General features: G+C 70.2%; 45 protein-coding genes, 2 tRNA genes and 1 other RNA gene (1 of these 48 only partly in view). 31 read left to right on the plus strand and 17 right to left on the minus strand.

The features are described from left to right. Positions 1-60, plus strand: partial view of a DUF3039 domain-containing protein gene (locus ASD93_RS14990; protein ID WP_056124777.1) — the end only. Its footprint begins 204 nt before the window's first position; only the last 60 of its 264 coding nucleotides appear in the window; the start codon falls outside the window, past its left edge; the stop codon is at positions 58-60. Positions 61-63: 3 nt separating this feature from the next. Here the strand turns inward: ASD93_RS14990 and ASD93_RS14995 are convergent, their stop codons facing one another. After that, positions 64-1,395, minus strand: coding sequence for a nicotinate phosphoribosyltransferase (locus tag ASD93_RS14995; RefSeq protein WP_056124780.1), 1,332 nt, complete (start codon positions 1,393-1,395; stop codon positions 64-66). 58 nt (positions 1,396-1,453) lie between these two features. Here ASD93_RS14995 and murI point away from each other — a divergent pair, with 58 nt between their 5' ends. From murI to ASD93_RS15015, 4 genes are all read left to right on the plus strand, one after another. After that, positions 1,454-2,317 carry a glutamate racemase gene (gene murI, locus ASD93_RS15000; RefSeq protein WP_056124783.1) on the plus strand — a complete coding sequence of 288 codons (864 nt, stop codon included), beginning with the start codon at positions 1,454-1,456 and terminating at the stop codon, positions 2,315-2,317. Beyond that, entirely contained in the window at positions 2,314-3,066 is a 753-nt protein-coding gene (gene rph / locus ASD93_RS15005; RefSeq protein ID WP_056124786.1) for a ribonuclease PH, read from the plus strand. Before murI ends, rph begins: the two co-directional genes overlap by 4 nt. An 8-nt stretch (positions 3,067-3,074) precedes the next feature. Beyond that, positions 3,075-3,677, plus strand: coding sequence for an RdgB/HAM1 family non-canonical purine NTP pyrophosphatase (rdgB, locus tag ASD93_RS15010; protein ID WP_056124900.1), 603 nt, complete (start codon positions 3,075-3,077; stop codon positions 3,675-3,677). A gap of 104 nt (positions 3,678-3,781) precedes the next feature. After that, positions 3,782-4,696: a cation diffusion facilitator family transporter gene (locus tag ASD93_RS15015; RefSeq protein ID WP_056124787.1), complete on the plus strand. Its 915-nt coding sequence runs from the start codon at positions 3,782-3,784 to the stop codon at positions 4,694-4,696. A gap of 6 nt (positions 4,697-4,702) precedes the next feature. On the opposite strand, the gene ASD93_RS15020 is transcribed toward ASD93_RS15015, so the two are convergent. After that, positions 4,703-7,276 (minus strand): ATP-dependent DNA ligase, encoded by a 2,574-nt coding sequence (locus ASD93_RS15020; protein WP_056124790.1) that lies wholly within the window; start codon positions 7,274-7,276, stop codon positions 4,703-4,705. A 46-nt stretch (positions 7,277-7,322) separates the two neighbouring features. On the opposite strand from ASD93_RS15020, the gene ASD93_RS15025 reads away from it, so the two are divergent. Next, the gene (locus ASD93_RS15025) at positions 7,323-8,264 is read left to right on the plus strand and encodes a Ku protein (RefSeq protein WP_056124793.1); all 942 of its coding nucleotides are present in this window, start codon (positions 7,323-7,325) and stop codon (positions 8,262-8,264) included. 25 nt (positions 8,265-8,289) lie between these two features. On the opposite strand, the gene ASD93_RS15030 is transcribed toward ASD93_RS15025, so the two are convergent. The 3 genes from ASD93_RS15030 to ASD93_RS15040 form a co-directional block, all read right to left on the minus strand. After that, the gene (locus tag ASD93_RS15030) at positions 8,290-9,063 is read right to left on the minus strand and encodes a DedA family protein (RefSeq protein WP_056124902.1); all 774 of its coding nucleotides are present in this window, start codon (positions 9,061-9,063) and stop codon (positions 8,290-8,292) included. Between the two features lie 55 nt (positions 9,064-9,118). Beyond that, positions 9,119-9,200 (minus strand) — tRNA-Leu (locus tag ASD93_RS15035). Positions 9,201-9,272: 72 nt separating this feature from the next. After that, a complete protein-coding gene (locus tag ASD93_RS15040; RefSeq protein WP_235566979.1) occupies positions 9,273-9,485 on the minus strand; it encodes a PLDc N-terminal domain-containing protein in 213 nt (70 codons plus the stop codon). A 224-nt stretch (positions 9,486-9,709) separates the two neighbouring features. On the opposite strand from ASD93_RS15040, the gene alr reads away from it, so the two are divergent. The 9 genes from alr (at position 9,710) to ASD93_RS15085 (ending at position 16,341) form a co-directional block, all read left to right on the plus strand. Then, complete coding sequence (gene alr / locus ASD93_RS15045; protein ID WP_082569414.1) at positions 9,710-10,840, plus strand: alanine racemase; 1,131 nt, start codon at positions 9,710-9,712, stop codon at positions 10,838-10,840. Then, positions 10,828-11,817: an ATP-grasp domain-containing protein gene (locus ASD93_RS15050; RefSeq protein ID WP_056124803.1), complete on the plus strand. Its 990-nt coding sequence runs from the start codon at positions 10,828-10,830 to the stop codon at positions 11,815-11,817. Before alr ends, ASD93_RS15050 begins: the two co-directional genes overlap by 13 nt. Before the next feature lie 74 nt (positions 11,818-11,891). Then, on the plus strand, positions 11,892-13,034 hold the full coding sequence (locus ASD93_RS15055) for a CpaF family protein (RefSeq protein WP_056124807.1): 1,143 nt from the start codon (positions 11,892-11,894) through the stop codon (positions 13,032-13,034). Beyond that, positions 13,031-13,888, plus strand: coding sequence for a type II secretion system F family protein (locus ASD93_RS15060; RefSeq protein ID WP_056124810.1), 858 nt, complete (start codon positions 13,031-13,033; stop codon positions 13,886-13,888). The genes ASD93_RS15055 and ASD93_RS15060 overlap by 4 nt, the downstream gene beginning before the upstream one ends. Beyond that, a complete protein-coding gene (locus tag ASD93_RS15065; protein WP_235566980.1) occupies positions 13,876-14,817 on the plus strand; it encodes a type II secretion system F family protein in 942 nt (313 codons plus the stop codon). Before ASD93_RS15060 ends, ASD93_RS15065 begins: the two co-directional genes overlap by 13 nt. 21 nt (positions 14,818-14,838) lie before the next feature. Next, positions 14,839-15,042: a hypothetical protein gene (locus tag ASD93_RS15070; RefSeq protein ID WP_056124815.1), complete on the plus strand. Its 204-nt coding sequence runs from the start codon at positions 14,839-14,841 to the stop codon at positions 15,040-15,042. A 39-nt stretch (positions 15,043-15,081) separates the two neighbouring features. Further along, positions 15,082-15,456, plus strand: a complete 375-nt coding sequence (locus ASD93_RS15075; RefSeq protein WP_235566981.1) for a TadE/TadG family type IV pilus assembly protein — start codon at positions 15,082-15,084, stop codon at positions 15,454-15,456. Further along, positions 15,431-15,919 carry a hypothetical protein gene (locus ASD93_RS15080; RefSeq protein ID WP_056124818.1) on the plus strand — a complete coding sequence of 163 codons (489 nt, stop codon included), beginning with the start codon at positions 15,431-15,433 and terminating at the stop codon, positions 15,917-15,919. Before ASD93_RS15075 ends, ASD93_RS15080 begins: the two co-directional genes overlap by 26 nt. Further along, positions 15,916-16,341, plus strand: coding sequence for a pilus assembly protein TadG-related protein (locus ASD93_RS15085; RefSeq protein WP_056124821.1), 426 nt, complete (start codon positions 15,916-15,918; stop codon positions 16,339-16,341). Before ASD93_RS15080 ends, ASD93_RS15085 begins: the two co-directional genes overlap by 4 nt. Positions 16,342-16,400: 59 nt before the next feature. Here ASD93_RS15085 and ASD93_RS15090 read toward each other — a convergent pair whose 3' ends face one another. Beyond that, entirely contained in the window at positions 16,401-20,228 is a 3,828-nt protein-coding gene (locus ASD93_RS15090) for a S8 family serine peptidase (protein ID WP_056124824.1), read from the minus strand. A 107-nt stretch (positions 20,229-20,335) separates the two neighbouring features. On the opposite strand from ASD93_RS15090, the gene ASD93_RS15095 reads away from it, so the two are divergent. After that, positions 20,336-21,295, plus strand: a complete 960-nt coding sequence (locus tag ASD93_RS15095) for a TrmB family transcriptional regulator (protein WP_056124827.1) — start codon at positions 20,336-20,338, stop codon at positions 21,293-21,295. A gap of 21 nt (positions 21,296-21,316) precedes the next feature. Here ASD93_RS15095 and ASD93_RS15100 read toward each other — a convergent pair whose 3' ends face one another. Then, positions 21,317-21,643, minus strand: a complete 327-nt coding sequence (locus tag ASD93_RS15100) for a hypothetical protein (protein WP_056124830.1) — start codon at positions 21,641-21,643, stop codon at positions 21,317-21,319. Further along, positions 21,640-22,953 (minus strand): MFS transporter, encoded by a 1,314-nt coding sequence (locus ASD93_RS15105; protein ID WP_082569415.1) that lies wholly within the window; start codon positions 22,951-22,953, stop codon positions 21,640-21,642. The genes ASD93_RS15100 and ASD93_RS15105 overlap by 4 nt, the downstream gene beginning before the upstream one ends. A 20-nt stretch (positions 22,954-22,973) precedes the next feature. Here ASD93_RS15105 and prfB point away from each other — a divergent pair, with 20 nt between their 5' ends. Continuing rightward, complete coding sequence (prfB, locus tag ASD93_RS15110; protein ID WP_056124832.1) at positions 22,974-24,083, plus strand: peptide chain release factor 2; 1,110 nt, start codon at positions 22,974-22,976, stop codon at positions 24,081-24,083. Between the two features lie 84 nt (positions 24,084-24,167). Here prfB and ASD93_RS15115 read toward each other — a convergent pair whose 3' ends face one another. Continuing rightward, a complete protein-coding gene (locus ASD93_RS15115; RefSeq protein WP_235566982.1) occupies positions 24,168-25,544 on the minus strand; it encodes an HNH endonuclease signature motif containing protein in 1,377 nt (458 codons plus the stop codon). A 166-nt stretch (positions 25,545-25,710) separates the two neighbouring features. Between ASD93_RS15115 and ftsE the strand changes: the two genes are divergently transcribed. The 3 genes from ftsE to smpB all read left to right on the plus strand — a co-directional run bounded on the left by ftsE (position 25,711) and on the right by smpB (position 28,409). Further along, entirely contained in the window at positions 25,711-26,916 is a 1,206-nt protein-coding gene (gene ftsE / locus ASD93_RS15120; protein ID WP_056124836.1) for a cell division ATP-binding protein FtsE, read from the plus strand. Continuing rightward, positions 26,913-27,827, plus strand: coding sequence for a permease-like cell division protein FtsX (ftsX, locus tag ASD93_RS15125; RefSeq protein ID WP_056124839.1), 915 nt, complete (start codon positions 26,913-26,915; stop codon positions 27,825-27,827). Before ftsE ends, ftsX begins: the two co-directional genes overlap by 4 nt. 105 nt (positions 27,828-27,932) lie before the next feature. After that, complete coding sequence (smpB, locus tag ASD93_RS15130; protein WP_056124917.1) at positions 27,933-28,409, plus strand: SsrA-binding protein SmpB; 477 nt, start codon at positions 27,933-27,935, stop codon at positions 28,407-28,409. Positions 28,410-28,442: 33 nt separating this feature from the next. Here the strand turns inward: smpB and ASD93_RS15135 are convergent, their stop codons facing one another. Continuing rightward, positions 28,443-29,117, minus strand: a complete 675-nt coding sequence (locus ASD93_RS15135; RefSeq protein WP_056124842.1) for an SIMPL domain-containing protein — start codon at positions 29,115-29,117, stop codon at positions 28,443-28,445. A 49-nt stretch (positions 29,118-29,166) separates the two neighbouring features. Here ASD93_RS15135 and ASD93_RS15140 point away from each other — a divergent pair, with 49 nt between their 5' ends. From ASD93_RS15140 to ASD93_RS15150, 4 genes are all read left to right on the plus strand, one after another. After that, positions 29,167-29,646, plus strand: a complete 480-nt coding sequence (locus ASD93_RS15140) for a nitroreductase/quinone reductase family protein (RefSeq protein WP_056124845.1) — start codon at positions 29,167-29,169, stop codon at positions 29,644-29,646. A 126-nt stretch (positions 29,647-29,772) separates the two neighbouring features. Continuing rightward, positions 29,773-30,141, plus strand: a transfer-messenger RNA (tmRNA) gene (gene ssrA, locus ASD93_RS15810). Positions 30,142-30,312: 171 nt separating this feature from the next. Then, a complete protein-coding gene (locus ASD93_RS15145) occupies positions 30,313-30,516 on the plus strand; it encodes a hypothetical protein (protein WP_056124848.1) in 204 nt (67 codons plus the stop codon). A 23-nt stretch (positions 30,517-30,539) separates the two neighbouring features. Next, positions 30,540-30,911, plus strand: a complete 372-nt coding sequence (locus tag ASD93_RS15150; protein WP_157536992.1) for a type II toxin-antitoxin system death-on-curing family toxin — start codon at positions 30,540-30,542, stop codon at positions 30,909-30,911. A 17-nt stretch (positions 30,912-30,928) separates the two neighbouring features. Here ASD93_RS15150 and ASD93_RS15155 read toward each other — a convergent pair whose 3' ends face one another. Further along, complete coding sequence (locus tag ASD93_RS15155; protein ID WP_235566983.1) at positions 30,929-31,156, minus strand: hypothetical protein; 228 nt, start codon at positions 31,154-31,156, stop codon at positions 30,929-30,931. Continuing rightward, entirely contained in the window at positions 31,150-32,631 is a 1,482-nt protein-coding gene (locus ASD93_RS15160) for an SDR family oxidoreductase (RefSeq protein ID WP_056124855.1), read from the minus strand. The genes ASD93_RS15155 and ASD93_RS15160 overlap by 7 nt, the downstream gene beginning before the upstream one ends. A gap of 49 nt (positions 32,632-32,680) precedes the next feature. Here ASD93_RS15160 and ASD93_RS15165 point away from each other — a divergent pair, with 49 nt between their 5' ends. Further along, positions 32,681-33,094 (plus strand): NUDIX hydrolase, encoded by a 414-nt coding sequence (locus ASD93_RS15165; RefSeq protein ID WP_056124857.1) that lies wholly within the window; start codon positions 32,681-32,683, stop codon positions 33,092-33,094. A gap of 71 nt (positions 33,095-33,165) precedes the next feature. Further along, positions 33,166-33,393, plus strand: a complete 228-nt coding sequence (locus ASD93_RS15170) for an RNA-binding S4 domain-containing protein (protein ID WP_056124860.1) — start codon at positions 33,166-33,168, stop codon at positions 33,391-33,393. A gap of 32 nt (positions 33,394-33,425) precedes the next feature. Here ASD93_RS15170 and ASD93_RS15175 read toward each other — a convergent pair whose 3' ends face one another. From ASD93_RS15175 to ASD93_RS15185, 3 genes are read right to left on the minus strand one after another with little or no spacing between them, the layout of a single operon-like run. Further along, positions 33,426-34,766 carry a flavin monoamine oxidase family protein gene (locus tag ASD93_RS15175; RefSeq protein WP_056124862.1) on the minus strand — a complete coding sequence of 447 codons (1,341 nt, stop codon included), beginning with the start codon at positions 34,764-34,766 and terminating at the stop codon, positions 33,426-33,428. A 58-nt stretch (positions 34,767-34,824) separates the two neighbouring features. Next, the gene (locus ASD93_RS15180; RefSeq protein ID WP_056124865.1) at positions 34,825-35,670 is read right to left on the minus strand and encodes a helix-turn-helix transcriptional regulator; all 846 of its coding nucleotides are present in this window, start codon (positions 35,668-35,670) and stop codon (positions 34,825-34,827) included. Between the two features lie 59 nt (positions 35,671-35,729). Then, the gene (locus tag ASD93_RS15185) at positions 35,730-36,668 is read right to left on the minus strand and encodes an SDR family oxidoreductase (RefSeq protein ID WP_056124868.1); all 939 of its coding nucleotides are present in this window, start codon (positions 36,666-36,668) and stop codon (positions 35,730-35,732) included. 210 nt (positions 36,669-36,878) lie between these two features. Here ASD93_RS15185 and ASD93_RS15190 point away from each other — a divergent pair, with 210 nt between their 5' ends. Both ASD93_RS15190 and ASD93_RS15195 read left to right on the plus strand, forming a co-directional pair. Beyond that, complete coding sequence (locus ASD93_RS15190) at positions 36,879-37,382, plus strand: SRPBCC family protein (RefSeq protein ID WP_056124870.1); 504 nt, start codon at positions 36,879-36,881, stop codon at positions 37,380-37,382. Continuing rightward, positions 37,379-38,845: a phytoene desaturase family protein gene (locus ASD93_RS15195; RefSeq protein ID WP_056124874.1), complete on the plus strand. Its 1,467-nt coding sequence runs from the start codon at positions 37,379-37,381 to the stop codon at positions 38,843-38,845. Before ASD93_RS15190 ends, ASD93_RS15195 begins: the two co-directional genes overlap by 4 nt. A 43-nt stretch (positions 38,846-38,888) precedes the next feature. On the opposite strand, the gene ASD93_RS15200 is transcribed toward ASD93_RS15195, so the two are convergent. Further along, positions 38,889-39,467 carry a hypothetical protein gene (locus ASD93_RS15200; protein WP_056124878.1) on the minus strand — a complete coding sequence of 193 codons (579 nt, stop codon included), beginning with the start codon at positions 39,465-39,467 and terminating at the stop codon, positions 38,889-38,891. A 42-nt stretch (positions 39,468-39,509) separates the two neighbouring features. Then, a complete protein-coding gene (locus ASD93_RS15205; protein WP_056124880.1) occupies positions 39,510-40,337 on the minus strand; it encodes an inositol monophosphatase family protein in 828 nt (275 codons plus the stop codon). Positions 40,338-40,431: 94 nt separating this feature from the next. Here ASD93_RS15205 and ASD93_RS15210 point away from each other — a divergent pair. From ASD93_RS15210 to ASD93_RS15220, 3 genes are all read left to right on the plus strand, one after another. Further along, a tRNA-Lys gene (locus tag ASD93_RS15210) sits at positions 40,432-40,507 on the plus strand. 89 nt (positions 40,508-40,596) lie between these two features. After that, on the plus strand, positions 40,597-40,866 hold a 270-nt coding region (locus ASD93_RS15215; RefSeq protein WP_235566984.1), incomplete at its 3' end, for a hypothetical protein. Between the two features lie 272 nt (positions 40,867-41,138). Beyond that, on the plus strand, positions 41,139-41,663 hold a 525-nt coding region (locus ASD93_RS15220; protein ID WP_235566985.1), incomplete at its 3' end, for a DUF222 domain-containing protein.

Here is a 41,663-nt window from a genome sequence, read left to right on the forward strand (position 1 = left end):
GATCCCGAGAAGTTCCCGGTCTGCCCGACGTGCAAAGAGATCTACGAATCCCTGCAGTGACCGCTACCGCGCGTCCTGATAGACCGTCGGAATCGCCGGATCGGACTTGCTGAGCGCCAGGGCGCGCACCGGCAGCTCCTCCCGCGCGAACGCGTGATGCTCGCGCGCCGCCTCGACGCCGGCGCGCCCCTCGAAGGCGGCGTCCGGAACGCCGTCGGTGACCAGGGTCACCTGCAGCGCACGTGCGTCGGGATGCTCGGCGGCGGTGTCGACCTCCTCGAAGCCGTCGGACACCACGATCAGCTCGCTCGTTGCGGTACCCCGGTCGAGAGTGCGGAACGCCGCTTTGCGGCCGCCGGTGGAGCCCTTGTCGGTGGAGGCCTTCGCCACCGCGACCCAGCCGCCGCCGGCATCCTGACGCGCGACGAGCTTGTAGACCATGCCGGCGGTCGGCGTTCCGGAACCGGTGACGAGCGAGGTTCCCACGCCGTACGCGTCGACCGGGGATGCCGCGAGCGCCGCGATCGCGTACTCGTCGAGATCGCTCGTCACGGTGATCCGCGTCGCGGTCGCGCCGAGCTCGTCGAGCTGTGTCCGCACCGCGGCGGCCACCAGCGGCAGATCTCCCGAGTCGATGCGGACCCCGCCGAGGCCGGTTCCGGCGACCCGCACGGCCGTCTCCACGCCCGTGCGGGTGTCGTACGTGTCCACGAGGAGGGTCGTGCCCACGCCGAGTGCCTCGATCTGCGACCGGAACGCGTCCTCCTCCGTGTCGTGCAACAGGGTCCAGGCATGCGCCGCCGTGCCCATGGTGGGGATTCCCCAGCGACGTCCCGCCTCCAGGTTCGAGGTCGCACCGAAGCCGGCGATGTAGGCAGCACGTGCCGCCGCGATGGCAGACGACTCGCCGGCACGCCGTGAGCCCATCTCCGCGAGCGGGCGGTCGCCCGCGGCCACGCTCATGCGCGCGGCCGCGGTGGCGATGGCCGAGTCGTGGTTGAGGACGCTGAGCGCCAGCGTCTCGAGGACGACAGCTTCCGCGAAGCTGCCCTCGACGGTCAGGATCGGCGAGCCCGGGAAGTACAGCTCGCCTTCGCGGTAGCCGGTGATCGTGCCGGTGAAGCGGTACTCCTCGAGGAAGTCGAGGGTCGCGGCATCCACCACGTTCTCGTCGCGGAGCCAGCGCAGCTCGTCGTGCCCGAAGCGGAACTCGCGGATCAGGCCGAGCAGGCGGCCGGTGCCCGCGACCACGCCGAAGCGTCGCCCGCCGGACAGGCGGCGACCGAACAGCTCGAACACGCAGCGGCGGTCGGCCGTGCCGTCGCGCAGTGCGGCGTCGAGCATCGTGAGCTCGTAGCGATCGGTGTGCAGGGCGGTGCTCCGGGAGTCGCTCATGCGGGTCAGCCTAATGAGGGGCGGGCCGGGATGCGCCCCTGGCGTAGGCTGGACGATCGTGACCCTTCGACAGGCTCAGGGCGGCGCCGACCTGCCGATCGGAATCTTCGACTCCGGTGTCGGCGGACTCACCGTGGCGCGCGCCGTATCGGCCCAGCTGCCGCGCGAGTCGATCCTCTACATCGGCGACACCGCCCGCTCGCCGTACGGCCCCAAGCCGATCGCGGACGTGCGGCGGTACTCGCTCGAGATCCTCGACACGCTCGTCGACCAGGGCGTGAAGATGCTCGTGATCGCGTGCAACACCGCCTCGGCTGCGATGCTGCGCGACGCGCGCGAGCGCTACGACGTGCCGGTCGTCGAGGTGATCGGTCCGGCCGTGCGCACCGCGATGTCGACGACCCGCAACGGACGCATCGGCGTCATCGGAACCGCCGGGACGATCTCGTCCGGCGCGTATCAGGACATGCTCGAGGTGAACGAGCGGCTCACGGTCTTCGCGCAGGCCTGCCCGCGCTTCGTGGAGTTCGTCGAGGCGGGCGTGACCGATTCGCCCGAGGTGCTCGCCGTCGCCGAGGAGTACCTCGCGCCGCTGCGGCACGCCGCCGTCGACACGCTGGTGCTCGGGTGCACGCACTATCCGTTCCTCGAGGGCGCGATCAGCTATGTCATGGGCCCGGAGGTCTCGCTCGTCTCGAGCGACACCGAGACCGCGAAGGACGTCTACCGTCAGCTGGTCTCCCGCGACCTGCTGGCCGGCCCGGATGCCGCCTCCCGCCACGTCTACGAGGCCACCGGCGACTCCGCCGACGAATTCCTGCGACTCGCGCACCGCCTGATGGGGCGCGAGGTGACCGACGTCCGTCTCGTGCAGACGGGCGCGATAGACCTTCCCACCCGAGCTGAGGAGCACCTTCGATGACCGAACTCGTCCGCGCGGACGGCCGATCCGCCGACCAGCTGCGTCCCGTCACCATCGAGCGGGGGTGGAGCAGTCAGGCCGAGGGCTCGGCGCTCATCTCGTTCGGAGGCACGAAGGTGCTGTGCACGGCGTCGTTCACCAACGGCGTCCCGCGCTGGCTCACGGGCAAGGGCAAGGGGTGGGTCACGGCCGAGTACGCGATGCTGCCCCGCGCGACCAACAGCCGCAACGACCGCGAGAGCATCAAGGGCCGGGTCGGCGGACGCACCCACGAGATCTCCCGGCTCATCGGCCGGGCGCTGCGCGCGGTCGTGGACACCAAGGCGCTCGGCGAGAACACCATCGTCATCGACTGCGACGTGCTCCAGGCCGACGGGGGAACGCGCACCGCGGCGATCACCGGCGCCTACGTCGCCCTCGCCGACGCGATCGAGTGGGGACGGGAGAAGAAGTTCATCGCCCAGCGCTCGCAGGTGCTGATCGACTCCGTCGCCGCTGTGTCGGTGGGCATCGTCGACGGCGGGCCGCTGCTCGACCTCGCGTATGTCGAGGACGTGCGCGCCGAGACCGACATGAACGTCGTCGTCACCGGACGCGGGCTGTTCGTCGAGGTGCAGGGAACGGCCGAGGGCGCTCCGTTCGACAAGCGTGAGCTCGACGCTCTGCTCGACCTCGGCGTCGCCGGCTGCGCATCGCTGCGCGAACAGCAGCTCGCGGTGCTGGCGCCCGCGGGAGCCACCGCGCCGTGACGGACGTGCTGCGCAAGATCGTCCTGGCCACCCACAACCCGCACAAGGTCGAGGAGTTCCAGGCGATCGTCGCCGCGACCCGGCCCGACCTCCAGGTCGTCGCGTACGACGGCCCCGAGCCCGTCGAGGACGGCGTGACCTTCGCCGAGAACGCGCTCATCAAGGCGCGCGCAGCCGCCGCGCACACCGGCCTTCCGGCCCTGGCCGACGATTCGGGCATCTGCGTCGACGTGCTCGGCGGCGCACCGGGCGTGTTCTCCGCGTACTGGGCGGGGCATGCGAAGGATGCCGCGGCCAACCTGAATCTGCTGCTCGATCAGCTCTCCGACATCGGCGACCCGTATCGCACGGCCCAGTTCGTCTCGACGATCGCACTGGTCGTGCCCGGTGACGCGTCGAGCGAGCGCGTCGTCGAGGGCGTGTGGCCAGGGCGGCTCGCGGTCGAGGCGTCCGGTGGCGGCGGCTTCGGCTACGACCCGGTCTTCGTCCCCGACGGGCAGGAGCCCGGCGCGGAGCGCACCGTGGGCGAGTGGACCGCGCACGAGAAGAACGCGGCATCCCACCGTTCCCGGGCGTTTCGCGCCCTCGTGCCGCTGCTCGAGGCGCTGTAGCCGTCGCTGCAGACCCCGGTGCCGATGAGCGACTGAGAATCAGACTCATTCCCGACTAGCGGGATCAGCGACTCCACCCGCGGACCCGGGCATAGCCTGGCCTCATGCACGACCATGCGCCCGAGGGCGGCATCCGCGGAGCGAGCAACCGGCGGCTGCTCGCGATCTCGCTCGCCATCACCGGCGTCGTGATGATCGTGCAGGTCGTGGGGGCGTTCCTGTCGGGGTCGCTCGCGCTCCTCGCGGACGCGGTGCACATGTTCACGGATGCCGCGGGGCTGGTCATCGCCCTCGTCGCAGCCTCCGTCGCCGCACGTCCTGCGAACGACCGTCGCACCTTCGGCTACCAGCGCGCCGAGGTGTTCGGGGCGCTGGTGAACGGGGTCCTTCTCCTCGTGCTCTCCGTGTGGATCGCGATCGAGGGCGTGCAGCGCCTGATGAACCCGGGCGAGGTCGAGGTGGCGGGCGGACTCATGCTCGTCGTCGCCGTGGTCGGCCTGGTCGCGAACGCGGTGGCGATGTGGCTGCTGAGCTCGGCCCAGCGCCGCAGCATGAACGTGCGGGGCGCCTATCTGGAGGTGCTGGGCGACCTCATCGGATCGGCGGCGGTGATCGTGGCCGCGATCGTGATCGTGACGACGGGGTGGGTGCAGGCCGATGCGGTCGCATCGCTGCTGATCGCCGCGATGATCGTGCCGCGTGCCGTGGGGCTGCTGCGCGAGGTGGTGTCGGTGCTCTCCGAGTCGGTGCCCCAGGGCACGCACGTCCAGGACATCCGCCGGCACATCCTGCAGACTCCCGGCGTCGTCGACGTGCACGACATCCACGTGTGGCAGCTCACCCGTGGCGCGCCCGTGTTCACCGCCCACGTCGTGGTGGACGGCGCGTCGATGGCGGACGGGCGGGCGAGCAGCATCCTGAGCCAGCTCCAGTCGTGCCTGTCGCAGCATTTCGACGTCGAGCACTCGACGTTCCAGCTCGAGCCGGCGGGTCACGTCGAGCACGACGCCCACGCGTAGCGCGGATCAGTCCTCCCGCCGCACCTCGGCGGGACTCTTGTCGGGGCGCAGCCCCCGCCAGCGCGGATGACGCAGGATGCCGCCCGGGGTGAATTCGCCGTACTCGACCTCGCCGACCAGTTCCGGCCGCACCCACAGCGCGTCGCGCGCGTCGAGTGCGGGCACGCCCACGAGCGGGTTCTCGGCGATGCGCAGGGGAGTCAGCGTGCGCAGGAGCGAGGCGAGGGTCTTGTCGCTGAAGCCGCTGCCGACGCGACCGGCGTACTGCAGGCCCTCGTCTGTCGGGATGCCGAGCAGCAGCGAGCCGAAGGTGCCGCTGCGCCCGCCCTTCCCGGGACGGATGCCGGCGATCACGACCTCCTGCGTGCGCGTGTGCTTCACCTTCAGCCACGACTCCGAACGGACGCCGCGCAGGTACCGCGACGCCGGATCCTTCACGACGACGCCTTCGAGTCGCAGCCGTTCGCTCGCGTCGAGCGCGGCATCCACGTCGTCGAAGACCGGCGGGACGGAGATCGGCGGGATCGCGTCGGCGGCGAGGGCTTCCAGGATGCCGCGCCGCTCGCGGAGGGGGAGGCCGGTGACGTCTCGGCCGGCGTGGGAGAGGACGTCGAACAGGTAGTACCGCACGGGGATGCGACGCGCCTCGCGGGCGATCTCGCCGGGCCGTTCGAGGTTCATGCGGCTCTGGAGGAGCGGGAAGCTGGGACGTCCATCCGGCTCGAGCGCGACAAGCTCTCCGTCGACCACTGCGGTCTCGGCGCCGAGGCCCGCATCGACGTCGGTGAGCTCGGGGTAGCGGTGCGTGATGTCGTTGCCGCTGCGGGCGTACAGGCGCAGGCGCTCGCCGTCCCACACGCCGACCGCGCGGATGCCGTCCCACTTGCCTTCGACCCACGGCGCGGACCAGCGTGCGGCGGCCTGGCGTGCCAGTGCCGGGGTCGCATTCGTCGACAGCATGGGGCGGAGGTCGTGCGCGTCGCCGGTCGCCGCCTGTGCGGTGCCGTGCGTTCTCTCATGTGAATTCGCGCTCACACGTCGCCGGGGTGGTTCTGCGGTGCTGTGTGAGCCGGAACTCACATGCGCTTTCGACGAGGGATCGACCCCGGAGGAGTGACGGGCTGGCTCGCGATCCGCCTGAGGGCTGGGCTCGACGGGCTCGCCGTCGGGCTGCGGCCGGCCCGCGGCATCCGTCTTCATGCGGTGGAGCAGCCACGACGACTTCTCGCCCTCGCCCTCGGTGCGGATCAGCGCCAGGCGCACGCGCCCGAGCGGGCCGCCCGGCCTCCCCTCGAGCGTCGCGATGATCTCGTCATCGCGCCACTTCTCGAGGTCGTAGCGGCCGTCGTCCCAGATCGTGACCGTGCCTCCGCCGTACTCCGCGGCGGGGATCGTTCCCTCGAACGTCGCGTAGTCCATCGGGTGGTCCTCGGTCATCACCGCGAGGTTGTTGCGCTTGTACGAGTGCGGCACGCCGCGCGGCACCGCCCAGCTCACGAGGACGCCGTCCCGTTCGAGCCGGAAATCCCAGTGCAGCCGGCTCGCGTGGTGCTCCTGGATGACGAAGGTCGGACGCTCCCCGTGGGGCTGCGCGCCGAGCGGGTTCCCGGGCACCGGCTCGGGCGTGCGGGACGCGCTGCGCTTGGCGATGTAGGACGAGAGGGGGCCGGACTCCGCCTCGCGTCCGCCGGCGTGGTACCCGAGCGGCGCCATCGGATCGCCGATGCGCTCCATGCGCTCGAGCACCTCCTCGAAGCGCAGGTGCCGCAGCTCGGGATCGTCGAGCTCGTCCCACTCACGGGGTGCGGCGACGGTCGGCTGCATGCGGCCGCGCAGGGAGTAGGGCGCGATCGTGGTCTTCGCGCCGTTGTTCTGGCTCCAGTCGATGAGCACCTTGCCGTGCCGCTCGGTCTTCTTCATGCTGCTGACGACGAGCTCGGGGTGGTCTGCTTCGATGGCGCGCGCCATCTCCTTCGCGATCGCCGACGCCTGCTCGGTCGTCTGCCCGTCGGGCAGCGCGGTGTAGAGGTGGATGCCCTTGCTGCCGCTGGTCACCGGGTACGGCTCGAGCCCGATGTCGGTGAGCAGCGTCCGCGCCCATCCGGCGACGGCGGCGCATTCGGCCAGGCCGGCGCCCGGACCGGGGTCGAGGTCGAGCACCAGACGGTCGGCGAATCCGCGCTCGCCCGCCGGCGTGAACCGCCACTGCGGGACGTGCAGCTCGAGGCTGGCGACCTGTGCCAGGTACACGAGGGTCGGGATGTCGCCGACCAGCGGATACTCTTTGGTGCCGGTGGAGTGGGGGATCGGCGTCCGCTTCACCCACGACGGCGCGCCGCGCTCGAGGTCCTTCGCGAAGAAGACCATGCCGGGGTCGTCGTCGGTGCCCACGCCCTCGGGCCAGCGCTTGCGCGTGACGGGGCGGCCGATCACGTGGGGGATCAGCAGCGGCGCGATGCGCGTGTAGTAGTCGATCACCTCGCCCTTGGTGGTCCCCGTCTCGGGGTACAGCACCTTGTCGAGGTTGGTGATGCGCAGACGGCGGCCGCCGACGCTCACCATGCTGGGGCCGCCGGACATGGGTTCAGGCTAGCCGTGACAGGCGTGACCGGTGTGTACTGGGGGGATGAGAGCGATCTGGAAGGGTGCGCTGACCTTCGGTCTGGTCAACGTCCCGGTCAAGGTGTATTCGGCGACCGAGGACCATGACGTGTCGCTGCACCAGGTGCATGCGGCCGACGGTGGGCGCATCCGGTACCAGCGGATCTGCGAGATCGACGGTGAGGTCGTGCCCTTCCAGGACATCGACAAGGCCTACGACGACGGGGACAAGACCGTCGTGCTCACGAAGGAGGACCTGGCGTCGCTCCCCTCGGAGAAGAGCCGCGAGATCGACGTCGTCGAGTTCGTGCCCAGCGAGCAGGTCGATCTGCTCACGCTCGACAAGGCGTACTACCTCGAACCGGACTCGGCCTCGCCGAAGGCCTACGTGCTGTTGCGCAAGACGCTCGAGCAGACCGATCGCACCGCGATCGTCCGGTTCTCGTTGCGCCAGAAGACCCGCCTCGCCGCGCTGCGTGTGCGCGGCGACGTGCTCGTGCTGCAGACGCTGCTGTGGGCCGACGAGGTGCGCGAGGCCGCGTTCCCGTCGCTCGATGAGACGGTGCGCATCTCGGCGAAGGAGCTCGAGCTGTCGGCATCCCTCGTCGAGAGCTTCGCGAGCGACTTCGATCCGACGGAGTTCGCCGACGAGTACCAGGAGGAGCTGCGCATCCTCATCGACGCGAAGCTCGAGAAGGGCGACGCGCTGGACACCTCCGAGACGTTCGGCGACCGCGAGGACGAGGAGACCGGCGGCGAGGTCATCGACCTCATGGCCGCGCTCCGGGCGAGCGTCGAACGCTCGCGCGCCGCGCGCGAGGGCAAGGGGACGGATGCCGCTCCCGCCGCCAAACCGACGGCGAAGAAGCCGGCGGCCAAGACCGCGGAGAAGTCAGCGAGCAAGACCGCCGCGAAGAAGCCGGCGGCGAAGAAGCCGGCCGCCAAGAAGACCGCCAAGGCCTCCTGACGCCGGCTCCGGCGACCGGGGCTGATCAGGCGCGCGGGGCGTCGCCGCCCTCGTGGTGGCCGTGCTCCGGGCCGCGGTCGAACACGTCGGCGTCGAGGACGAGGGCCTCGGCCTCCTGGTGGTCGGTGACCACGTCCTGGCCCTCGGCGGCGGCCTTCTTGGCCTTGCTGCGCTCGCGGAGGTAGTGCCACAGCGTGATGACCGCGGTGCCGCCGACGGCCACCAGCAGGATGAGGTCGATGTAGTTCTCGACGAAGTCGGCGACCGGCGGGATGAACCCGATGAGGTAGCCGAACATCGTCAGGCCGAATCCCCACAGCACTGCGCCGATGAAGTTGTAGAGGGTGTACTTCCACTTGTTCATGTGGCCGACGCCTGCGGCGACGGGGGCGAACGTGCGCACGATCGGAACGAAGCGGGCGAGGATGATCGTGAGGCCGCCGAAGCGCTCGAAGAACGCGTTGGTGCGCTCGACGTTCTTGACGCTGAAGACCCCCGACTCCTTCTTCTCGAAGACGGACGGCCCGCCCTTGTGGCCGATGTAATACCCGACTTCCCCGCCGACGAACGCGGCGAGGCCGATCATCAGCGACACCACCCAGATGTTGACGCCGAAGATGTTGCTCGTGTTCGTCAGGAGTCCGGAGATGACCAGCAGCGTGTCGCCCGGAAGCAGGAAGCCGATGAGCAGTCCGGTCTCGGCGAACACGATGAAGCACACGACGACGAGTGCCCAGGGCCCTGCCCATTCGATGATCGCGGCAGGGTCGAGCCAGGGGATGAGGGCGATGGAGTGCAAGGGTCGTTCCCGTCGGTCGAGCGGTCGGCGAGGAGTCAGCGCGATGGATGCCGCGTGCGGAAGGTGGGACTTGAACCCACACGCCCGGAGGCACAGGAACCTAAATCCTGCGTGTCTGCCAGTTTCACCACTCCCGCAAGTGGGTTCAGTCTACTGACGGCGCTGGACGCGGGCTGTGGGGCTGACCCCCGGCTCGGCGGCGGGGTGTGTCAGCGGCGGATGCCGAAGAGGAAGTAGCTCGCCGGTCCGATCCAGTTCACGAGGATCGCCGGAATCCACACCGGCTTCGGACCGCGCACCTCGTCGGGGTCACGGTGAGCGAGGTCCCAGAACGCGAGGAACGCGAACGCCGCCTGCACAAGGCCGATCAGCCCGAGCACCGCCTTGCCCGCGGGAGCGAGTTCCTTCTTGTCGCCTGTCATCGTCGCGTCCCTTCCGTCGACCTCCATCCTGCCCTGCCGGGCGCCCGACCGCACCGGGGTATCAGGATGGGGCGTGCGAGAGAGGGGACGCCTTCAGGACTCGAACGGGTTGCGACCCGACCGCCCCCAGTCCGCGGCGGCCGGCGGGAACCTCGTCCTGGGGGATGACTCGAATCAATCTCTGAGCGGACGCTCGCGAGCATCCGAGCGGCGAGCCTCGAATCATGACCCCACTCACGACCTCAGCCTCCCCGTCGACCGTGACGGTCAGCCTGAGTGCGATTCGAGCCAACACGAGGATGATGCGCGAGGTGTGTGGCACCCCGATCATGGCAGTCGTGAAAGCCGACGGCTTCGGTCTTGGTGCGATCCGCGTCGCGCGAGCCGCGGTGTCCGGTGGCGCGACGGAGTTGGGAGTCGCCACCATCGACGAAGCTCTGACCTTGCGAGCGGCGAGCCTGGAGGAGCCCATTCTCGCGTGGATGCTTCACGACGGGGCACGGGTAGGAGAAGCACTGGACGCGAAGATCCGTCTCTCTCTGACACGTCGCGCGCAGGTCGCTGAAGTCGCTCGGCTGGCCGCGGGGCTGGGCGTGGTCGCGGAGATCGAACTCGAGGTCGAAACGGGCATGCACCGATCCGGATGCAGCGAAGCCGACTGGGATGCGACGCTCGATGAAGCGAGACGAGCGGAGGCGTCGGGATGGGTGAGGGTCATCGGTGTATGGACCCACTTGTCTGGATGCAGCCCCGCGCACTTCACGGAACCGCTCGAGACGCTCGGACGTGCGGCGGATCTCGCCCGGCGGAAGGGGTTGCGCCCGCGCGTGCACGCCGCGGCATCTCTCGCGGCCACCATCGACCCCCGCACTCGCCTGGATCTCGTTCGGCTTGGAGCATCGCTTGTCGGCATCGAACCCGTGCGAGCGGACCCCGTCGGGTTGCATCCAGCGATTCGCTGGGAATCACACATCACGCAACTCCATGACGTGCGTGAGGGGGCCTTGGTCGGGTATGGCAGACATCGAATCGACAGCCCCAGACGACTGGCATTGATCCCCGTCGGTTACGCGGACGGTGTTCCGCGTCGGGCGTCACCCACCTTGGGAGTGCTGACGAGGACCGGGCACAAGCTGCCGTTCATCGGCACGATCTCCATGGATCACGCGGTCGTCGACATCGGGGACCTGGAGGTCTCACCAGGGGAGGCGGTGGTGCTGATCGGCGATCCCCTCCGGGGAGAACCTGGGCTCGCGGACTGGGCCGATGCGCTGGACACCATCGAACAGGAGATTCTCACCGGTCTCGGGGACCGCGTCGCGCGAGTCGAGAGCACCAGCGCATGGCCCGCGTAGTCGTACTCGCGGGAGGCGGTACCTCCGAGCACGCTGTCTCTCTGGCGTCGGGAGCCGACGTCGCAGACTCACTGCGCACGATGCACGACGTGATCTCGATCACCATCGACCCTGTCGGGAGGTGGCTCGCCGGGAACTCCGACCACCCAGGGCCAGCCCCGTCCTCTGTCATCGATCTACAGCCGGAGGACATCGTGTTCCCGGTGCTTCACGGCGGTTGGGGGGAGAACGGCGGCCTCCAGCGCGAACTCCACCATCGCGGAATCCGCTACGTCGGGTGCGATTCCGCTGCCTGCGAGATCGGAATGTCGAAGCGCGCCACAGCGCGCACCGCTGCCCAGCACGGGGTGCGCACGATCCCCACACGAATCATCCGGCGACACGAGTACTTCGCTGATGTCGGCCTCGTTGCGAGCGCTTTGGCGAGAGCAGCGAGTTTCCCGCTGGTCGTCAAGCCTGACAGCGGGGGTTCCAGCGTCGGGGTGTACGTCGTCCACAATGGCCGCGAAATGCGAAACGCGCTCAACGCCGCATTCGAGCTCGACGACGTCGTGCTTCTGCAACCCTTGATCGTCGGCGCCGAAGTCAGCGTGGGAGTGTGGAGCGGAGCGGATGGGGTTCTCCGAGTTTCGGGAGCTTCTCTCCTGCACCTGCCGTCCGGCGTCGACGCATTCAGCTATGAGCATAAGTACGCGGGGGCGGGGGGATGGCTCGAGATCCCTGCGGCCATCTGCGAACCGGCGTCCACGAAGTTGACCGACGCGGCCCTGCGGACTGCCCGCGCCGTCGGCGTCGTCGGCCTGTCTCGGATCGACTTCTTCCTGGTCGACGACCAGCCGGTCCTCAACGAGATCAACACTCTGCCTGGGCTTCGCCGAGAGTCCCACTTCCCCCGCCTGATAGCCGCGGCCGGCACGTCCTACGATGACCTGCTCGCCGGCTTGGTCGAACAAGCCATGACGCGCAACGAACGCTGACGCCCCGCTCGGCCGAGCGCCGCACCTGTGGATAACTTCGGGATGACGCTTGCCCGTCTTGCAAGGATGCATGCGTGTCCGGTTCCACCGCCCCCACCGCTCTCGTCGCGGAGCGTGTGCGGGAGCGCCTGCGGGCCGAGCGAGCCGACCCGGCCCGTGATCCGGAGTTCGCCGCCCACGTCGCGCGTGCCGAGGTGCGCAAGCACAACGACTTCGCCCTCGCTCGCGGTCTCGCGCCCGTCGATGACGAAGCCGCGTGCGTGCGCGAGGTGCTGGCGTCGGTCGCCGGGTACGGTCCGCTGCAGCCGTATCTCGACGATCCCACGGTCGAGGAGCTGTGGATCAACGCGCCCGACCGCATCTTCGTGGCGAGGGCCGGGGTGCCGGAGCGCACGCCGCTCGCCCTGTCGGACTCGGCGGTGCGCGACCTCGTGGAGCGGATGCTGCACTCCACCGGACGCCGCGTCGACCTGAGCCAGCCTTTCGTCGATGCGTCGCTGCCCGACGGGTCGCGACTGCACGTCGTGATCCCCGACATCACGCGTCGCCACTGGGCGGTCAACGTTCGCAAGTTCCTGCCGGCGTTCCGCGATCTCGAGCGACTCGTCGCGGCGGGCGCCCTCACGCGCGGCGCCGCGGCGCTTCTTCGCGAGGCGATGACGCGCGGCGCGTCGGTGCTCGTGTCCGGTGCGACCCATGCCGGAAAGACCACGTTGCTTGGTGCACTCATCGCCGCCTGCCCGCCCGAGCACCGCATCGTCACCGTCGAGGAGACGTTCGAGCTCGCCGTCGCCGCGACAGACCTCGTCGCCCTGCAGGGCCGCCAGCCCAGCCTCGAGGGTACCGGTGAGGTGACGCTGCGGCGACTCGTGAAGGAAGCCCTGCGCATGCGTCCCGACCGGCTGGTCGTGGGGGAGGTGCGCGACGCCGAGGCGCTCGATCTCGTGCTCGCGCTCAACACCGGTGTTCCCGGAACCGCCACGATCCACGCCAACTCCGCGCGGGAGGCGCTGGGCAAGCTCGCGGCGCTCCCGCTCCTGGCCGGGCGCAACATCGACGCCACCTTCGTTCTGCCGGCCGTGGCGGCATCCGTCGACCTCGTCGTGCACTGCGAACGCGATGCCTCGGGCAGGCGCCGGGTCGGCGAGATCGTCGAGCCGACCGGAGTCGAGCATGGAGTGATCACCGCCCGAACCGTCCACGGAGGTGGGACGTGACGTTCGTGTGGGGCGCCGTCCTCGCGGCGGGCGTCCTGCTCGCCGTATCGCCGTGGGTGTGGCCGGCGCGACCGGCCGCACGCCGCGCAGAGGAGGCGGGCCGTCTCGGGCGGCTGCTCGAGGCGGCCGGTCTGGCCCGGCTGTCGCCGGGTTCCGTCGTGACCGTCGCCCTCTGCTGCGCGCTGGTCGCCGCCGCAAGCGCGTGGCTCGTCGCGCAGGTCGCAGTCCTCAGCGCCGTCGCGGCCCTGGCCGGGGCATCCGCTCCGTTCGTCTGGCTGCGGGCACGGCGCTCGCGCCTGCTCCGCACGCGACGGGGGCTGTGGCCGGACGTGTGCGACCTGCTGATCGCCTCCGTTCGGGCGGGGATGTCGCTTCCCGACGCCGTGGCGAGCCTCTCCGACTCCGCGCCGCCCGAGCTGCGGCCGGCGTTCGCCGCCTTCGCACGGGATGTCGCGGCATCCGGTCACTTCGACTCGAGCACGAAGCGGCTGAAGGTGGCGCTCGCCGATCCGGTGGCGGACCGGATCGTCGAGACCCTGCGCATGGCGCGGCAGGTCGGCGGCACCGAGCTCACCCCGGTGCTGAGGGCGCTGGCGGCGTCGGTGCGCGCGGATGCCGCGCTCCGCGCCGAGGTGGAGTCCCGGCAGTCGTGGATCCGGGGCGCCGCCGTGCTGGGCGTCGCGGCGCCGTGGGTGATCCTCGCGCTGCTCGCGTTGCGTCCCGAGGGAGCGCGGGCGTACGGCAGTCCCGAGGGCATCGTGCTGATCGTCGCGGGCGCCGTCGTCTCGTTCGTCGCCTATCGCATCATGCTGCGATTGGGGCGCCTTCCCGAGCCTCGGCGGTGGTTCGGGTGATCCTCGTCGGCATCGACGATCTCGCGGCGGCGGTCGTGCTGGGCTGCGCGCTCGGCGGCGGCGTATGCCTCGCCCTGTCGAGGGCGCCGCGGTGGGGTGCCCCCTCGCTCGCCCGGCGCATCGCTCCGTATATCCGGGATGTCACCGATCCCCGGGGAACCGGCCTCGCAGCGGCGACGGCGCCGCACGACGTCTCGCTCGTGTGGCGCGCCGCGCAGCGGCGGTTCGCGGGGCTGCTCGGCGGGGACGAGTCCCTCCGCGGACGTCTGCGCCAAGCGGGGTCGCCCATGGATGCCGCAGCCTTCCGCGGGCGTCAGCTCGTGTGGGGAATCGCGGGCCTCGCCCTCGGCGGGCTCGTCGCGGTCATCGCTGTGCTGATCGGGCGCACCACGCCTGCTCTGGCAGTTGTCCCGCCGCTGTTCGCGGTCGTCGCGACGCTGGCGCCGGACGCCTGGCTCGCGCACGCAGCGCGCGCGCGGGTCGCGCGTATCCAGGACGAGCTGCCCACTGTGCTCGAGTTCCTCGCGCTGTGCCTCTCGGCGGGGGAGGGAATCCTCGATTCGCTTCGGCGAGTGAGCGTCATCGGGGCGGGCGAGCTCACGGCCGAGCTGCGTGAGGCGGTCGTCGCCGTCGGCACCGGCTCCCCGCTGCCTGAGGCGCTCGCGGCGCTGTCGGATCGCCTGCGGATCTCCGCGCTGTCCCGAGCGGTCGACCAGCTCGTGGCCGCGATCGATCGAGGGGCGCCGCTCGCGCACGTGCTGCACGCGCAGGCGCTCGACGCGAGGGAGGACGCCAAGCGCACGCTCATCGAGCGCGCCGGGCGCAAGGAGATCTACATGCTCGTGCCGCTCGTGTTCCTCATCCTCCCGCTGAGCGTGCTCTTCGCCGTGTTCCCGGGAGTCTTCATGCTCAGGCTCGGCCTCGGCTGAGCGCATCCCCTAAGGAGAGAAATGATCCGTCGACACCTCGATCTCGCGCTGGCCCGACTGCGTGGCCGCGGCCGCGCATTTCACGACGACGAACGCGGCGACGTTCCCGGCTGGGTCCTCATCACGCTGATGACGGCTGGGCTCGTCGTGGTGATCTGGGCGCTGGCCGGCCCTGCGCTCGCGTCGCTGTTCGAGCAGGCGATCTCGCGGGTGTCCGGTTTCTAGGACGTGTCCGGCATCCGGCGGTTCCGGCGGCGAGCTCCTGTGAACGACGAGGGCTCGAGTCCGGTGGAGTTCGTGCTCGTCGGTGCCCTCCTCACCGTGCTCACTCTGGGAGTGCTGCAGTTCGGCCTGGCGGTGTACGTCCGCAACGTCGTCCACGACGCGGCGGTCGAGGGGGCGTATCACGCGGCGCTGGCCGACACCTCCCTCGCGGAGGGTGCCGAACGCACGAGGGAGATCGTGGCGCGCACCGTCGGGGACGAGTACGCCGCGGATGTCGAGGTGCGCGAGTCCGGACGACTGGGGCATCCGGTCGTCGAGGTCAGCGTGACGGCCGTGCTGCCGCTCGTGGGACTCTTCGGCGCGCCCCGCACGCTGGAGGTGACCGCCCATGCACCCGTGGAGTCGTTCGACTGATGGTGCGACCCGGGATCGCGTCGCCGCTGACGAAGCCGAGCGTGGATCCGCTGCTCTCGAGTTCATCGTGGTGGGCCTGCTCATGCTGGTGCCGCTCGTGTACCTGATCGCGGCGCTCGCCTCGATCCAGGGTCAGTCGCTCGGCGCCGAGGCCGGCGCACGGCACATCGCGCGGGCGATCGCCACAGCAGACGATGCCGACCAGGCCGAGCAGCGAGCCGAGGCGGTGCGCGCCTCCGTCGTCGCGGAGTACGGCCTCGACTCCGACGCGGTCAGCGTGTCGCTTGCCTGCCGTCCGGCCGGCGCCGAGTGCCCGGCTGCGGGGGCGACGCTCGTCGTGACGGTGCGCGCGACGGTCACGCTTCCGCTCGTACCGCCGGTGCTCGGTCTGGATCGCGTCACGAGCATCCCGATCGAAGCGGTGGCGGTGCAGAAGGTCTCGCGCGTGTGGGGTCTCGGGTGACCCGCCGACCGCGGCGTGCCGCCGATGACGAGGGCAGCGTTCTCATCCTGACGCTCGGCTACGCCGTGCTCGCGCTCGCCGTCGTGTTCGTGTGCGTGGACGCGACCAGCCTGTACCTCGCGCAGAAGCGCCTCGACTCGGTGGCGGATGCTGCGGCGCTCGCCGCCGCGGACGGCTTCGAGTTCGACCTCGAGGCAGGGGAGGCGGTGATCGTGCTCACCGACGCCGGGGTGCGGGCTCAGGCCGAAGCCATCGTCGCCGAGGTCGGGGGAGGCGCGGCGCTCGTGTCCGCGGCGACGCCGGACGGCGTCTCCGCACGCGTGACGGTGGCCGGGTCGTGGCATCCGCCCGTCTTCGCCTTCTTCGTGCCCGACGGAGTCGCACTCGAAGCCACGGCCACGAGTCGCACGGCTCTGAGGTAGTACGAAACGGGAAGGGTCCCGCCGCTGAAGAGCGGCGGGACCCTCCCCGGGTATTCAGATCAGCGTCGGACGCCCTTCGCAGGGGTCGCCTGGAACGCCTTCTCGATCGTCTGCGAGAACGTGTTGCCCGCAGCATCCTTCGCGGTCACCCGCAGGTCGACCCAGCCGCCCTTGTCCGACACCGGGATCTGCGCCGAGAAGCCGCGGACCCACGCGCGGGATGGGACGAAGATGTCGCCGGTTCCCTCGACCGCACCGGTCGGGGCATCCGTCTTCGCCTTGTTCAGCGTGATCTTCTTCCACTGGCCACCCGCGGTGCGTGCCTCGAGCGTCGCGTGGGTGATCGCACCGGCCGGGGTGGTCCCGGCGACGTGCCCGACCTCGAGACCCAGTGAGACGCCGGAGCCCTTCTTGCGGCCCTCGCCCACCTTGTTCTGCGCGTTGACGTCGACGTCGTAGTAGGCGGTCATCATCGGGAGCAGGCGGTTCGTCCAGTCGCCGAGCTTGCCCGACGAGCGGAACGTCCAGTCGGTGACCGTCTTCGTCGAGCCTGCGACATGCGAACCGTCGTGTGTCGCGGTGCTCACCACGCGCCACAGCTGGTTCTCGCCGTCGGGCAGCTCGTACAGGTTGGCACCCTGGTGCTCGCGCTGCGCGACGAGCGTGCCGTCGATGTAGATGTCGGTCAGCTGCGAGACGGTGGACGGCTCGGCCCAGGTCTCGAACGTGCCGGTGCGGTCGCCGTTGCCGCCGTCCGCCCAGCTCGGGACGTTGATCTGCGCCCAGTCCGACGTGCGGTAGGGGACCCAGAAGCCGACGCCGATGTTCGGGCGCACGATGCCGCCGAAGTACTCGGCCGCCGTGCGCTGGCCCGCCTTGTAGCTGCGGGTCTTGTCGCGCATCTCCCATCGGACCGATTCGATCCCGACCCACTGGTTCCAGCGGATGCCGTCGGTGTTGACCCATTCCTCCCGGTCCATTCCGCGCTGGGCGCGGTACGGGATGCCGTTGCCGAACGTCGCGCCCGGAACGTAGTCGTACCGGAACTCGGCCATGTCCTCCTTCTGGCCGTGGAATCGCGTGTCGATCCGCGCGAGGTCCTTGGGAGCGAACGTCAGATCGGTCGGAATCTCACCGTCGGCGTACTCGGCGATGTCGTAGATCACGTCGCTGTACTCCGTGCCCACGGCCGAGATGGTGACCTTCTGGCGCTTCATCTGGTCGAGCAGCGCCTTGCCCTGCACGCCGCTGATGCCCGCCACCGGGATCGGCGCGTTGGCGGTGAAGTCGGCAGAGCCGACCCACTCGTTGAACTCGCCGTCCGCACTGTTCACCACGATGAGGAGCTTCGCTCCCGCGGCGGCCGCGTTGGCGGTGCGCTCGGATGCCGGCACCTCGGCGGATCTGGCCACCACGGCGACCTTGCCCTTCACGTTCGCCTTCGCGAAGTCGGCCGCGCTTCCGAGTCCCGCGTATACGGCCGTCGACCGCAGCTCGAGGTCGCGGAAGGTGCCGCCGATCTGCTCGATGAGGTCGAGGCGCGCCTTGCCCGCCGTCACCGCGAGCATCGGCTTCTGCAGGCGCCAGCGCGTGGTGAAGCCGAAGTCGGCGTCGTCGACGACCATCGGCACGGCCCACAGCTCGTCGTTCCACACCGGCGCCATGGCGCTGGCGAAGAAGTCGTTCACCTTGACGTCCATGCGGGAGTAGGCCGCGGTGAGTCCTCGGCGCTTCACATCGACCGTGACCTGCTCGGCCTTGCTCGCGTCCAGTGCCACCGTGCGGTTCTGGTCGAGCTTCACCGTCGGCTCACCCGTGAGCACCATCGCGATGGTGTCGGGCGTGCGGTTGAGCTCCATGTAGGACATGACCGTGTAGTCGCCCTTCATGAGGCGCAGGGTCGTCGTGCCGTCCACATAGACCATCTCGGCGAACTGCGTCGCCGGGTCCCACAGCATCGCGTACGTCGACGTGGGGTTCCCCTCGAAGTCGGTCGCGTTCACCGTGAGGTCGTACCGCTCGGCCTCGGCGATCGTGCCGAGCGCCGTGCGGGTGATGCCGGTGCCGTCCACCGAGCCGACGAGCGCGCCCGACAGCTGCGTGCCCGCGGGGACCTTCGACGGATCGACGGTCATCGTCGCCGAGGCGGTCGCGCCCGCGGCGATCGTGAGCGACTCTTCGTCGAGCGTGAGCGCGTCGAACGCGATGCCGTCCGCCGGGCCGGCCTCGCGACCCGGCGTGGTGTCGACGAGGCTCGCCTCGAGGGTGACCGTGATCTCGGCATCCGTCCGGTTGGTGAACTCGACCACGCGCTCGACCGGAGTCGCCTCCTCGCCCCACATGAGCATGCCGAAGTCGCCGGACCCGTCGGCCACGACGGGAGCCTCGAGAGCCGCGTCGACGTCGATGACGCCGCTGCCGCCCTGATAGGCGGAATAGCCCACGTCGGTCGCCGTGCTGGCGAGGGCGGCCTTGAGCTGGTCAGTCGTGTAGTCGGGGTTCGCGCCGAGGAGGATCGCGGCGGCTCCCGCGACGTGCGGCGTCGCCATCGACGTGCCGCTCATCGAGACGTAGGCGCCTTCTCCGCCGCTGTCGGACGAGCGGGCGGCGGTGACGTCGCTGCCCGGTCCGGTCACGTCGGGCTTGAGCGCGCCCGAGCGCGACAGCGGACCCTGGCTGGTGAAGTACGACAGCTCGCCCGACGGGTCGTCGACGGAGCCGACCGTGAACGCCTCGACGGCCGAGCCGGGTGCGCCGATCGTTTCGGCGGCTCCGGCGTTGCCGGCGGCGACGACGAAGAGGGCCCCGGTCTCCTCGGCGATCGCGTTGAGCGACTCGGCCATGAGGTCCTTGCCGTCGGAGGCCTCCATGGATCCGAGGCTCATCGAGACGATCGGGGCGTTCTGACCCGCCCACTCCATGGCCTCGATGATCCACGAGTCCTGACCGGATCCGTCGGCGCCGAGGACCTTGCCGACGAGCAGCTGCGCGCCGTCGGCCACGCCGCGGTGGGTGCCATCGCTCGCGGCGCCCGTGCCGGCGATGGTCGAGGCGACGTGCGTGCCGTGGCCGTTCGCGTCGACGGCGACCTCTTCACCGGGCACGAAGCTCTTCGAGTTCGCGAGCACGCGGCCCTGCAGGTCGGGGTGGGTGTCGTCGTAGCCGGTGTCGAGGACGGCGACGGTGACGCCCTCGCCGGTGTAGCCGTCGGCCCACGCCTCGGGGGCGTCGATGTAGTCGGTGCTCGAGTCGAGCGTCGCGCGCACCTTGCCGTCGAGGTGGATGGCTTCGATGCCGCCCGCGAGGCTCGGGGTCGCCGAGAAGGTGCTCGCACCCGCGGTGAGCGACTGCCATGCCGCGGCGGCGTCGGCGTGGCCGAGGGTCGCACCGGCCGCGCCGATGCTCTCGAGCTCGGTCTGCACATCGAGACCGGGCAGCGGTGCCGAGAACGTCTGCGCAGCGGACTGCTCGACGATGATCGGCGTGGCGTCGACGGATGCGTCGTCGTAGCCGTACTCGATGAGCAGCGACACGTTGAACAGGTCCTGATCGAGCACGCCGGACGCGAGGTACGGCATGGCCGTGTCGGGGATCACGTGCAGGTCGTCGCCGGCCTGGTAGGTGCGCACGCCGGCGCCGTCGACGGCGGTGTCGACCTGCACGGTGGGCGCGCCTCCGGGCGCATCGGTCACCGTGACGCGGTCACCGGTGATCAGCGTGACGGTGTGGGAGCTGCCGGCGGCCGCGCGACTGGCGGGGGGATCGTCGACGGAACTTGCGGCCGCCGGCAGGGTGGTGAGGCCGATGCCGGCGATGCCGATCGCCAGACCGCTTGTGGCGGCGACGATCGAACGCAGGCGGCAGCCTGTGGTCAGGGGACGGGGCATGGCTGAACCTCTCGGGGGTAGGGGATCCGCTTGGAAGCCTCACACGGGGAATCGCTTAGAGTGATGGCGGAGAGGTGACATGGCCACCATCCGCCAGAAAGGGCGCCATGCTCGACGTACTCGGACTCGACGACGCGCACACCGCGGTGTACCGGTGCGTCGTGCAGCAGACGTCGGCGTCGGTGCCCGAGATCGCGGCCGCGCTCAGCATGTCGGCTCCGCGGGTGCGGGCCATCGTGGCGGAGCTCGAGCGCCTCGGCCTGTTCGCGCGTCAGGCTGCCAGCAGCGACCGTTTCGTGGCGTCCCCGCCTTCGGTCGCACTGAGGCCGCTGCTTCTCGAGCGCGAGCGCGGTCTCACGCGCGCTCATGAGGCGCTCGTCGAGCTGAATGACCTCTACCGGCGCTCGGCGGAGCAGCGCAGCGTCGCCGATGTCGTGGAGGTCGTGCTCGGCGACGACGCCGTGCGTCAGCGCGTCGCGCAGCTGCAGGCGGCGGCGAGCCAGCAGGTGCGCGTGCTCGTGCTGAACGAGATCGCGCTTCTCAGCGGCGAGGAGAACGTCGAGGAGGATCGAGCGCTCGAGCGGGGCGTGCGGTACCGGGTGATCGTCGAGAGTGCGGTGCTGGAGCGACCCGGCTTCCTCGCCGCCGCGCGGGAGATGTCGGCGATCGGCGAGGAGGTGCGCGTGCTTCCCACGCTCCCCACGCGCATGTTCGTCGCCGACGATCAGATGGCCCTCGTGCCCATGCGCGCCCACTCTCAGGAGGCCGGGTTCGGCGCTCTCCTCATCCACCCCAGCGGCCTTCTCGACCTCGTGATCTCGATCTTCGAGGAGTACTGGCGCTCAGCGACGGAGTTCCTCCCGATCGCCGCCGTCCACACCGCCGAGGACGTCGATCGCGACCTGCTGCGTCTGCTCCTGCTCGGGGTGACGGATGCCGCGGCCTCGGCCCAGCTGGGAATCTCGCTGCGCACGCTCCAGCGTCGCGTCGCCGACCTCATGGAGGTCGCGGGCGTCACCACTCGCATGCAGCTCGGTGCGGAGGCCGTGCGCAGAGCCTGGATCTGACGCGGCCCGTCGGCGGGGCACTCACCCGGCCGTGTTGAACCAGTCCCGGCGCCGCGCCGTCTCGTCCGCGGACTCACCGGGATCGGAGGTCTCGTGCGCGAGGAGGTGCCCGTCTTCGAGCGGGACGAAGCGCAGGCAGTGCGCGCACAGGCCGCGACCGTGCGGGTAGCCGTCGGCGGAGGGGGCGGCCGGCGCCGCCACGGCTCCTGATCCCGGGCAGCGGGCGGGGTCGGACGCAGCATCCGCCCACATGATCGTGCGGTGCCGGTGCAGGCCGGCGTGGTCGAGAGGTCTCGTGCAGCGACGCCCGAGATTCCGGCTGCGGCAGAACCGGACCGGCTCGGTCACGGCCGGGACCGTGGGACGAACCGGGGCACCCATCGGACGAACGCGACCGCGCCGATCAGGCCGATGAGGCCCATCGCCCCCGTCGCGAGAGAGAGGGTGGTCAGCGCGGCGATGCCCGAGACGAGGAGGGGCGAGACCGCGCCACCGGCGTCGGTGAGCGTGCGCCATGAACCCAGGAACGGCGCGGGATCGGCCTTCGGCGCGACGTCGGCTCCGAGCGTGAGGAGGATGCCGCTGGACAGCCCGTTGCCGACGCCCAGCACCGCGGCGAACATGGCGAACCACATCGCGTTCTGGGCAGAGTCGTGCGTGAAGGCGAGAGCGATGAACCCCGTCCCCATGAGGACCATCGCGGGCAGGGCCGCCCAGAGCCGGCCGAAGCGGTCCATGACCTGGCCGCTCGCGTAGAAGAGCGCGAAGTCGATCGCTCCCGAGATGCCCACGACGAGGGCGATGGTCTGAGCGTCGAGGCCGATCGACACCCCCCAGAGCGGAAGCACGACCTGGCGCGCCGAACGGACAGCGGCGAGGGATGCCGCGGCCAGGCCGAGCCTGGACAGCACGCGCCGGAAGTGCCACATGGTCCGGAAGACGCCGGCGCGCTGTCCGTCGACGCCGGGAGCGACGCGCAGGGAGGCCGTGATCGCCTCGCCGGTGTCCTCCACCGGGTCGGGCTCGCCCCTGCGGTCGGCGCGTGCGGCGGAGGTGGGGATCGCGGATTCCGGATCGGGGCCGAGCAGCACCAGCAGGATCGTCGCGACGAGGCAGGCCGCGAAGAACCAGATCGCCGCGTGCGGGTCGCCGAACAGTGCCAGCAGGCCGGCGGCGACGAACGGTCCGATGAACATCCCCAGGCGGAAGGTGCCTCCCAGCAGCGACAGAGCTCGTGCCCGGAAGGCCAGCGGTACGCGCGTCGTCATGAAGGAGTGGCGAGCGAGGCCGAAAGCGGCCGCGCAGAAGCCGATCAGGAAGATGGATGCCGCGAACACGCCGAGCGAGGGCGCGAAGGCGAGGGCGATCGCGCCGCCGAGGGAGAGGAGGCCGGCGATCGCCATCGTGAGCCGTTCGCCGATGCGGGCCACGGCCCAGCCGGCGGGGATGTTGCCGCACAGCTGGCCGACGACGAGGGCGGAGGCCACGAGAGCCGCCGTCGCGACGTCTGCTCCCAGCTGCGCCGCGATGACGGGGATCAGCGGGATGACGGCGCCCTCGCCGAGAGCGAAGAGCACCGTGGGTCCGTAGATCATCGGAGCGAACCGCCACAGGACCTCCCGGACGGGCGGGGAATCCGGGCGTTCGCTCACGTGCATCCACGTTAGTCTGGAGTGTCATGCTCGAACTCGATATGTCCGCCGATATCCAGGCCCTGCGCTCCACGTTCGCCGACATCAAGGCGGTCGTGGACGTCGAGGCGCTCACCAGCGAGATCGCGCGACTGAGCGAGGAGGCCGGCGCACCCGATCTGTGGGACGACGTCGAGAAGGCGCAGAAGGTCACGAGCGCGCTCAGCCACCGGCAGTCATCGCTCAAGCGACTCACCGACATCGAGCAGCGCCTCGACGATCTCGACGTGCTCATCGAGCTCGCGAACGAGATGGAGGACGAGGACTCCGCCGAGGAGGCTCGTCGCGAACTCGCCGAGCTCGAGGACATCATCAGCCAGCTCGAGGTGCAGACGCTGCTCGACGGCGAGTACGACGATCGATCCGCCGTCGTCACGATCCGCTCGGGCGCGGGCGGCGACGACGCGACCGACTTCGCCGAGATGCTCATGCGCATGTACCTGCGCTGGGCGGAGCGCCACAAGTACCCCGTGAAGGTCATGGACACGTCGTACGCAGAGGGTGCGGGCATCAAGTCCGCGACGTTCGAGGTCGACGCCCCCTACGCCTACGGCACGCTGTCGGTCGAGGCCGGCACGCACCGCCTCGCGCGGATCAGCCCGTTCGGCTCCGCCGACAAGCGCCAGACGAGCTTCGCCGCCGTCGAGGTGATCCCGGTGATGGAAGAGGCCGTCGAGGTCGAGATCCCCGAGGGCGACATCCGTGTGGACGTCTTTCGCTCCTCGGGCCCCGGCGGGCAGTCGGTCAACACGACCGACTCGGCCGTGCGCCTCACCCACCTTCCGTCGGGCATCGTCGTGTCGATGCAGAACGAGAAGTCGCAGATCCAGAACCGCGCGGCCGCGATGCGCGTGCTGCAGACCCGCCTCATGCTGCTGCAGCGCGAGGAGGAGGCCGCGAAGAAGAAGGAGCTCGCCGGCGTCATCACGGCGAGCTGGGGCGACCAGATGCGCTCGTACTTCCTGTACGGCCAGCAGCTCGTGAAGGATCTGCGCACCGGGCACGAGGTGGGCAACCCCGCCGTCGTGTTCGACGGCGACCTCGACGGCTTCATCTCCGCGGGCATCCGCTGGCGCAAGCGCAAGGACGACGACTGACCCGTCGACGGTGCCCGGTCGATATGCCTGATTGACGCTGCCTGGCTGACGCTGCCTGGCTGACGCTGCCTGGTTGACCCTGCCTCAGAACGGTGCATCTGTGTAGCGGGCGCTCCGGGTGTGCGCGTCGGAAGTGGGTGTGAAGACGGGGACGGGTCGTTGGGGCGTGACCAGGTATTGCCGGCCGGTGGGTGAGGTCCATTGAAGGGCGCCGCCGTGGTCGGGGAGGTGTTGGACGCTCCAGCCGCCATGGTGTTTGAGGGTGTGGTGGCCGGTGCACAGGGGTGCGTGGTTGCTCAGCGCGGTGTGACCGCCGTGGTGCCACGCGATGTTGTGGTCGATTTCGCAGCGGTGGGCGGGGATGGCGCAGCCGGGGGCCATGCAGGTCTCGGCCCGCCACCGGATCAGTTTCCGGAGTGCGGCGGGGGGCCGGTACTGCGTGCGGCCGACGGAGAGGACCATGCCTGTTTCGGGGTGGGTGAGGACCCGCATCCAGGACTCTTCACCACCACACAATTCCTTGGCCACGGAGAGCGGGATGGGCCCGATGCCGTCGACCGTGGCGGGGGCGTGGCCCTGGTCGTGCCGGTCGGCGTCGTCCTCGGCGAGCAGCGCCAGCACGGGAACGGTGACGGCGACACTCGCACGGATCCGGGACACCTCGACCGGGTGGCCGGTCATGACACCCTCGATGAGCAGGTCTCCGAGGATGTCCGCCCGCACCTCATCCAACGACCGGGTCTCCGTCTCCTGCCCCACGATCACTTTCCCCATCGCCGTGAGCCGGCCGTGGATGGCGTGGGCCTCCACCGCAGGCAGGAAGGCGTGCAGCCAGGCCATCCCGTCCGCGGCCGGTTCGACCAGGATCCGCCGCTGCATCAGGGCGTGTTTGTGCCGTTCGGTGAGTGTCGCGGATTCCTCGGTCTCGATGAGGCGCCGCAGAGCACGCCGGAACGAGCCCACCGGCAGTTCCTCCGCCAGTTCCACCGCCCGCCCGGTCAACCGTTCCCGCACGTCCGCTGTGGCGGCATCCAGCAGCTCCAACAGCACCTGCGCGTGCCGCTCCGTGATCCGCGCCTGCCCGAGCGAGTCCAACGCGGCCGGATATCGGTGCACCAGAGCTTCGGCGCGGGCCAGCAGCATCCCCGCGGCATGCTCGGTGATCCGCAACGCCGCGGCCAACTCCAGCCGCACCGACCGTTCCACGATCCCCGCGACGACTCCATACCGGCCCGCGTCCGCGAGCGCGTTGCGACGCAGACCCTCCACACGGCTGAACTGCTCCGCCGCGAACACCGCCATCATCCCCGCGACCTCGGTCACCAAGCCCACATCATCCGGAACCGGCGGAACCCACTCCACCAACTCCGCAACCTCCGGCAACCGCGCACACCACTCCCACTCGGGATCCGGCGGCACATCCGCGGCCATGTCGTCAGGGGTGGATAGGTTCATCTCCATGCGCACGACATTAGAACATACCTACGACATTGCGAGATCCCGCCACCTTCGCGTCCACCTGCCGGGCGCAGCACCCGCACCAGCGCGGAGAGCGGGACGGGATCCACCGGACTCTCCGGGTGTCGCAGGGGCCGTGGCGATGGCGCCCGCTTAGGCTCGTTAGGCCATGATCCGGTTCGAGAACGTCACGAAGCGCTACAGGGGCACCTCTCGGCCTGCCCTGAACAACGTTGATTTCGAGGTGCTGCGCGGGGAGTTCGTCTTCCTCGTCGGCGCCTCCGGATCGGGGAAGTCCTCGTGCCTGCGCATGGTCCTGCGCGAGGAGTCTCCGTCCGACGGGCGCGTGGTCGTGCTCGGCCGCGACCTGCGCACACTGTCGAACCGCAAGGTGCCGTACTTCCGTCGTCACATCGGGGCGGTGTTCCAGGACTTCCGGCTGCTCCCGGGCAAGACCGTGTTCCAGAACGTCGCCTTCACGCTCCAGGTGACCGGGTCCTCGCGCGGGTACATCCAGCAGACGGTGCCGGAGGTGCTCGCACTCGTCGGTCTCGACGGCAAGGAGAAGCGTCTGCCGCACGAGCTCTCCGGTGGCGAGCAGCAGCGCGTCGCGATCGCCCGCGCCCTCGTCAACCGGCCCCAGGTCCTCCTCGCCGACGAGCCGACCGGAAACCTCGACCCGGGGACATCCGTCGACATCATGCAGCTGCTCGCCCGCATCAACGGGGGCGGCACGACCGTTGTGATGGCCACGCACGAAGCCGGCTTCGTCGACCAGATGCAGCGCCGCGTGATCGAGCTGCGTCACGGAGAGATCGTGCGCGACGAGCGCCATGGCGGCTACGGCGACACATCCGGCCTGCCGAGCCTCGCTCCCGAGCAGGAGCGCGGCGCCGCCGCCGTCGCGGCGCTCACCGCAGTCCTGGAGGTGCAGCGTGAGGCCGCTGCCGCCGCCGAGGCCGGTCTCGATCCGACACTCGTCTTCGATGAGGAGTCGACGGATGCCGCGCCCACCGCGGGTGCAGAGGCAGCGGCATCCGCTCGCACCTCCCACGATTCCGACCCCGCCGCCGGCGGCGCGAGCGCACCCGATGCCGCGCCGGCCGAAGCGGAACCCGCGCCGCAGACGGAACCTGAGCGGGTTCCCCCGCCCGCACCGGCCGCGCAGCCCGCGCCCGCACCGCAACCCGCCTCCGCGGACGATCCTGCTCCCGCCGCGGCGCCGGCCAGGCAGACTCCCGCGCCGAAGCCCGCGACCCAGACGCAGCCGATCCCGGTCGCCGATATCCCCGAGGTCGACCTCGCCGAGCTCGGCCTCGCCGATCGCCTCGGGCTCGAGACCGGCGACGACGAAGAAGTGGGGCCGACGTCATGAGGGTCGGACTGATTCTCGGCGAGGCCTTCACGGGACTGCGTCGCAATGCCTCGATGGTCATCTCGGTCGTGCTCGTGACCTTCGTCTCGCTCACGTTCGTCGGCGCCGCGATCCTCATGCAGATGCAGATCGGCACGATGAAGGACTTCTGGGTCGACCGTGCCCAGGTCGCGATCTACATGTGCACCGCGATCTCGCAGGCGCCCACATGCACCGAGGGGGTGGCGAGCGAGGAGCAGCTCGCCGCCGTGCAGGAGAAGCTCGAAGGCCCCGCGCTGTCGCCGCTCATCCGCGATGTGCGCTTCGAAGACAGCGAAGAGGCCTATCAGAACGTCATCGAGCTGCTCGGGGAGGACTACGCCAGCGTCATCACTGCCGACCAGCTCAACGAGACGTACTGGATCAATCTGATCGACCAGAACCAGTCCGACGTGATCATCGAAGCGTTCGCGGGAACCGACGGCGTCGAGGAGGTCCAGGACCAGCTCCAGTACCTCGAGCCGCTGTTCTCGGCGCTGACCGTCGCAACCTATATCGCCGTGGGCATCGCGGTGCTCATGCTCATCGCGGCCGTGCTGCTGATCGCGACCACGATCCGGCTCTCGGCCTTCGCGCGACGGCGCGAGCTCGGCATCATGCGCCTGGTCGGGGCATCCAATCGCTTCATCCAGACCCCGTTCGTGCTGGAGGGCGTGTTCGCGGCGCTCATCGGCTCGCTCCTGGCCAGCGCGGCCGTGATCGCGGGGGTGCATTTCGGGGTCGACCAGTACCTCCGCGGCCGCGTGGAGTTCGTCACCACGTGGGTCTCGCTCGCCGATGCCTGGCTCGTCGTTCCCGTGCTGATCGTGATCGGCGTCGTGCTGGCGGGACTCTCCGCGAGCTTCGCGATCCGGCGCTGGCTGCGCGCCTGATCTCACTCGGCTGCACGCCGGGCGTGTCGTCAGGGGTAGACTGAACGGCTGCCGTGCGCCCGCACGGTGTGCTTCGACAAGCTCAGCAACCGGAATGGAGCGGTCATGCCCAGGGAACGCGGGGAGAAGGTCGTCGCGACCAATCGTCGCGCGCGCCACGAGTACGAGATAGAGAAGACGTACGAGGCGGGCCTGGTGCTGACCGGAACCGAGGTGAAGTCGCTGCGACAGGGTCGCGCGAACATCTCGGACGGCTACGCGTACATCGCGAACGGCGAGGCGTTCCTCGACGCGGTGCACATCCCGGAGTACTCACAGGGTCACTGGACGAATCACGCGTCCAAGCGCATCCGCAAGCTGCTTCTCCACAAGGACGAGATCGTGAAGCTCTCGCACGCGGTCTCGGCGGGTGGGTACACCCTCGTGCCGCTCAAGCTGTACTTCAACGACGGCCGCGCGAAGGTCGAGATCGCGGTGGCCAAGGGCAAGCGCGAGTACGAGAAGCGCCAGACGATCCGCGAGCGCGAAGACAAGCGCGAGGCGGAGCGTGCGATGCGCGCCCGCAACCGCCTGGGCGACTAGAGCGGATGCCGCGCCGCACCGCGGCGAAGACGGTCAGCGTGCGGCGAAGCGGGCTTCGACCGCTGCGGTGATGACGATGTCCTCGGGCTGCAGCTGCACCGCCGGGCCGCCGCCGCTGTCGGCGGCGAACTGCGCCTTCGCCATGAGCATCCGCGGCGCCGGCGCAGACTCGGGGGAGTCGTGGCGGGTGAGCAGGCCGAGGTCGGCGATCTCGAGCGGCGTCACGGTGCCGAGGCCGATCGCGCCGGCATAGGCGTTCGCGCGCGCGACGGCGACCGCCACGGCGCCGGCGGCGACCTCGCGCTCGACCGAGGCCCGGGCGCCGGGCGTGAGCTGCCAGTCGATCCAGCCGAGCTGTACGCCTTCACGCTCGGCGACCTCGCCGGCCCACCACGACAGCACCGCGAAGTCGGTGAAGGTGGCCGTGAAGTCCACCGTTCCGTAGTGGACGGGGGCGAGGCGTGTGCCGTCCGCGCTCCAGGGCCGCTCGGACCATACCGAGACGCGCTGGCTCGTCCATTCGGCGACGGTCCCCGCCGCCTTCCGGTTGGCCAGGTCGTCACGCACCGGCTCGCTGTAGGCGGCCATGCGCTCGACGACCGCGCCGCGCTCGGGGCCTTCGGCGCGGATCGTGAGGTGGGCGACCGCGCGCTCGGGGGCGATGCGGGTCTCGTGCTCGCCTCGGACGGTGATGACGACTTCGCTCATGCCGCCGACTCTACTTCGCCGGTTGTGCGGCGACGGCGATCCCGGGAGGATGCTCAGCGTGACCGAAACCCCGTCGGGCTCCGCGCGGATCCCGCCGCGGTGGTTCATCCGCACGGCCTGGGTCGTGCATCGCGGCCTCTATCGCCTGACCCGCGGCAGGTTCGGGCTGCGTCGGCCCACGCCGACCGTCTACGGGATGATGCGGCTGCACACGACGGGCCGCCGCACCGGCAAAGAGCGTGTGGCGATCGTCGCGTACTTCGAGGACGGTCCCGACCTCATCACGATGGCGATGAACGGGTGGGACGAGCCGCCACCCGCGTGGTGGATCAACCTGCGCGCGAATCCGGAGGCGACCGTCGACCTGCCCGGCTCGCAGCGACGAGTGCGCGCCCGGGAGGCGACGGGCGCCGAGCGCGAGCGCCTGTGGGACGTGTTCCGCGGACTGGAGGAGGGGTCGGACCTCGACGCGCTGGCGCGCCTGCGCACCCGCGAGACGCCGATCGTGGTCCTCGAACCCGTCGGCTGAGCCCGGTCGAGCCCGCGCGGAATGGCGGGGGCGCGGCATCCGTTGTATCCTGATGTGCTCGGATGCTTCGGCTCCGGGTTTGGAAACTCCACAGTGTGACAGCGGCCCTTCGCGAGAAGGTTCCATGGGGATGATCGGTTTCGACATCGCCTGCGAATCTGCGAGAAGCGGGCCGAGGATGCAGAGTTATCTCGTAAACGCTCTCTGCAAACCAATAAGTGCCGAACCAAAGCGCACTGAACTCGCCCTCGCTGCCTAAGCGAGCCTGAGTTCCGTCAGACCGTAGGCGTTCCCGCTACGGACCCTGGCGTCATCTAGGGGACTTGCTGCGTGACGGCGTCTGGACGTCACGCGGGACTCTTTCCAGACTGGGCTCGTCGACTTAGGTGTCTGTGACAAAGGTCGGAGCCGAGCAGAACGCTTTCATAGACTGCGCCCGGAGAAGACGCAGTATCCCAGCGATGGACGGGGGTTCGATTCCCCCCATCTCCACGATCCGCTGTCACAGAACAAGGCCTCGAAAGCCGCGTAATCGCGCGGGTTTCGAGGCCTTTGTTCGTTTTCGGCGATGCGCTGCGAGACCCTAGCGCCCACAAATCGCCCCAGTCCACTGAGGGACTTGACTGGTATCATCGTGATACCTAGGAAGCACGGAAGGAGCACACGATGCCGATGACACTTCGCTTGTCCGAGACGGGCGAGCAGAACCTGGACCAGCTCGTGGCGGCCACCGGGCAGAGTAAGACACAGGTGGTCGAGAGCGCGTTGGCCGAGATGGCTGCGCGTAACTCCCATAGGGCGGCGGTCGCTGCGTCGTTTCATCAGACGCGCGTGCGGGACGCTGACCTGCTCGACCGGCTCAGCCGGTGACGGAGTACCTTCGACCCGACGACGTGGACATGCTCGTCGAGTCGGAGGGGTGGCACTGGAGGGATCGCGGGCTGGCGCTGTCCGCGCTCGGCGCACCGCTGCCGGTGTTCGGCGAGGAGATCTATCCGGGGCTGCACCGAAAAGCCGCGGTGCTCCTGCGCGCGCTCAACCTCGACCACCCCTTGTTGGACGGCAGCAAGCGGCTGAGCTGGTATCTGGTGCGGGCGTTCTACGCGCTCAACGGTTACGACCTGTATGCCACCGCGGACGAAGGCGACCGATACATTCGGCTGGTCGCGGGAGAGGCGCCGCCGCCGCTGGATGACATCGAGCTGTGGTTGGACAAGCACGCGCACCCGCTGGCGGACATGGATGAACGCGTGGACGCGGTCTAGCGGTAGAACGTTGAGGTTCACGCCGGGGACGACGGATGGCGCCGCGGGCGAGGGGCCGGAGGGGGAGGGACCTCCTTCGCGGCGATGATCGCGCTGCGGGGAATGCGCTCGACGCCGCGCTTTCCGTCGACCGTGACCGTCTCAGCATCCGCGCTCAGAAGCTCACCCAGCGCGTCGGTCGCCTGCCCGGTCGGCAGCATGTAGCGCACGACCACGCGATGGCCGGGCTCGGGCAGGTTCACCACTGGCCCGGGGCGTAATCCTTGAGGAAGACGCCGAACAGGTCCTCGCCGGCCTCGCCGCGCACGATCGGGTCGTAGACGCGCGCCGCGCCGTCGACCAGGTCCAGCGGCGCGTGGAAGCCCTCCTCGGCGAGGCGCACCTTGGTCGGGTGCGGGCGCTCGTCGGTGATCCAGCCGGTGTCGACGCTGGTCATGAGGATGCGGTCGGTCTCGAACAGCTCGCGCGCGCTCGTGCGGGTGAGCATGTTGACGGCCGCCTTGGCCATGTTCGTGTGAGGGTGCCCCGGACCCTTGTACCCGCGATTGAACACACCCTCCATCGCGCTCACGTTCACGACGTAGGTGCGCCGCGCGGGGCTTGCCGCCAGCGACCTGCGCAGCTTCGACACGAGCAGGAACGGCGCGGTGGTGTTGGCGAGCTGCACCTCGAGCATCTCGAGCGGATCGACCTCCTCGACGCTCTGCACCCACGAGTTCGAGTGGTCGAGATCGGGGATGAGCCCGCCCGCGTCGATCGCCGTACCGGAGGCGAGGCGCTCGAGCGAGCTCGAACCCGGTGCCATCGCCTGCTCGGTGAGCTCATCGGCACGCGCGGCGGCTGCCGCGAGGATCGGGTGCGCGGTCACCGAGCGCTCCAGGGCCTGCGGATGACGGTCGTTGGTGTGTCCGAACGTCACGAGCTCCGGGAGCGGGCCGGACGGCAGCGGAGCCAGCTCCGCGTCCACGAGCGGCTGATACGCGCCGGGGGAGCGGCGCACGGTCTGCGTCGCGTTGTTGATGAGGATGTCGAGCGGGCCGGCGGCCGCGACATCCTCAGCCAATCCGATCACCTGGGCAGGGTCCCGGAGGTCGATCCCGACGACCTTGAGGCGGTCGATCCATTCCGGCGCGTCGGGCAGGCTGCTGAAGCGGCGCACGGCGTCGCGCGGGAAGCGGGTCGTGATCGTCGTGTGCGCCCCGTCGCGCAGCAGCCGGAGCGCGATGTACATGCCGATCTTGGCGCGACCGCCGGTGAGCAGCGCGCGCTTGCCGGTGAGGTCGGTGCGCGCGTTGCGTTTCGCATGGCTCATCGCCGCGCAGGTGGGGCAGAGCTGGTGGTAGAACGCGTCGACGACCGTGTAGGGCTGCTTGCAGATGTAGCAGGGGCGCGCCTTGAGGAGGGTGCCGGCCGTCGGAGCGTCGGTCGAGCTCGAGATCGGGATGCCGCGCGTCTCGTCGTCGATGCGGTCGGGCGCGCCGGTGGCCGTGGCCGCGACGACCGCGCGGTCGGCGATGGCGATCGCCTCGCGGATCTCGCGGCGGCGCTCCTTCTTCACGGCCTTGAACATCGCGGCGGTCGCACGACGCACGGCGATGTAGTCGGGGTGGCTCTCGTCGACACCGGCCATGCCGGCGAGCACCTGGAGGGTGGTCGCCAGATCGTCGGGGTCGATGCCGCTCGGCGGCACGTCGGAAGGCGCGGAGGAATCGGGAAGCACACGTGATTCTACGCCGGGCCGCTTCGGCTCTTCCTGTTAGCGTGCCTTCGTGAGCACCTCGAACCCGGCGCCCGCTCCGGCGCGCAGCATCCGCGTGTCTGCGGCGGTCATCGTGAACGACCGCGACGAGCTGCTGCTGGTGCGCAAGGCCGGCACGACGGCCCTCATGCAGCCCGGGGGTAAGCCTGAGCCCGACGAGACTCCGGCCGAGACGCTGAGCCGCGAGCTCTTCGAGGAGCTGGGGTTGTCGGTGGATGCCGCGGACCTGCGTCCGCTCGGATTGTTCACCGCGGCGGCGGCCAACGAGCCGGGATTCCTGGTGGTGGCAGACGTCTTCGAGGTCGACATCCGCGATCAGTCGCCGGTGATCGGCGCGGAGATCGAGGAGCTGCGGTGGGTCGCGCGTGCGGAAGCCGACGAGCTGGAGATCGCACCGCTCGCGCGAGAGAACTTCCTCCCCTGACTGCGTGCTCGATCCTCGCACCGGTGGGGTCCGGGGCTGGGCGCGATCGCCTGTCCGCTAGCATTTCGAGCATGACGAAACCCGCCCCCGTCGACGATGTCCCGATCGGCGGCGAGGCGATTCGCCTGGGGCAGTTCCTGAAGTTCGCCGGCGTTCTCGACTCCGGCGGTGACGTGAAGGAAGTCATCATCGACGGCCTCGTGACGGTGAACGGCGAGGTCGATCGCCGCCGCGGCCGGCAGCTGCAGCTCGGTGACATCGTCGGGTTCGAGGGGCGCCGCTTCCGCGTCTGCGCGTGAGGCCGCCGCGGAGGCCCCTGCGCGGGTAGCGACTAGTCCGTCGCCGTCCGCTCCGCCCAGGCATCCTCGATGGGCACGTCCCGCCCGAGCACGTTCGCCGCTGCGCGGTGGCCCGAGAACATCGCTGCGGGCACCGTCGCCGGATCGTCGGTCCAGGTCGCCTCGCCGGCGAGATGGAGCACGCCGCCGATCGGAGTGGCGAGGGTGTCGTGGTCCTCGGTCCGCGACCCCACGGTCATGTAGGCGTAGGAGCCGTGCGAGAACGGGTCGTCCTGCCAGTCGGTGACGTGCACGTGCGTCGGCTTCGGGACGCGGTCCCCGTACAGCCGCCGCAGCTGCTCGAGCACCGATTCGATGATGCGCTCTTCGGACCAGTGGAGGGTCTCGACGGCCGCCGGCCCGGCGGCGAAGGTGAGCAGGGTGGGTTCGTCGTGCAGCGCGGTCAGGTCGTACCACGAGTGCCACCAGCGTCCCTCGGGACCCTGCTGACGGATGACGTACACGTCGTCGTCCCAGAACTTCGTCGCGAACCGGAGGAAGACCTTCTCGAACGCGTTCATCGCGAAGCCGGTGAGCGCACCCGCCACCGGCTCGGGGAGCGGCGGCTCGATCACGAACTCGTCGGACTGCAGCACCCCCACCGGGACCGTCACGATCGCGGTGTCGGCGCCGAACGAGCCGAAGTCGGTGTCGACGACCACGCCGTCGGGCGACCACAGAACGCGCGAGACCTCGTGCGTGAGGCGGATGTCGAGGCCCTCCGCGAGGCGGCGGGGAAGGATGTCGTACCCGTCCGGGAAGACGACCTCGTCGCCGTCGATGGAGTCGTCGTCGAGGCCGTGGGCCGCGAGGTCGTCGATCCAGGCGCCGTACTGCTCCTCGGAGCGATGTTCGAGATACTCCCGCACACGCTGCGTGCGCTCCTCGTCCCACCCCTGAGCGGCCAGCGCCTGCTCGGTGACGTCGCCGTAGGAGGCATCCGGAGCAGACTCGGCGACCACGTCGCGGAGGGTCGCGTCGACCGCGTGGATGTCGGCGACGTAGCTCGCGGCGGCCTCGGCCGAGAGCCGCACCCCGTCCGGCCCGTAGTGCGCGATCGGGCGGCTGTCGGGCTGATAGCCGCCGACGGTGAACTCGACCGTGCGCATGCCGAACGCCTCCGCGGCCGCAGCGACGGGCGAGTCCGTGACGCCGTGGATCCACGACGCGCCCATGTCGGTCGCGCGCCCCAGCCGGTGGTCGGTCGAGACGCGCCCGCCCACGCGATCCCGCGCCTCGAGCACGAGGACGCGTCGTCCGTGCCGCGTCAGCAGCCGGGCGGCTGTGAGGCCGGAGACGCCGGCGCCCACCACGATCGTGTCGAAATGCTCCATCGCCGACCTCCGATGCTCGGGCGCGCGCAGTGCGGCGCTCTCCCGACCCTACCGAGCCTCAGCGGGCCGAACCGACCTCCTGCGTGCCGATGACGGAGAGCAGCTGCAGCTTCTCGTAGCTCTCGGTGCCGGGCGTCGCCGTCAGCACGAGCAGCGTCTGGCCCTGCTCGGGATCGAGGAGGATCTGGCACTGCATGTCCATCACGCCGACCTCGGGATGCTGCAGCCGCTTCTCGCGCGGGTGCGTCGAGCGCACCTCGTGCGCCTCCCACAGTTCGGCGAACTCGGGACTCTCGTCGAGGAGGGCCCGCACCATCTGACCGGCGCGCGATCGGGGACCGTGCTTCGCGTAGACGGTGCGGATGTCGGCGGTGAACGACCGCGAGTGCATCGGGTGGTCGTCGGCCGGGTACACGTCGCGCGCGCCGGGCTCGAGGAACCAGCGGTACCCGACGCTGCGCCGGAACCCCTCGAAGCGCGTCTCGTCGCCGAAGAGCGCCTGCGCGGGCGGCGTCTGGGCGAGCGTCTCGCCGAGCTCGGTCATCACCTGTGCGGGGGTGTCCGCGAGCCGGTCGAGCACGCGCATGAGTCCGGGGGAGACGTGCTCGCTGCGCAGGGCGCGAGCCGGAGCGGTGTGGCCCGCGAGGCGGAAGAGGTGATCTCGTTCCTCCAGCGTCAGCCGCAGCCCTCGCGCGATAGCGGCGAGCATCTGCTCCGACGGCTGGGGGCCGCGGCTCTGCTCGAGGCGGCTGTAGTAGTCCGTCGACATGTCGCTGAGAGCGGCGACCTCTTCACGGCGGAGTCCCTCGGTACGTCGTCGAGGACCCCGTCGCAGGCCGACGTCCTCCGGCTGGAGGGTCGCGCGGCGGCGACGGAGGAAATCCGCCAGCTGTGCTCTGTCCACGTTTCGAGTCTGCGTCATGCCGCGCCCGCGAGCCAGGGATCGATGATCCGCCTCTGGCATCAGACGGCGACGCGCACCCCGGTGAGGCGCTCCGACAGCTCCCACACGCGCTGCGCCTCGGACTCGCTGCGCAGCCGCGTGTACAGCGGCTGCTCGGCGGGAAGGCCGCTCAGATGCCGGAAGCCGCTCGGGCCGTACAGGCGACCGCCCTGCGCGACGGGGCTGGTTGCGGCATGCACTGCAGCGAGCGCGGCCGACTGCGGCGTGCCGAAGAGGAGCCCGCGCCGAGACATCGCGCGGATGAATCGCACGGCCGCGGTGTCGTCGGGGCGTCCCATGCCCGGCTGTGCGGCGAGGAGGTTGGTCGGGGTCACGCCGGGGTGGGAGAGGTTGCTGCGCAGACCCCAGGAGGCGGCATCCGATCGCCTGTGCAGCTCGGTCGCGAAGAGGCCGAACGCGATCTTGGAGGAGCTGTACGCCTTCATGGCGTCGTAGCCCCGGTCCCAGTCGGGGTCGTCCCAGTTGATCGCGCCCTGGTCGGCCGCGACGCTGATCTGGCTCGTCACGTGCGCACGACCGGCGATGAGCAGCGGGAGCAGGTGCGCGACGAGCGCGAAGTGGCCCAGGTGGTTGGTCGCCAGCTGGAGCTCGTGACCGTCGACGGAGAGCTGCCGGGTCGGGGGTGTCATCACTCCGGCGTTCGCGATGAGGATGTCGATCGGGCGGCCGTCGTCGAGAACCTCTCTCGAGAAGGCGGCGACGGATTCCAGCGATGCGAGGTCGAGCGAGCGGATCCGGATGCCGGCATCCGGCGTGCGCTCTCGGATGCGGTCCGCCGCCGCCTCGCCCTTCGCGCGGTTGCGCACGGGGAGGACGAGGTCGGCGCCGCCGCGTGCGAGGCGCGCGGCGATCTCGAAGCCGACGCCGTCGCTCGCACCGGTGACGACGGCGAGGCGCCCGGAGAGGTCGGGCACGGGAATGTCGAGGATCTTCGGCATGGGGTTCCTGTCTGTCGGTGGGATGATCCCAGCGTCGGGGAACACCGCCGCCGGATTCAGGGCGGGTTCACCCAGGGATCGCCGATCCCTGTCTCGCCCTGGCCGGGTCCGACACGCCTCGTGAGCACACGGCCGGCACCTGCGCAAGCGCCTGCACGGCAGCATCCGTCGCTCGTACCGTCGGAGCAGATCACCCGAGGAGGCGAACGGATGTCACGGAACACCAGGATGCTGCGCTGCACGCCGGAGGAGGTGTTCCGCGTCCTCGCGGACGGCTGGCTCTACCCGTCCTGGGTCGTCGGCGCATCGCGCATGCGCGAGGTCGACGACACGTGGCCGGCACCGGGCGCGCAGCTGCACCACTCGTTCGGAGTCTGGCCGGCGCTCATCGACGACCGCACGGTCGTGGAGGCGAGCGTGCCGCCGAGGCACCTGGTGATGCGGGCGCGCGGCTGGCCGATCGGCGAGGCGCGCGTGACGATCGACGTGAAGGAGCGCGGCGACGGGTGCGTCGTCCGCATCCAGGAAGAGGCGGTGGCCGGGCCCGGGCGGTATGTGCCCGCGCCGATCATGGACGTGCTGCTGCACTGGCGAAACACCGAGACACTGCATCGACTGGCGTACCTTGCTGAGGGGATGGCCGTGCGCTCGCAGCGCGTCACGACCGCCGAGCAAGAGATGACGGCAAGCGGAGAGGACGCGAACTCGACGTGAGCGCAGAAGGCGCAGACCTCGACGCGGTCGTGGTGGGCGCGGGCCCGAACGGGCTCGCCGCCGCGGTGACGCTCGCCCGCGCGGGCCTGCACGTGCGCGTCTACGAGCGCGCGGACCGGGCCGGCGGGGGAGCGGCGACGCGCGAGCTCACCCTCCCCGGCTTCCACCACGACGTGTGCTCCGCGGTGCATCCGCTCGCCTTCGAGTCCCGGTTCTTCCGCGAGTTCGGTCTGCGCGACCGCGTCGAGTTCGTCACCCCCGACCTCTCCTACGCGCACCCTCTGGACGGAGGCCGCGCGGCGCTCGCCTACCGCGACCTGGCGCGCACCCGCGACGAGCTGGGCCGCGACGGCCGCGCGTACGAATCGCTCATGGGGCCTCTCGTACGCCACGCGACGAGAGTCGCCGACTTCACGGGATCGCCGCTCCTGCGCGTCCCGACCGACCCGGTGACGGCCGCGACGTTCGGCGTGCGCGCTCTCGAGCAGGGCAGTGCGGCGTGGAATCTCCGGTTCCGCGAGGACGCGGCGCCGGCGCTGCTGACGGGAGTGGCGGCGCACACGATCCTCTCTCAGCCCAGCGTCGCTGCCGCCGGTGCCGGTCTTGCGCTCGGTGCCTACGCCCACGCGCGGGGGTGGCCGATCCCGATCGGCGGGAGCCAGGCGATCGTCGACGCGCTGGTCGCCGATCTGCGCGCTCACGGTGGGGAACTCGTCCTCGACCACGACATCACGTCGCTCGCCCAGCTGCCGCCGGCCCGGCTGAGGATGCTCGACGTCACCCCGCGTGCACTGCTCCGACTCGCGGGCGACGCCGCGCCGTCGCGCTACCGTCGCGCGCTCGAATCGTTCCGCTATGGCGGCGCCGTCGCGAAGGTGGACTTCGCGCTGAGCGCGCCGGTGCCGTGGGCCGATCCCGACGTTCGCGCCGCCGGAACGGTCCACGTCGGCGGCACGCGGGCCGAAGTCGCCGCCGCGGAGAACCAGGTCAATCGCGGCCGCCTGCCCGAACGTCCCTACGTGCTCGTGTCACAGCCCTCCCTTTTCGATGCGAGCCGGGCTCCTGCCGGACGGCACGTCCTCTGGACCTACACGCACGTGCCGACGGGCAGCGACGTCGATCGGCGCGAGGCCGTGACCGCGCAGATCGAGAGGTTCGCGCCGGGCTTCCGCGACACCATCCTCGCGACGAGCTCGCGCACGGCGGTCGACGTCGAGCGGCACAACCCCAACTACCCGGGAGGTGACATCGCAGCAGGAGCGCCGACGCTGTGGCAGATGGTGCGGCGGCCGGTTTTCAGCGTCGATCCGTGGCGAACGCCCATTCCCGGTGTGTACCTGGCTTCGGCATCCGCCCCTCCCGGCCCCGGCGTCCACGGCCTCGTGGGCTGGTTCGCCGCGCGCAGCGCGCTGCGTCACGAGTTCGGCCGACGCGCGCTCCCCGACCTGTCGCCGGGGGCGTGACCGCGGAGCCGGGGAAGCGACGGCGGTCAGTTCGCCGCTCAGTTCAGGACTTCGGCCACTCGATGAGCAGGATGCCCTGCTTCGTGTCGGCGAACTTCACCCATCCGTCGCCGAAGAGGTAGGTCATGCCGTAGCCCTCGTCGTCGACGACGATCGCCGTGCCCTTCGGCGTGGTGATGTAGATGCCGGTTTCGGAGTCCTCGCGGATCCAGCCCTGGGAGACCAGCCACTCCTGAGACTCGGACGCCTCGTCGGCCGGGATCGTGCCCCATCCGAACATCTGAAGATTGTCGCCCGCCGGTCCCTCGAAGTCCGCCCACACGCACTGGAGGCCGTCTTCGAGCATCCGATCGCCGATGTAGAGCCTCTCAGCCTGCGCGGTCCAGCCGACGCTCTCGAAGTCGGCCACGATCTCGGGGCCGATGAGGGTCTCGCACGTCGGATCCTCGGTTGCCGCGTCCACGGTCGGCGTCCGTGAGGGCTCAGGCGCCGAGGCCGTCGGAGTGCCCGCTGTGGTCTCGGTGACCTGAGGAGCCGGTGGCGGGCCGGCGCACGCCGTCACCAGCGACGTGACGGCGAGCGCGAGGACGATCGCGGTGCCGAGTCGGTGTCGTGGGGGCATCGAGCGGTCTCCGGGAAGGGTTTCGGGGGAGGAGGTCGTGCGTCAGGGGGAGCGGAGCAGATCGAGGAACGCGCCGTGGAGCACACGGTTGGTGGCGAGCGAGGAGCGCTCCGAGAGCGAGTCGTTGCCCGCGTACGAGGTGAACCGGCCACCGGCCTCGGTCACGATGGGCACGAGTGCGGCGATGTCGTACTCCTTCACGCCGAACTCGGCGACGAACTCCAGGCGACCCTCGGCCAGGAGCATGTACGGCCAGGCGTCGCCGTAGCCGCGGTCGCGCCACACCGCAGCCGTCAGTCGCTCGAGAGCGTCGAGCTCGCCGGCGTCTCGCCACTGTCCGATGCTCTGGAAGCTGACGCTCGACTCGGCGATCGTGGCGATCGACGAGACGGCGAGCCGACGAGGTTCTCCCGACGGGGTGTTGGTCCAGGCGCCGAGGCCTGTGGCCGCCCACCAGCGGCGGCCGATGGCCGGCTGGCTCGCGACGCCGACACGCGGGATCCCGTCGATCGCGAGCGCGATCAAGGTCGTCCACATCGGGATGCCCTTGAGGTAGTTGGCAGTGCCGTCGATGGGGTCGATGATCCACTGGCGCTGCGCATCGCCGCTGACCCCGTACTCCTCGCCGAAGACGCCGTCGCCCGGACGCTCGGCTTCGAGCAGCGCACGGATGGCGCGCTCGGTGGCGAGATCCGCCTCGGTCACATGCGTGGCATCGGCCTTCGTCGAGACCTCGAGGTCGGGAGCGTCGAACCGGCTCATGGATGCCGCGTCCGCGGCGTCCGCGAGGCGCAGTGCGAGCTCCAGCTCGGCGCCGAGATCACCCTCGTACGGCGCGTCGAAGGGCGTCGCAGAGGGGGAGGAAGTCACGCGATCCAGGATATCCGGCTCGTGGTGACCTCGATTTCCGGTGACGCAATCGTGATGCTAATGTTGACCCTCGGTTCGCCTCTCGGCGGATCACGCACCTCTAGCTCAATCGGCAGAGCAACTGACTCTTAATCAGTGGGTTCTGGGTTCAAGTCCCAGGGGGTGCACCACTGCAGAAGAGCGGTCCTCCGGGGCCGCTCTTCTGGGTTTTCGGCGGGGGGATCGGTCTGCCACGCGTGATGGGCGCCTCCTCCACAGGATGGTCGAGATCAGACTTTCCGCAGGTCTGGTTTGGTTCGTTGATCTGGGGGTTTTCCGCGCCAGGAATGTCGGTGGGTGGTGGCAGGCTTCGGGTATGGAAGCCGTTGTCGACACTCTTGGTGAGGTGGAGCGTGTGCTCGGCGGCGCCGTGGCGGGGGTGTTCGACCGTGGCGAGTTGCGGCTGTCGGGTGACGAGGAGCTGTTGGCGGTGGCGGCGCGGGTTTCGGCGGTGTCGCGTCTGGCTGATGCGCTGCTGGTCGCGGTGGTGNGGCGAGTTGCGGCTGTCGGGTGACGAGGAGCTGTTGGCGGTGGCGGCGCGGGTTTCGGCGGTGTCGCGTCTGGCTGATGCGCTGCTGGTCGCGGTGGTGGGTGAGGTGGTGGAGCGGGCGGATGCTGCCCCGCACGCGGAGCGGATCACCACCGTGCACGGGTGCCGGTCGGTGAAGGAGCTGGTGCAGCGGGTGACACGGCAGTCGTCCCGGGCGGGCGGATGCTGCCCCGCACGCGGAGCGGATCACCACCGTGCACGGGTGCCGGTCGGTGAAGGAGCTGGTGCAGCGGGTGACACGGCAGTCGTCCCGGGCGGTGGGGGAGGTGCTGCGCGGTGCGGCGGCGGTGGCCCGGCCGGTCGCGATCACGACCGGTGAGGTGCTGCCGGCGGCGTATCCCGCGATGCGCGAAGCGTTGGCCTCGGGCGCGGTCGGCATCGACGGGCTGGTCGCGGTGGTCGGTGCGTTGGAGGGGGCGGGGTGTGCGCCCGAGGCGCGGTTGGCGGCCGACGCGGAGCTGGCCGCTGCCGCGCGGGGGGCAGGGTGCGATGGCGGGCCGGCGCCGTGCGCGGACGAGTTGCGGGTGCAGGCGCAGGTGTGGGCGATGTTCCTCGATCAAGACGGCACCGAGCCGCGGGAGGCACGCGCGCTCCGCAAACGAGGGCTCACCCTCGGTGTGTGCCGGGACGGGCTGGTCCCGGTGCGCGGTCAGCTGCTGCCCGAAGTCGCCGGGCAGCTGAACACCCTGTTCCACGCGATCCTCAACCCCAAGGGCGATGGCCCAGTGGCGCCGGCG

This window comes from Microbacterium sp. Root180 (genome assembly GCF_001428485.1).
Taxonomy (GTDB): Bacteria; Actinomycetota; Actinomycetes; order Actinomycetales; family Microbacteriaceae; genus Microbacterium.

Bases quoted from the DNA above. Each gene is read 5' to 3' on its own strand.
- ASD93_RS14995 (WP_056124780.1), bottom strand. From the start codon at position 1,395: ATGAGCGACTCCCGGAGCACCGCCCTGCACACCGATCGCTACGAGCTC.
- smpB (WP_056124917.1), top strand. From the start codon at position 27,933: ATGCCCAGGGAACGCGGGGAGAAGGTCGTCGCGACCAATCGTCGCGCG.
- ftsE (WP_056124836.1), top strand. From the start codon at position 25,711: ATGATCCGGTTCGAGAACGTCACGAAGCGCTACAGGGGCACCTCTCGG.
- ftsX (WP_056124839.1), top strand. From the start codon at position 26,913: ATGAGGGTCGGACTGATTCTCGGCGAGGCCTTCACGGGACTGCGTCGC.
- ASD93_RS15050 (WP_056124803.1), top strand. From the start codon at position 10,828: ATGGCCCGCGTAGTCGTACTCGCGGGAGGCGGTACCTCCGAGCACGCT.
- prfB (WP_056124832.1), top strand. From the start codon at position 22,974: ATGCTCGAACTCGATATGTCCGCCGATATCCAGGCCCTGCGCTCCACG.
- ASD93_RS15095 (WP_056124827.1), top strand. From the start codon at position 20,336: ATGCTCGACGTACTCGGACTCGACGACGCGCACACCGCGGTGTACCGG.
- ASD93_RS15145 (WP_056124848.1), top strand. From the start codon at position 30,313: ATGCCGATGACACTTCGCTTGTCCGAGACGGGCGAGCAGAACCTGGAC.
- ASD93_RS15140 (WP_056124845.1), top strand. From the start codon at position 29,167: ATGCTCAGCGTGACCGAAACCCCGTCGGGCTCCGCGCGGATCCCGCCG.
- ASD93_RS15105 (WP_082569415.1), bottom strand. From the start codon at position 22,953: ATGCACGTGAGCGAACGCCCGGATTCCCCGCCCGTCCGGGAGGTCCTG.
- rph (WP_056124786.1), top strand. From the start codon at position 2,314: ATGACCGAACTCGTCCGCGCGGACGGCCGATCCGCCGACCAGCTGCGT.
- ASD93_RS15080 (WP_056124818.1), top strand. From the start codon at position 15,431: ATGCACCCGTGGAGTCGTTCGACTGATGGTGCGACCCGGGATCGCGTC.
- ASD93_RS15200 (WP_056124878.1), bottom strand. From the start codon at position 39,467: ATGCCCCCACGACACCGACTCGGCACCGCGATCGTCCTCGCGCTCGCC.
- ASD93_RS15070 (WP_056124815.1), top strand. From the start codon at position 14,839: ATGATCCGTCGACACCTCGATCTCGCGCTGGCCCGACTGCGTGGCCGC.
- ASD93_RS15040 (WP_235566979.1), bottom strand. From the start codon at position 9,485: ATGACAGGCGACAAGAAGGAACTCGCTCCCGCGGGCAAGGCGGTGCTC.
- ASD93_RS15175 (WP_056124862.1), bottom strand. From the start codon at position 34,766: ATGGAGCATTTCGACACGATCGTGGTGGGCGCCGGCGTCTCCGGCCTC.
- ASD93_RS15135 (WP_056124842.1), bottom strand. From the start codon at position 29,117: ATGAGCGAAGTCGTCATCACCGTCCGAGGCGAGCACGAGACCCGCATC.
- ASD93_RS15020 (WP_056124790.1), bottom strand. From the start codon at position 7,276: ATGTCCGGCGGCCCCAGCATGGTGAGCGTCGGCGGCCGCCGTCTGCGC.
- alr (WP_082569414.1), top strand. From the start codon at position 9,710: ATGACCCCACTCACGACCTCAGCCTCCCCGTCGACCGTGACGGTCAGC.
- ASD93_RS15025 (WP_056124793.1), top strand. From the start codon at position 7,323: ATGAGAGCGATCTGGAAGGGTGCGCTGACCTTCGGTCTGGTCAACGTC.
- ASD93_RS15090 (WP_056124824.1), bottom strand. From the start codon at position 20,228: ATGCCCCGTCCCCTGACCACAGGCTGCCGCCTGCGTTCGATCGTCGCC.
- ASD93_RS15190 (WP_056124870.1), top strand. From the start codon at position 36,879: ATGTCACGGAACACCAGGATGCTGCGCTGCACGCCGGAGGAGGTGTTC.
- ASD93_RS15185 (WP_056124868.1), bottom strand. From the start codon at position 36,668: ATGCCGAAGATCCTCGACATTCCCGTGCCCGACCTCTCCGGGCGCCTC.
- ASD93_RS15015 (WP_056124787.1), top strand. From the start codon at position 3,782: ATGCACGACCATGCGCCCGAGGGCGGCATCCGCGGAGCGAGCAACCGG.
- ASD93_RS15115 (WP_235566982.1), bottom strand. From the start codon at position 25,544: ATGGAGATGAACCTATCCACCCCTGACGACATGGCCGCGGATGTGCCG.
- ASD93_RS15170 (WP_056124860.1), top strand. From the start codon at position 33,166: ATGACGAAACCCGCCCCCGTCGACGATGTCCCGATCGGCGGCGAGGCG.